This window comes from Massilia sp. BKSP1R2A-1, assembly GCF_050586525.1.
Classification (GTDB): Bacteria; Pseudomonadota; Gammaproteobacteria; order Burkholderiales; family Burkholderiaceae_D; genus Telluria.
The window spans coordinates 1-56,740 of record NZ_JBOBRE010000020.1; the positions used below are offsets into that span (position 1 = coordinate 1).

Genomic DNA, 56,740 nt, shown 5'->3' on the forward strand with positions numbered 1-56,740 from the left:
TCTTCTGTGTACCGTTTACCGCTCATATCTTCTCCTTGTGCCCGACATTATGGCTCAGGAGTGTCTACGATAGTCGTGGCGATTCAGCTCGTGCAGGCAAAGAGGAAACACTTCAAACCACCTCCCAACCGAAACCTCCTCTACGGCGAAGGCAATCACCTCGTCAGTGTCGAGACGAAAAGCTGCAACGCTGTACTCTGAGTGAACGGCTTTTACAGTTCGGCCAGCAAGCTGCGCCGGGCTATCGTAGCAACTTACGATTCTTGAGTAGTGCATCCTGTCGCCTTCTTATATTTAATGCTATCTACAACTATCCTACCGGGCATACCTTACAGCGTTCGCCAAAGACGAATACAAGAATTAAGCGCCCGCTTTAGATGCGGAAAGCGCAATTTGGAATTTCCCACCGCCTTGAGGCGCAACCGTCACTACTAGATTCACAATGACTTGACCATCCATCGAAACTGAGTAGCTCGTGCTGGACAGAACAGACGCTGCACCATCTGGTGTGACATTCTTCGCCTGATATGTAGCTCCTTGTGTCTTGAGGTAGTCCAAGAAGCCGACCACCAAATTCTTGGTCATCGCCTCGTCTAAGTCATTTGCAAAGACATTGCACGTACTCGCTCCTACACTAGTCAAGACGAACCGCGATTTGTCGAGTTGGACATTCCAAGCGTTCCCATAGTTGCCTGCCAAATATTGGGAAGCCTCCGTTCCTGACAGCTTTTGAAAGCCTGGCTGGGCTAACCATTCCGCAAATTTTTCCGGGTATGGAAAGCTCATGAAACAGCCTTGCACGAACTGGTCAACCACCTGTACTGCCGCCGATTCAGCAGGTTTCAGCGGTGCGCAAAATACTAGAGGCGCAACGCCAAACAAAAGCGCGCCAACAATTTTTCTCATTATGTATTCCATCAATTTAAAGGATTGGCAATATCCGACCTGCGCCGCCGAGAATAGCATCTAGCTCATTTAAAAAATACACCAAATCTCACCTAGCATCGCAAATTGCTTGCACTCCGAAGCTAGACGAGTAGGAGGCAGGCAAGGGCATAAAAATATCGTGAAAAGGCCCCACTTGCGGGGCCCTTGTTGTAATGCACCTGCGACCGACTATGCAGCAGCCGGAAGCAAGATATCCCAGTACATATTTCCTTCAACTGACTCACCTGGGACCATGCTCTCGGTCAGCGGAAGCAAACAAGCATCCACATCCCCAACTTGTCCATCACTCAAAAGTCCGTCGCGATGAAACTGCTGGAATGATGCCGCCATCCACCTCAGTGCCTGTTCGTTCGTTGCCACCACTGCGACGCGCGCCAGCCACAGTCCCGGCGCCAGCTCAACTGACGGAACTTGACCAAGGCAGCTCTGTACTAAAGCGCAGGTCTTATGGCGTTCTGTCCGACCTTTCTTGGCGTTCTCGCATTCAACCCAGACGCACGCTCCACCCTCCGCAATTACAATGCCGTCCGCCTGCTTGCCATGCAAGACGCGATACGGGCCTCGCTCGGTCACAATCTCGTGTTCGGTGACGATATCAAGGCCGCGCTGAACTGCGCGAATCAAGTACCAGTTGCTGCAAGCGCGGTGCACGGCGTTGCCAATTGTTAGCGAGTTGCCGCTACTTGCGTCAACACCACACTGCTCGCTGAGCAGGCGTGCCCCCTCGGCGGCTAACAAGTAAGCTGTGCCTCCCTTTGTCATGGCTCTGGCGATAATCAGTTTTTCGTCCACCAGTTGTTGTAGGGTACGTCGTGTCATCGCTACTGAGTAGGTGGCATCTGGCCACACGAGCGCGGAAATCATGCGGCTGGTGAGCCAACCAAAGCGCCATAGCCAGTGCAGGACTGCCGTTCGATTGCGCTCTTGCACAAGGCGCTTGTCCAACGTTTGCGGCTCGGACATATCCATCGCTTTACCGGTCGGCAGGACATTTTCGGGGAAATTTGTTCGCGTCATCTTCGCTCCAATAGTTGCGCACCCATGTGCACTTCCATGTGTAGCAACTGCAATCGCACGCATGTGGCTTGACGAGAAAAGCCCATCGACTAACGCTCGCTTTCCCCCGCTGGACGCGGGACCGCTTGCTGCGGGGCTAGGGCCCCGCCACGTCGCAAACCTTGCGCCCCTCCTGCCGCTTCGCGGCCGGGCAAGGCATTCCACACCTTCCGCTAACATCACAAGCTGGCCGAGAACTGGCCACCTGCGCTACAGGATACGCTGGACGCGTATGTCTGCGACTGCTGAATGCCTTGCCCGGCCGCGCTGCGTTCGGGGGCGGGGCTACGCCCCCGGATGGCCATTGCAGCGTAGGCGCTGCAACGCGGCTGGACGCCGCTATTCGTCCACCGGCTCCCCCGGCCCTGTTCGTCGTGCTGGGGCACGAGCTTCACAGGGGACAGCGCGCCGCCGGGCGCTTGTCCCATCGCTACGCGCTGGCTCCCGCCTTGGTCACCGGCGTCGAAGAAATTGAATTTAAAGCGGAATTGAAGGGAAAGGACTGCATTTAGATCGCCTAGCGGCGATCTAAATGCCTCGGAAGGACCAATCCGGCATACTTCACCCGCTGGATAGCATCGAACAATGACGCTATCGGATACCGTCCCTCGCCGTACTCAGCGGCTACCGAGTCGTTCGCATGTCCAACCAAGACATCACGCACTTCGGTTTGAATCCCGGCAGCACGGCATGCATCAATGAAGCCGTGGCGGAATGAGTGAAACACTTTGCGCTTGTCTATGAGGCCGAGTTGCCGCTTGTATCGCCCAAACCACTTCGACCAATTGCCGCTTCTCTTCCCCTGCACATCAGGCTTCAAATCAGGGAACAGGAATTCCTGCTTCGTGTTTTTGCACGCTTCCATATACTCAAAGAAGCCAAGATTGGCCAGCTCTGAATGGACAGGGACACGCCTACGTGCGCTCTTGCTTTTCAGTTGGTTGCCTTCGCCCTCGGTCGTGATGTTGAAGTAGAAGCCGAATCCATCGTCTTGCCTCACATCGCCAACCCTCAATTGCGCAAGCTCCTCCAATCGCGCGCCGGAGAACAAAGCAATAAGGGGGAGCCAGTAAGACGCCTCGCCACCGCCGCCCTTGGGCCTTGCGCCTGCGGCATGAACCGGAGCCGCGAATAAGCTCTGCAAATCGTCCAGACTGAACGGGATACGGGACTTCTCTACCCGCTTGTCTTTCGGAGACTTCACCCCAGCCACAGGATTCCGCTCGACCAGTTCGCTGTCCAACGCGACCGCAAATGCAGCGTGGATGAATGAAAGTTTCTTGTAGATGGTCTTGGGCGACTGGCCTTGCTCATGCAACGCATCTCGGAACCGAACCAGATGCGTTTTGCGAAGCGCACCTGCAGATACGCCCGGATGGAGAATTTTCAGTTCGTTGAACACGCTTTGGACGGCGCGTTTTGTGCGAGGCAATGCGCTCGTATGGCTCGCCCAGTAGTCAACTATTTTGTCGAGGGTCATGCCTTAATGCGTGACTTTCGGCGTTGCCACCGCACGCCCGGCCTCCCGCTCCATCCGCGCATGACTGACTTCCGCTTCAGCTACCAGCACAGCGTATGCCAATCTGCTGTACGACTCGGTACCCTCGTCGATATCCAAGCCAAGTTCGCGCAGGTGGCGCCTCAACTCGCCGCCAATCTGGGACACATCCCCACGAGCAGCGGCCATGGTCACCACTTGATGGTGGGCGTTGATAATGTCCGAGTACAGCTCGCCATCAGAGCCGGACAAACCAGCTCTCCGCATCTCCTCATCCTGCGCCAACCATTTCGCCTTGTACGACGCGCAAATTTGCTGAATTTCTTCGTCGGTCAGCACGAGCCGGCGCAGCGGGCCACTCGCCGTAACAGTGCTTGCTCGCGCCTGCACAAGTGCTTGCTGAATCTCGTTCCTTCGGGCAGCGGCCCGTGCAGTCGCCTCCTTCGGGTCTTTGGTTTTTAGGCTGTCAAAAATGACGTCCTTGCCAAAGGCGGAGACGAGCTCTTGGGGAACCCTTGCGCGAAAGTAGTAGACCCCGCTGGGTTGCGTTTGACTAGATTGGTTTGATTTTTCAACTTGACCATCCTGATAATGTGTATCAGGTGCGTGTATCAGTCAAGTCTTTGTAAGGTACTGAAGTGATTGAAGTTTTTAATTTTCAATCACTTAGATATTCTGTGGCGGAGAGAGGGGGATTCGAACCCCCGATAGGCTATGAACCTATACACGCTTTCCAGGCGTGCGACTTAAACCACTCATCCATCTCTCCTGATGGGGTCTCGTGTGTCCACGAAGCCGCCTATTATAGCAAGTATTCTCTTCTGTACAAGACCGTTCTCGCAAGCGTCACGCCGCTGCCTCGGTCCAGCGCCTCCGCCAGGGGCGCAGCACCTGCCGCACCGGGTTCACCTGCGTGCCGACTTCGTCCTCTCCTACCAGCCCGCGCCGCTTCAGGTGGCGCAGCGCCACCTGCACCGCCGACTTCGACAGCCCGGTCTTGACGGCGATTGTCTGCAGACTGGCCGGCACCTGGTCGCGCCCTAAGGCCTGCGCACTGTGCAGCAGGTAAAGGTAGACGACGAAGGCAGCCGGACGGCGGTCGTGGCCGACCAGGTCGGGCATCAGGACCTCGAACACGTAGGCGTCGAGCGAAGACTGGCGGGTAGTCATGGAAACTATAGTATTAAAAAGCATGCGGAAGTCGAGTCTGCCACGATAATGGCGGGCATGACAACCACGGCATGAGCCACCATGATCACCCAACTGAAATTCGTCAGCATCCCTGTCTCGGACCAGGACCGCGCCCTCGCCTTCTACACCGAAAAGCTCGGCTTCGACATCTCCACCGACCAGCCGATGGGCCCGGGCAAGCGCTGGATCGAGCTGCGCATCGGCAGCGCCGGTACGCGCGTGGTGCTGTTCACGATGGACGGCCAGGAAGACCGCATCGGCACGTTCTTCAATGGCTCTTTCGCCTGCGACAATGTCGAAGCGACCTATCGCCAGCTGAGCCAGCGCGGCGTCGAGTTCATCGAACCGCCGACCGTGCAGCCCTGGGGCTCATTCGCCAAGTTCCGCGACCCGGACGGCAATACCTTCGTGCTCTCTTCCTCCTGAGCTACGCACCCCGCATAAAATTGCCGCCACCATGGCGGCAATGTCGCTTTTGCCCACCAGATACGCCGTTTTCCTCAAGCAGCGCCCGCAAGGCAGTGATATCGTTGCCCGAATTTAACTCTTTGGTATCAATACGCTGTGAAACGCAAAGTCCTGTATTACGTCGTCTTCACTGTCGCCGCGGCCGGCGCCGCGGCCGGCAGCTGGATCGTCAGTCTCAAGTCTCCCTCTTCCGCCCCCGTAGCCACCGCGCCCGCCAACCCGGCGGCCATGGATGTCAGCGCCATCTCGGCCGACATGAAAACCATGCTGGCGTCCTACCGCAAGATCATTGTGCTGACGCAGGATGAAGCGAAGCTCTCGACGGACGAGCGGGCCCAGGCCAACCGCGTCGGCCAGCAGCTCTTCCACGAGAACCAGGAACGCATCAACAGGGTCGATGCTGCCCTCGCCCAGCTCCTCACCTCGAACAACCCCGCCCGCTTCGACGCCCTCGGCACCCTGATCGACTATGTCGAATCCGGCGAGGGCCTCTACGATGCCGACCGCCTCGCTTTCCGCGAGCTGATGCAGTCGCTGCTGGCGCAGGTCGCCAAGGATTCCTCGCTGCCGGCGATCAAGCTGCACAAGCGCATTTCGGAAGACCTCGACGCGCTTGCGGAGATCGAACGTAACTATGAGAAGGAAATCCGCGCGGTGTTCGGCCGTTTCGAATCGCGCTCGATCCAGCTCAAGCGCGAGAAGTGGGACGGCTACGTCGCTTACCTGAAAACCCTGTACAAGCGCGAAGCCATCCTGAAGGACTACGGCGTCATCGCCCCCTACCCGGCCAGGCCGGAAGCGCCCGCGCCATCCGGCCCGTCGCAGGCGAGCACGGAAGACGGCGAAATCTTCGGCAAGGCCCTGCCGAAGAAAACCGTGGTGCTGACCTTCGACGACGGCCCGCATCGCCGCTACAGCGAAGAAATCGCGGCCATCCTCAAGCAGTACAACGCGCCGGCGATCTTCTTCAGCGTCGGCCGCAACATCGGTTCGCTCGACGCCCAGGGCAAGGCCAAGCTGAACGGCGGGGCGGACGTGATGCGCCGCCTGAAGCGGTCGGGTTATGTGCTGGCCAACCACAGCTTCTCGCACGCCCAGCTGTCGAAACAGACCGGCGACAACCTGAAGGCCGAGATCCTGAATACCGATGCCCTGCTCAAGGCCGTCGATCCGCAGCGTTCGCCATTGTTCCGCTTTCCCTACGGCGCGCGCAACCGCGAAGGCATGCAGATGCTCGAGGATGCGCACCTGCGTTCGGTGATGTGGAATATCGATTCGCTCGACTGGGCCGATCCGGTGCCCTCCTCCATCGCCGACCGCGTGTTGCGCACCGTCGACAAGGAAGGCCGCGGCATCATCCTGTTCCACGACATCCACGAGCGCACCGTCAAGGCGCTGCCCGCCATTCTCGACCGCCTGGTGGCCGAGGGCTACCAGTTCGCCGGCTGGGATGGCGAATCGTTCAAGGTCTCTGGCGCCAGCGCACCGGCGCCGGTGCAGCGTTCGGCGGCAACGGGTTATGCCAATTCCTGGGCCATCGTGGTCGGCATCGACAAGTACCAGAAATGGCCGCAGCTTCAATATGCCGTGCGCGACGCCGAAGGTGTTGGACAGATGCTGGTGCAGAAATTCGGCTTCGCGCCGGAACGCGTGATCACGCTCAAGAACGAAGCCGCGACCCGCAACGGCATCCTGTCCGCCTTCCACGACCGCCTGGCGCATGGCGGGCTGCAGCCGAACGACCGCATCTTCGTCTTCTTCGCCGGCCATGGCGCGACGCGCAAACTGAGCTCGGGGCGCGACCTCGGCTACATCGTGCCGGTCGATGCCGACCCGAACAAGCTGGCCACGGATGCGATTCCGATGACCGAGATCCAGAACATCGCGGAAAGCCTGCCGGCCAAGCACGCACTGTTCGTGATGGACGCCTGCTACAGCGGCCTGGGCCTCACGCGCGGTGCGGCGAATGCCTCCTTCCTGCGCGATAACGCGAAGCGCCTGGGCCGCCAGATGCTGACAGCGGGCGGCAGCGATCAGCTGGTGTCGGACGGCGGGCCGAACGGTCATTCCGTCTTCACCTGGACGCTGCTGCAAGGCCTGGGCGGCAAGGCCGACCTGAACGGCGACAGCCTGATCACCGGCACGGAACTCGCGGCCTATGTGGCCCCGGCGGTGTCGAGCGTGTCGCAGCAGACGCCGGCCTTCGGCAGCCTGCCGGGATCGGAGGGTGGCGAATTCGTGTTCGAGCTGCCGGAAGAAAGCGAATTCCTGAACACGTCCACGGCGCAGCTGTCGAACGATGCGATTGCCCTCAACACCAAGCTCGACGCCCAGGCCTCGGCGCCAGCCGCGGCGGTGGTCGTGAAGGACCTGCAGGGCGGCGAGACCAAGCTGGTTGCGCCGGCGGCGGTGCCGGTGTCCGCGCGCCAGAAGGCGCAGCGCGCGAATGACCAGGGGCTGCTGCTCTACAAGGAAAAGCAGTATGCGCAGGCGGAGGCCCAGTTCACCGAGGCGCTCAAGCTGCGGCCTGATTTTGCGCTCGCGGCCAACAACCTGGGCTTCGTGTTTTATAAACAGGAGAAGTTTGCGGAGGCGGCGCGCTGGTTCGAGAACGCGATCCGGATGGATCCTTCACGGGCAATCGCCTACATGAACCTCGGGGACGCGTACGCCCGCGCAGGCCAGGGCGACAAGGCCAAGGGGGCGTACAAGACGTATCTGGAGCTTGCGCCGAAAAGTCCGACTGCAGGGTATGCGCGGCAACAGATGGAGAAGCTGTAGCTCACATCTGTCCCGACTCATACACCGGCAAGCGCCGCTGCTCCGCTTCGCTGAACATGCGGCTGCGCAACGCTTTCACCGCTTCGTCGTTCAAGCCCTTGCGCTGGACGAGATAGACCCCGATCCGCTGCCGCCAGGCAGCTTCTTCCCGGTCGACCTCGACCAGCCGGCCGGCCGCATCGGAACCGAAGGCCTCGGCACGCATGCGGAAGATCTCTTCTTCCGCTGCGCCCGCCGCGCGCATCCGCTCGGCCTCCTGCTGCAGGCGCGCGATCTTCAAGGGGGCCTCGCGCTCCTCGCGCAGGGCGGCCGGCAGGCTGGCGTCCAGGGCAGCGAGGCGTTCCTGCCTTTGCTGCGCCGTCAGGGAACGGTCTTCGCTGATCCGCAAGCGCGCGAGGGCATCGGCGTTCGCGGCGTCTTCCTCACCAAAGATCGCGGCGATCTCGGCTTTGGTAAAGAACTGCGTACGCACCCGTGCCAGCGCATCCAGCCGGCGCACGAGCGAGGCCGCGTCCGGGCCCGCCAGCTCCGGCCCGGCTTCCAATGTAGCCAGCGCCCGCTTGTAGGCCAGGTAGCGCGCCAGCACGCGCTTGGCCGCGTCGGCTGCGGCCGGCCTCAGGGTACGATCCAGTTCGCGTTCGATCCCGACCCTCACCTCGCTTGGCGACTTCTCCCCGACCGTGCTCAGGTAATACTCGAACAGGGCGATCAGCTGCGCATCGACGACGATGCCGTCATCTGGCGCAACGCGGACCGCGCCATCCGGCCGCGTGCCCTCCAGCGAGGGCGCGAACGCCCTGGCGGCCGGCGCCACGGCGACCGGAACCGCGCCAGGCTCGGGCGGAGCGGCGTCCTGCCCGAACGCCGCGATCCACAGCAAGGCCGCGACCGCGGCCGTGGCTGCCGCGCCGCCGATGAAGGTGGCGCGCAGGCTCACAGGCCCATCTCGCGCAGGCGGTTGGCGTGCTGGCGGTAGACCGTGAGCGGATTGGTTTCGAACAGATTGACCAGGCCCGCCACCTGGTTGATTTCATCGAAGTGATTCATGCCGTAGTCGTCGCGGATCACGCGCCCGAGACGGCTGGAGCAGCTTCCCACCAGGCCGTCGTTCTTTTCGCCGCGGAAGGCCAGCGATGCCAGCGCCAACGGGCTGTCGACCGGATCGAGCAAGTTGGTCAGCGGCCGCGCGCCGCTCCAGGAGAAATAGTAGACGCCGTTGACCTGGTAATCGCCCTCGCCGCAGGCGGTGAGCGGCACGCCCTGGGGATGCGCGGCATTGAATTTGGCGGCGCCAAGCGTGGTCATCGAATCCAGCGCCGCTGCCGACATCTGGGCATTGCGGTCGCCGGACAGGAAGGCGATGGTCTTGGCGATGCCGTCGACGATCGAGACCAGCAGCGTCTCGGAATACGATCCCGGCGGGGCCGCACCGCGCATGATGTCGGCGGTCGGTACGCCCTTGTTGGCGCCGCCGACGCTGGTCACGGACGCCACCAGCATTGGCGCCACCGACGCCACGTAGCGCGCGGTCGGCGCGCCATGGCTATGGCCGATCAGATTGACCTTCTTCGCGCCGGTGGCGGCCATGACCTGCTTCACGTAGGTGAGCAGTTGCTCGCCCCGCACTTCGGTACTGTTGGCAGCCGACACCTGGGCCACGTAGACCTGGGCGCCGTCGCGCCGCAATGCGGCGGGGATGCCGAACCAGTATTCATACGGGCCGATGGAATTCCAGCCAAGCATGCCGTGCACGAGGACGATCGGATACTTGGTCTGGGTATAGCCGGCGGCGGATGCGGATACCGGGACGAGGGACAAGGCGAGCAACAGCATGCCTGCCCATCTGGCGAAGGTCTTCTTCATATGTCTCCTGAGTGGTCGAATTCATTGCGTGTCCGTACGGCTGAGTTAGCGCGCGCAAAAATTATAAATTCAACAAGAAAACATCGCCGCACGACATGCCATGGCTTGCCGAAGCAGCCAATTGTCTCAATAATTCATGCATGGCAATTAAAAAAGTTACATCATGGAAATGAAACGCATCAATGCCGGGAAACTGCGCGCCATCGGCTACGATTCGAAAGAGCGCATCCTGCGGGTGGAGTTCGACGATGGCACCGCCATCGACTACGCCGGCGTCGGCAGCGACGTATGGAAGCGCTTCTCGACCTCGGGTGCTGCGTGGAGTTTTTACCGCGACAATATCGAAGAGGAATTCGCGGGCAAGCGCGGGCGCGCGGCGGTCGCCAGTCAGCGCGCTGAGCTGGACGCGCTGTTCGGCGCCGATCCTGCGCCGAAAAAGCCGAATCCTCTCGACGAGCTCTTCAAGCGGCCCGGCGAGGAATAAAAAATGCCGCGCCGTTTGCACGGCGCGGCATCGTCTCAGCCATGAATCGGGCCGTTAAGCGGACTCTTTGAGCTGATCCAGGATCGCCGGATTCTCCAGCGTCGACACGTCCTGGGTGATGTTCTCGCCCTTGGCCAGCACGCGCAGCAGGCGGCGCATGATCTTGCCGGAGCGGGTCTTCGGCAGGTTGTCGCCGAAGCGGATTTCCTTCGGCTTGGCGATCGGGCCGATTTCCTTCGCCACCCAGTTGCGCAGCTCGGTCGCCAGTTTCTTGGCGTCTTCGCCGCTCGGACGCGCCTGTTTCAGCACCACGAAGGCGCAGATCGCCTCGCCGGTGGTGTCGTCCGGCTTGCCGACCACCGCCGCTTCCGCGACCATCGGGTGCGCCACCAGGGCCGATTCGATTTCCATCGTGCCCATGCGGTGGCCCGACACGTTCAGCACGTCGTCGATGCGGCCGGTGATGGTGAAGTAGCCGGTGTCCTTGTTGCGGATCGCACCGTCGCCCGCCAGGTAGTATTTGCCGCCCAGTTCTTCAGGGAAGTAGCTGGTGCGGAAGCGGTCCGGATTGTTCCAGATGGTGCGGATCATCGACGGCCACGGACGTTTCACCACCAGGATGCCGCCCTGCCCGTTCGGCACGTCGGCGCCGGATTCGTCCACGATGGCGGTCATGATGCCCGGAAGCGGCAAGGTGCAGGAACCCGGGACCAGCGGGGTCGCGCCCGGCAACGGGGTGATCATGTGGCCGCCGGTCTCGGTCTGCCAGAAGGTATCGACGATCGGGCAACGTGCCTGGCCGACGTTCTTGTAATACCACATCCAGGCTTCCGGATTGATCGGCTCTCCGACCGAACCCAGCAGGCGCAGGCTCGACAGGTCGAAGTTCTTCGGGTGCACTTTCTCGTCGACGTCGGACGCCTTGATCAGCGAACGGATCGCGGTCGGCGCGGTGTAGAAGATCGAGACCTTGTGCTTGGCGATGGTTTCCCAGAAGCGGCCGGCGTGCGGGAAGGTCGGCACGCCTTCGAACACGAGCTGCGTGGCGCCGACGGCGGTCGGGCCGTAGCAGATGTAGGTGTGGCCGGTGACCCAGCCGATGTCGGCCGTGCACCAGAACACGTCGTCCGGCTTGAGGTCGAAGGTCCATTTCATCGTCAGCGCGGCCCACAGCAGGTAGCCGCCGGTCGAGTGCTGGACGCCCTTCGGGGTGCCGGTCGAGCCCGAGGTGTAGAGGATGAAGAGCGGGTGTTCGGCGTCGACCCATTCCGGTTCGCACTCCTTCGGCTGATCGTCGATGAGCTCGTGCAGCCAGATGTCGCGGCCTTCCGTGAAGTTGATCTGGCCGCCGGTGCGCTGGTAGATGATCACGTCGCGGATGCTGTCGCAGCCGCCCAGCGCCAGCGCCTCGTCGACGATGGTCTTCAGGGGCAACGCCTTGCCGCCACGCTTTTGCTCATCGGCCGTGATGACGGCCACGGCGCCGGCGTCGATGATGCGTTCCTGCAGCGATTTCGCCGAGAAGCCGCCGAACACCACCGAATGGGTGGCGCCGATGCGGGCGCAGGCCTGCATCGCGGCGATGCCTTCGATCGACATCGACATGTAGATGATGACGCGGTCGCCCTTCTTGATGCCGCGCGATTTCAGGCCGTTGGCGAACTGGCAGACGCGGGCGTGGAGCTCACGGTAGCTGGCCTTGGTGACGGCGCCGTCGTCCGCCTCGAAGATGATGGCGGTCTTGTCCGCGTTACCGTTCGTGAGATTGCGGTCGAGGCTGTTGTACGACGCGTTCAGCTGGCCGTCGGCGAACCATTTGTAGAACGGGGCGTCCGATTCGTCGAGGGTGGTGGTGAAGGGCTTGTGCCAGTCGATGTTTTCACGCGCCAGGCGTGCCCAGAAACCTTCGTAGTCGCTGGCTGCTTCGGCGCACAATTTTTCGTAGGCTTCCATGCCGGAGATCGCGGCCTTGCCGGCGAATTCGGCCGACGGTGGGAACACGCGATTTTCCTGCAGCGTGAATTCTTGATTGCTCTCGTTCTCGGCCATACTAGTCTCCATAGTAGTAAGTTTTGCTTTTACCGGACACCTTAGGGGCGCTCGCTTACTGAGCCCTTACATGGCTTTTTTCCTACGCCCGCTGGTCGAATAGCATTCTACCAACCTTGCTGCAAAGCGGCGAAGAACCGGCAAAGGACGGGCGGACGGGTGTAGAATGCTCGGCTGTAATTTATCCAGCATCCAGGAGTCCGCATCCCGATGGCGCAGTTAATTCCCCCGAACGAAGCAAAGAAACTCAGCCCCCTGAACAACCTGATCTTCGCCAGCCGCTGGCTGCAGCTGCCGCTCTACCTCGGCCTGATCCTGGCGCAGTGCGTTTACGTGTTCCATTTCTGGGTCGAGCTGAAGGACCTGATCGGCGCGGCGATGGGCAATGTCGCCTCGCTGCAGCACATCCTGGACGTCGTGACGGTGCCTGGCGCAGTACGCCCGACCAAGCTGACCGAGACGACCATCATGCTGGTGGTGCTGGGCCTGATCGACGTGGTCATGATCTCGAACCTTTTGATCATGGTCATCGTGGGCGGCTACGAGACCTTCGTCTCGCGCATGCACCTCGAAGGACACCCGGACCAGCCCGAATGGCTGTCGCATGTGAACGCTTCGGTACTCAAGACGAAACTGGCGATGGCGATCATCGGCATCTCGTCGATCCACCTGCTGAAGACCTTCATCAATGCGGCGAACTACAAGCCGGAAACCATGATGTGGCAAACCATCATCCACCTGGCTTTCCTGCTGTCGGCCATGGCCATCGCCTATACCGACCGCATCGTCATGACCACGCATTCGAAACATTAAATAACCTCCTGATCGAGAACTTCCATGGCAACCGTTATCACCCAGAGCGACCTCATCGAATCGGTCGCGGCAGCCCTCCAGTACATCAGCTACTACCACCCGGCCGACTATATCCAGCACCTGGCGCGCGCGTATGAGACCGAGCAAAGTGCGGCGGCGAAGGACGCCATCGCGCAGATCCTGACCAACTCGCGCATGTGCGCCGAGGGCAAGCGTCCGATCTGCCAGGACACCGGCATCGTCAACGTGTTCCTCAAGATCGGCATGAACGTCCGCTTCGAAGGCTTCACCGGTTCGGTCACCGACGCCGTCAACGAAGGCGTGCGCCGCGCCTACGGCTTCGCCGACAACAAGCTGCGCGCCTCGATCGTGGCCGACCCGCACTTCGAGCGCAAGAACACCAAGGACAACACCCCGGCCGTGGTCCACATGGAACTGGTCGAAGGCGACACCGTCGACGTGAAACTGGCTGCCAAGGGCGGCGGCTCGGAGAACAAGACCAAGTTCGTCATGCTGAACCCGTCCGACTCGCTGGTGGACTGGGTCATCAAGACCGTGCCCCTGATGGGCGCGGGCTGGTGCCCGCCGGGCATGCTCGGCATCGGCATCGGCGGCACCGCCGAAAAGGCGATGCTGATGGCGAAAGAGTCGCTGATGGAAGACATCGACATGTACGAACTGAAGCAGCGCGGCCCGCAGAACAAGCTGGAAGAACTGCGTATCGAACTGTGCGACAAGATCAACGCGCTGGGCATCGGCGCCCAGGGCCTGGGCGGCCTCACCACCGTGCTGGACGTGAAGATCAATATGTACCCGACCCACGCGGCCTCCAAGCCCGTGGCGATGATCCCGAACTGCGCCGCCACCCGCCACGCCCACTTCGTGCTGGACGGCTCGGGCCCGGCCTACATCGAACCGCCGGCGCTCTCCACCTGGCCGGAAGTGCACTGGACCCCGGATACTGAAAAATCCAAGCGCGTCGACCTGAACACCCTCACCAAAGAGGAAGTCGCTTCGTGGAAGCCGGGCCAGACCCTGCTCCTGAACGGCAAGATGCTGACCGGCCGCGACGCCGCGCACAAGCGCATCCAGGACATGCTGGCCAAGGGCGAGCAGCTGCCGGTGGACTTCACCAACCGCGTGATCTATTACGTCGGCCCGGTCGACCCGGTGGGCGATGAAGTCGTTGGTCCGGCAGGCCCGACCACCGCGACCCGCATGGACAAGTTCACCGACATGATGCTGGAGAAGACCGGCCTGATCTCGATGATCGGCAAGGCCGAGCGCGGCCCGGCGGCGATCGAATCGATCCAGAAGCACAAGTCGGCCTACCTGATGGCGGTGGGCGGCTCGGCCTACCTGGTCTCGAAGGCGATCAAGTCGGCCAAGGTGGTCGGCTTCGAAGACCTGGGCATGGAAGCGATCTACGAGTTCGACGTGACCGACATGCCGGTCACCGTCGCCGTCGACGCCACCGGCACCTCGGTCCACAACACCGGTCCGAAGGAATGGTCGGCGAAGATCGAGTCGCTGAAGGGCATTCCGGTAGCATCGGTTTAACGTAGGGTGGGCGGGTCTCCCGCCCACGCGTTCAACTCCCCTCTGCGCCGCCACATGGCCATTTCATCCATCCACAACGACGCCCCGATCGGCATATTCGACTCGGGCGTCGGCGGCTTCTCGGTGCTGCGCCACATCCAGGCGCAGCTGCCGGACGAGCATCTCCTGTACTTCGCCGACACCGCCTTCGCCCCCTACGGCGGCAAGCCGGAGAACGTCCTCATCGAGCGCGTGCTGGGCATCGGCGCCTTCCTGGTGTCACGCGGCGCCAAGGCGCTGGTCGTGGCCTGCAACACCGCCACCATCGCCGCCGTGCGCATCCTGCGCGAACACTATCCCGACATGCCGATCGTCGGCGTCGAGCCGGGCCTGAAGCCGGGCGCAGCCGCGACCCGCAACGGCCTGGTGGGCGTGCTGGCCACCGAGCGCACCCTCGCCGGCGAAAAATTCCTGCTGCTGCGCGACCAGATCGTCGCCGCGACCGGCGCCCGCTTCCTGCTGCAGCCCTGCGTGGGCCTGGCCGACCAGATCGAATTCGGCGAACCCGGCGCGCCTGCATTGGAGGCCATGCTGGAACGCTACATCGCGCCACTGCTGGCCGAGGGCGCGGACACCCTGGTGCTCGGCTGCACCCATTATCCGCTGGTACAGGCATCGATCGAAGACGTGGTCCGGAGGCATACGGATGCGCAGGTAGCGCTGATCGACACCGGCGACGCCGTCGCTCGCCAGCTGGCGCGGCTGCTGGAAGCCTCGAAGCTGCTGCGCGGAGCCGGCGGCCAGCCGTCCGGCCTTACCGGCTTCACCACTGCCAGCGGGGAGGCGCTGCGGGCATCCTTCAACACCCTGCTGGGGCAGGATCCGACCGTGCACGAGGTCGAAATCAGCCTTCCGCAGCCTGGCTCGACCGCACAACACATTTAGATTTGCCAGTTCGCTCAGACCTTTGTATAATCTTGTTCTGTCTCGGAAACAGCGAGACAGAGAAGCAAGACAGTGGTGGCTGTAGCTCAGTTGGTAGAGTCCAGGATTGTGATTCCTGTTGTCGTGGGTTCGAGTCCCATCAGCCACCCCAAGAATTCAGCAGGAAGCCACCCATGCGGTGGCTTTTTTGTTGCCTAAAATATTCGCGGTCGTGGCTCTGGTGCTAACATTGCCGTATGGCCAGGCACACCTCACCCAAGAAGCTCTTTACCGATCCCCTCCTGTCGGCCTTCGGCATTGCCGGCTTCGTCATCGGCGTGCTGCTCTTCTACGGCATCAAACACCGCTTCAGCTCGGAACAGTGGGCGACCTGGGTCCAGGCCGTCGGCTCGGTGTCCGCCATCTGGATTTCGCTGGCCCTGGTCCAGCATCAGATCAGCAGGCAGCAGGAGGCGGAGAAAACGCGCGATGCGAAGAATGATCTTCGGATCGCCAGCTTTGCCCAGTCGGTCATCGGCGAAGCCATCGACGCAGTCAGGGCGACTCAGCGGGCGCAGGACGCCTGGCCGGATGACGGCGCAGGATATGTCTTCCATGAACGCTCGAGAATCCAGGCGGCGCAGATCATGATCCGGACCCTGGCTGCGGAACCCTTGTTCGCAGAGCTGATCAAGCCGGTCATCGACATGCACGCGCTTCTTGTGTCGGTGGAATCCGCGAGCGAGCAACTGGTCGGCAACGGCCCATTCAGGAACGACAGCAGGCTAGCGTCGTTCTGGACGCAGAAGAACGGACAGCTGGAAGCTATCGCCGCATCCACTGCAGCTGCGATGGACATTGCCCACCGTTCGCTGACAGCAGGCTGAGCTCCCCCCCTTCGGCACGGCCCAGCTTGCGCTCCCCCATCTTCCTTTAGCAATAAGTCTGCCCCATTTTGCCTTATATCATCCGCGGACTGTGGTGATTTGGCAACGTTTCCAGTGTTACGTGAACACTCCTTGTTTTCACCCCGCGTTGGCATCCTGAAGCCACCTTCGTCAGAGAGAAAAGGCGAGCAAAAACGTTTTCTCAAAATTCCGAAAAAACGTCTTCCAAAACCCCGTCTTTTAACAGTCAGTCGCCCCCGACAAATCTTTAGTTAAGCGTTTTCCTAATTCTGTTGACTTCGCTGTTTGATGTGATTACGATTTATGCAAGCAGAAGAACAAACAGGAGACATCAATGACGCGAACAAGCTCGCGCGCACTGCTTGCAGGCATCGCCCTGCTCGCCGCAGCACCTGCATTTGCCCAGTCCGCCAATGAATCGAATGCCGCCCTGGTCAAGCGCGGCATCGACGCCGCCGCGAAGCAGTACGCGACCCTGCTCCCCAAGGTGCAATCGAAGGAAGGCGTCCCCCGCACCGTCGAAAACGGTGACGTCAAACTGGTCGGCGTACGCGACTGGACCTCGGGCTTCTTCCCCGGCTCCCTGTGGTACCTGTTCGAAGCCACCGGCGACAAGAAATGGCGCGCCGCCGCCCAGGACTACACCGCGCGCATGGCCCCGGCCAAGTTCGACAAGACCCAGCACGACCTTGGCTTCATGCTCGGCGCCAGCTACGGCAACGGCTACCGCCTCACCAAGGACCCGAGCTACCGGGACGCCCTGCTGGCCGGCGCCACCACGCTGGTCACCCGCTACAACCCCAAGGTCGGCAGCATCCAGTCCTGGGACCTGTGGAAGAACAGCACCTGGGCCTTCCCCGTCATCATCGACAACATGATGAACCTGGAGCTCCTGACCTGGTCCGCCCGCGAAGCCAGGGAACCGTACTACCGCGACGTCGCCCTCACCCACGCCGACACCACGATCAAGAACCACTTCCGCCCCGACGGCTCGAGCGTGCACCTGGTCGACTACGATCCCCAGACCGGCGCCATCCGCGGCAAGGTCACGGTGCAGGGCAATGCGGATTCGTCGAGCTGGGCGCGCGGCCAGGCCTGGGGCCTGTATGGCTATACCATGATGTTCCGCGAGACGAAGAAGCCCGAGTACCTGCAGCAGGCGCATAAGATCGCGGCCTTCTTCATGAACCATCCGCGCCTCCCTCAAGATAAGGTCCCGTACTGGGACTTCGACGACGCCGCCATTCCGAACGCCCCGCGCGACAGCTCGGCCGCCGCCATCACCGCGTCCGCCCTGCTGGAACTCGCCGGCTTCTCCGACAAGGCCACCGCACAAAAGTACCGCGACTTCGCCACTGCCCAGCTGCGCAGCCTCGCCTCCCCCGCCTACCTCGCAGCAACGGGCGAAAACGGCGGCTTCCTGCTCAAGCACGCGACCGGCCACAAACCGGCCGGCAAGGAAATCGACGTCCCGCTCAACTACGCCGACTACTACTTTCTCGAAGCATTGCTGCGCCTGAAGGCCGCCAGCGCAACACATTGACGCATCCGGAGCACCGGGATCGATCCCCACACCGATCGTCACCCGGGCCTGGCACCTTTTCTTGAATTAAGGAGACAACGTTGGACAAGAACAGAAACGATTACTTCGCGGTGAAACCGGTTGCAGCGGTCGTCGCCATCGCGGTCGCACAATGGGCCGCCCCTGTCTACGCACAGGAAGCCCAGGAAGCGCAGCCGAACCCGAACCAGCTGCAGTCGGTGGTCGTCACCGCCAACAAGCGTGTCGAGAAGCTGGAGAGCGTGCCGATGGCGATCTCGGTCATCTCGGAAGAGGAACTGCAGCGCAATAACGTGCGCGAGATGGAGGACATCATCGCCCTCACCCCTTCCCTGACGCAGGCCTCGGGCACGACTGCCGCCAACAACGCGCTGTTCATGCGCGGCATCGGCACCGTCTCGGTCGGTATCGGCGTGGAGTCGGACGTCTCGGTGATCCTGGACGACATCCCGATCGCGGTGCAGTTCCAGGCCTTCCGCGACCTGGCCGACGTGGCGCGCGTCGAGGTGCTGAAAGGCCCGCAGAGCACCCTGTTCGGCAAGTCGGCGGTGGCCGGCGCGATCAATATCGTGACCAAGCCGATCAGCGGCCCGGTCACCTACCGCGGCAGCGCCTACTACACCAACGACCACGAATGGCGCCTGGCCGCCTCGATGGGCGGACGCTTCACCGACACCTTCGCCATGCGCATCGCCGCGAACAAGAGCGATATGCCGGGCAACTTCACCAACCTCACCGACGGCAAGAAGGTCAACGGCTCGTCGGGCAAGACCTTCATGGCGAAGTTCAGCTGGACCCCGATCCGCAACCTCGACATCGACTTGATGCCGCAGTATAACGAGCAGGAAAACACCCGCGGCGTGACGGCGGTGAACGGCTTCTACCGCACCACCGGCTCGGCCGCCGCCGGCAACCTGACGCGCGTGCCGGTCGACATCAATACCGCCTACATGAACGGCAACCCGAACCTGCCGGCATCGCAGGTGCTGGCCGGGATCGACCCGACCAATCCGCGCAACCGCCTGGTGCGCCGCGACTTCCCCACGGGAATCGCCTCGCGCACCACCGGCACCGGCCTCAAGCTGTCGTACACGCTGCCGAGCAATGCGACCCTGATGTCGATCTCCTCCTACCAGCGCTACAAGGCGAACGACTCGCGCGACCAGGACTTCACCGACGTGCCGACGCTCACCCGTCCGGGCGAAAACAAGCCCACGGTCGGCAACAACCAGTTCGGCACCTACGACATCACGTCCCGCACCCAGGAGATCCGACTGGTCTCGCCGGATGCCGGCAACCTGCGCTACGTGGCCGGCCTCTGGTGGGCGCGCAACGAGATCGAGCGCCACTTCATCCGCGGCTTCTGCGTCGCGCCGACCAAATGCGCGGCGAATTCGCCCTCGAGCCCGACCAACTACTACACCGACATCTACAACGTGAACAAGGCGGTGTTCGGCCAGGCGACCTGGGACTTCGCCCCGACCTGGACCCTGGTCGCCGGCCTGCGCCGCAACCTCGAGGAATCGGGCTTCAACTACGCACGCAACTTCTACACCGACCAGCTGGACCGCGCGAGCTTCGTGCCGGGCCCGGTGGGCGTGGACGTGTTCTCGAGCAGCGGCAACGAAGACTGGGCCACTACCGGCAAGCTGAGTATCCAGAAGCAGATCACGCCCGAAGTGATGGTCTACGCCATGACGGCCACCGGTCACAAGGGCAAGGCCTACGACGTGACCAGCGGCCTGCGCGCCTCGGCGGCCTTCCCGGTCGATCCGGAGAAGAGCCGCACCTTCGAGATCGGCACCAAGGCCAACCTCTTCAACAACCGCATGTCGGTGGCGGCCGTCATCTACAAGACGGACTTCCGGAACTACCAGCAGAACACCTCCTTCGTGCTGCCGAACGATCCGACCATCTACACCCAGCTGAACTCGATCCCGGAGATCGGCACCAAGGGCTTCGAACTCGACGCCAATATGCTGCTCAGCCCTGGCTGGTCGCTGAACGCCTCGCTGGCCTACACCCGTCCGACCATCAACGACTGGAAGAACGGTCCCTGCTACCAGGACAACACCAACCCGGCGATCGGCACCACGGGCAAGGGAGAGAATGGCTCACTGGCGGGCTGGAACCGCAACTGCTTCGCGATCCGCGAAGGCGCCACCACCGGCATCCAGGACCTGACCGGCGGGATCTTCCCCGGCACGCCGAAGATCAAGGTCAACATCGGCAGCAACTACGACCTGCGCTTCTCCTCGATGCCCTTCCGCGCTTTCGTGAACGGCAATGTGCGCTACCAGAGCGACTACCAGACCGCGATCAGCAACGACCCGCGCGCCGTCAATGACGCCTACACGATCGCCGACCTCGGCTTCGGGCTGCGCCAGAACTCGGACCGCTGGCGCCTGAGCTTCCAGATCAAGAACCTGTTCGACAAGTTCTACATCCCGAACGCGAACGCGAGCGGCCCGAGCTTCCGTGCGGGTCCCACCTCGACCTCGCCGGCGATCACGGTGGACAGCTGGGTGCCGCCGCGTGACGTGTTCCGCTACTACAGCGTGAAGCTGGACGTGAAGTTCTAAGTGCTGTTCCGGGGCGGTGGCGACACCGTCCCCCCAAGAAAAACGCGGCGCCTCATGGATGATGAGGCGCCGCGCTTTTTGTAGGGTGGGCGGATTCCGCCCACGCGTTCAAATCACGTGTCTCGGCCCGCTCCGTGGCTCGAATCCGTTCGTTGAACGCGTGGGCGGAGGACCGCCCACCCTACGAGATCAGTCCTTGTAGATCGGGCCGGCCAACACGAAAGGGCCACCCTGGTACGTTGCCGTGACGTCTTCCTTCGCCGGCCACTCTCCGCTTTGCGGGAAGCGCTCCGCGAATTCGCGCGAGCTGCGCTGGGCTTCGTAACCCAGGTGGGCCGCCAGGCGGTTGTCCCACCACTTGGTCTTGTTGTCCGAGACGCCGAAGGTAATGGTGTGGCCGACGCGCGGCGTGAACAGGGCGCAGCGCACCAGCTCGACCAGGTCGTCGTAGGCGAGGAAGGTGGTCATCATGCGCGCGTTGCGCGGTTCGTCGAAGGAAGAGCCGATGCGCAGGCAGACGGTCTCGATGCCGAAGCGGTCGTAGTAGTAGCGCGACAGGGCTTCGCCGAAGCACTTCGAGACGCCGTAGATGCAGTCCGGCCGCAGCGGCGCGCCGGCGTCGATCACCTGCGTGGTCGGGTAGAAGCCGACCACGTGGCTGGAGCTGGCATAGATCACGCGCTTGATGCCCTTCTTGTGCACGGCTTCGTACAGGTGGTGCAGTCCGACGATGTTGGCCTGGACGATCTTGTCGACCTGCTCCTCGACCGAGACGCCACCGAAGTGCAGCACAGCGTCGACGCCGTCGAGCAGGGACAGCACCGCCTCGCGGTCGGCCAGGTCGCACTGGACCACCTCCTCGTTCGGACCGGCCGGGGCGATCACCTTCACGTCGCTGAGGCGGACGATGTCGGCCCAGGGCTTGATGCGCTCGCGCAGCAGGGTGCCGAGGCCGCCGCCCGCCCCGGTCAACAACAGGCGGTGGAAGGGCTTGCGCGGTGTCTCTTCAGTCATGGGGTCTCCAGTGGTGTAATAACAGAGAGTTAAACGTTTAACTCAAGTATAGCGGAACGGCTTCCCGCGTCAATGCCGGACGGGGTGTTGGCAAAGTGGCTGGACCGCTTTGCAGCTAGGGAAAATGCCCGTTTACCGCGGCCGCTGCGTGATAAGATGCCGGGTCAAATAACGATTACCCGCCCCAATGAAAAGCTCCGCCCCGACCATCCGCGACGTCGCCGCAGCCGCCCAGGTGTCCACCGCCACGGTGTCCAAGTACATCAACGGTGCGCAGCGCTTTTCGCCCAAGGTCGAAGCGGCGCTGGATGCCGCCATCGCCAGCCTGGGCTACAAGTCCAATCCGCTGGCGAAATCCATGATCACGGGGCGCACCAACACCATCGGACTGTCGGTGCTGGACGTGACCAACCCCCATTTCTCCAGCATCCTGAAGGGCGCCAACCGCGTCGCCCACGACCACGAATATTCGGTGGTGCTGGTCGATACCGAGGAAACCCCGAGCCGCGAGCGCCGCACGCTGGAAGACCTGAGCCGGCGCGTGGACGGGCTGATTGTGTCCTCGCGCCTGCGTGAGCACGAGATGGCCTGGATGGCCGAGATCGACAAGCCGCTGGTGTTCTTCGGTGCGCTGAACGAACTCCCCCTCCCCACCGTGGCCAGCGACGACCACGGCGGCGCTTTCATGCTGGCCCAGCACCTGCGCATGCTCGGGCACAAGCGGATCGCCTACCTCGGCTTTTCCAAGTCGCGCCGCGACGAGGAGCGCCTGGGCGGCATCCGCGAGTGCCTCGACGCTGCCGGCCTGCCGCTCACCGTCTTCGATGCCGAAGGCCCCTCCATGCTTGAAGGCGAGCGCATGTGCTCGAACATCGTGCTGGGCGCCAGCCGTCCCGACGCGGTGATCTGCTACAACGACCTGATGGCGCTCGGCTTCATGAAGGAAGCGGCCAGCCTCGGCCTGTCGATCCCACGCGACCTGTCGGTGGTCGGCTTCGACAACATCCCTTATGGGAAGTACGTCACGCCGGCGCTCACCACGGTCGACCTGCAGAGCGAGCGCATGGGCGCCACCGCCATGGGCAAGCTGCTCTCGGTGATCCGCGGCGAGCAGGTCGAGAAGCTCACCAAGGTCGCGCCCCAGCTGGTGCTGCGCTCCTCGACCATCGCCCGCCAGGCCTGATCTCACGCGCATCGCTTTACTTTCCGGCATCGTTCGCCTATATTTAGGAAAACGTTTAACAACACCGGAGACACGATTGATGCGCCACGCCTTGCCCCTCCTGGCGGCCGCCTTGCTGGCCGCCCCTGCCATCGTCCACGCCGCGCCCGCGCAAGCTACGCCGCCCTTGCAGAAGAGCGTCGAGCAGGCCTATCCCCAGCTCGACTATCTGTTCCAGAAGCTGGCAAAGGAAAGGGATGGCATCGCGATGGACGGCCAGGCCGCCCTCAAGAGCAAAGACAAATTCCTGCCCGGGAAAATCGCCACGGGCCTCGCGGACCTGCTGGTCCACCTGCCCGCCAATGATCCGCGCCTGCCCGGCATGCTGCGCGACTACGCCGACCTGGCCGACCTCACCATCGGCATGGCGAACGACACCTGGGGCATCTACTACTATATCGGCGCCCTGCACCGCCTGAAGCAGGCCGGCCTGCTGGAACGCGCGGTGCGTCCCGCCACGCTGGAGACTCTGCGCAAGCGCCTCGACTGGCGCACTTTCGTACGGCTGCCGGACTATGAACTGATCGACCTGCCGACCAACTACTATGGCGTGGCCTTCAGCATCGCGCGCCTGCGCATGCTGATGGGCTGGGAAGACGGCAAATCGGGCGAGATCCTGCTGGACAAGATGCTCAAGCACTACGCCACCTATTCGGGCAAATACGGCTTCAGCGACGAGACCGACGGCCAGGGACGCTTCGACCGCTACAGCATCCTGCTCGCCGCCGAGATCTGCGAGCGCTTCATCGAGACCGGATTGGCGGTCACGCCGGAACTCAAGGCCCTGCTGCGCAAATCGGCCGAGGTGGCCCTGAACAGCGCGACGAGTGACGGCACCGGCTTCACCATGGGCCGCAGCCTGGGGCCGTACGGCGAGACCGCGATGCTCGAGATCCTGTCGACCGCCGCCTATCTCGGCGTGCTCTCGCCCGAGGAAAAGGAATACGCCTACGCTTATTCGGCGCGCATCGCCGAGCGCTATATGCGCTTCTGGTACCAGCCGGCCATGCATTCGGTGGACATGTGGAACGGCGGGCGCCGCACCGACACCTACCGCGGCAAGCACCGCATCCTGGGCGAGAACTTCTCGCTGCTGCACCAGCTCATCGCCACCAACGAGATGTGGAACAAGGCCGGCATGAAGGACGTGGCGCCGCGCCAGGACCTGGCCGCCTGGCTCGAACGCAGCCGCCCCAAGTTCTCGCTCACCCGCTTCGCGCGCGGCGAGCACGACCGGGCGCTGGGCATCTGGCGCGACAAGGGCCATGTGTTCAGCCTCTCGATCATCAATGGCGGCCAGAGCCAGCATGCCAACAGCCCCTATTACCCGCTGCCCTTCGCGCACGATGTCGTGGCGGGCGTGGCCGACAGCGGCTATGCGCATCCGCAGCTGATGCCGAAGTTCACGCTGGCCGATGGCAGCGAACTGATTGCGACCGCGTGGATGAAGGATATCGAAACGAAACCGCAGGGCGCGGGCCAGCTGCTGACGTATCGCCAGGACGCCCTCACCCGCCTCGGCAAGAACGTCCCGGTACGCGATCCGCGCATCAAGGTCGAGACGAGCTACAGCCTGCAGCCGGGCGCGATCACGCGCACCGACCGCTACACGCCGGCGTCGCCGCTGGACGTCAAGGCGCTGACGCTGGAATTCGGCTCCTTCTCGGGAGGCGCCACCGTGAATGGAAACACGGTACGCTTCAAGGAGGGCGCGGTGCAGGCCTTCGAGCTTGCAGGGCTGGCGTCATGCAAGGCCGAGCCGGCGAACGGCAGCCTTGAGTGGCGCGCGCCTTACGGCCAGATGCAGACGGTGGTCAGCTGCGCCAGCGGCGCCTTCAGCATGCGCGAGCCGCTGGTGGTGAGCTGGACCATCCGTTATGGGGACAAGCAGCAATAAGCGTTACAGGGGCACTCTCCTGCGGGGCTGGACCCGCGTTCACGCCCGACCGGCAGGAATGCTGCGTCGGGCTTTTTTGTAGGGTGTTCGGCTTCGCCGAACGCGCGTTCAACCGGCCTGGAGATGGACGATGCGCCTCATTGCACCGTGTAGTTGAACGCGCGCACGGCGGAGCCGTGCACCGGTCCACTGGACCGGCGCACCCCTACGAGCCGCGGACGTGCTCCAGGGGATTCGGCAAACTCCGGTCCCCACCCATGCGCGCATCCCAGTTGTTCGCGGGCGGCGGCTCCGTCGACAGCGGCTGCGCGGCATGGCGGTCGTAGATCGCGATCCAGCCCGGCATGCGCGGCGGCTTCTCCTGCTCGAAGCCGGTCATCCGCCGAAGCGTCGACGGATCGGCCACGTTGGCGCTCGAGAAGCGCACCAGGCGATCCAGCTGCGGGTGCTGCAGGTCGAGGATCGAGGCCACCATCACGAGCGGCGCGGCCGCATACAGGTGGTAGCTGAGCGCCTTGCCGGCGCGCGCCACCTCGAGCGGCAGCGAGCCGTCCGCCTGGATCTGGTCCATCGCGTGATCGAACATCTTGCGTCCCCAGGCCAGGTAGCGCGCCTCGCCCGTGACCGCGCCGGTGGCGGTGATGGCCAGGCCCTCCCAGTAATAGTGGTTGTTGCGCACGCCCTTGTGCGCATCCGAGTGGGCGATGGTCAGGTCGGCGAGCCGGCGCAGCCAGGCTTCGACCGCCTGGCGCTGGGCGGGCGTGGCTGCGGCCTGCACGCGCGCATAGCTCAGGGCGAGGCCGGACAAAGTCCATTTGCGTGTGTACCAGGACTGGTTCGTCGTCATGGCGCCGAGCATGCCGCCGCCATCGGCCCAGGCCTGCAGCCAGCCGAGGGCGCACTGCGCATCCGCCGGCTTGCGTCCACGCTGCCAGGCGTTGGCCGAGCGCGCGACGCCGTCCAGGTAATCGTTGACGGGCTTGACCGCGGCCTCGTTGCGCGCCTTGAGCACCGGGTCGACGATGGAATTGTGCTTGTCGCTGTAGTAGCGGTTCGCGTCGATGTCGCGCACCACGGGCGGCGGGGCCTCGCAGGCGGATGCCGCACCCTGGGCCAGCGTGGACAGGATCAGGGCGGTCAGCGCCGGACGGATGAGGTATGGCATCGGAACTCCTTGTTTTTGGAAAACGTTTAACCGATTGTAAGCAAGGTCGTGGCGCAAGTAAACAAAGTCCATCCCGGAGTGAGTTGCTCGACTTTTTCATCCAGCGTGGATATGCTCGAAGCTCACGCAACCGCGGCGCCCCGGCGGCCTTACTGATGCCCGACAAGCAAAACGCCCCTACTCCGATCAACCGCCTCACGGCGGCCAAACGCCCTGCGGTTCGCCTCGCGATCAGGGTCCTTGTCCTCTTTTGCGTCCTGTTGATCGGCGCCCAGGCCTGGAGCATCTGGACGGCGCGCGAGACGCGCCTGGCCGAGAACGCCGCCTCGACATCGAACATGTCCAGTGCGCTCGCCGCGCAAGCCGAAAGCACGGTGCGCATCGTCGATACGGTGCTGGCGGGCGTGGTGGAGCGGGTCGAGCACGACGGCGTGGCGCCCTCCTCCGCCGACCGCCTGCGCCTGCACCTGCGCAATATGGTTGGCGAAGTCAAGGAGCTGCATGGTCTCTTCATCTACGGTACCGACGGCACCTGGCTGGTGTCTTCGCTGGACCGTCCGATGGTCGGAAACAATGCCGACCGCGAGTATTTCCAGTACCACCTGAAGCACAAGGACCGCGGCCTGCACATCGGCAAGCCGATCCGCAGCCGTTCGACCGGCGTCTGGATCCTGCCGATTTCGCGCCGCATCGACAACCCCGACGGCAGCTTCGCCGGCGTCGCCCTCGGAACGATCCGCATCGATTTCTTCGCCGATCTGTACGACCGCTTCGACGTCGGCCGCGAAGGCGTGATCCTGCTCCTGCTCGACGATGCGACCATGGTGTACCGCCGGCCCTTCGTTGAAAAACTGATCGGCACCAGCCTGGCGGGCGGCCCCATCTTCCAGATGTACAGGTCGCAGGGCCCGGTCGGCTCGGCCATCCTGCGCTCCAAGGTGGACGGCGTGGTGCGCCTGTACAGCTATCGCCACCTGGACGACCTGCCGCTGATCGTGGCGACCGCGCGCTCCAAGCATGAAATCCTCGAGGAATGGCAGCAGTCGACCCTGCTGCTGGCCTCCGGCACCTTGCTGATCGTGGTACTGCTGGGCGGCGTCGGCTCGCGCCTGGTACGCCAGATCGTGATCCGCGACCAGCTGGAAGCCGAGTTGCGCATCGCCGAAGAACACCTGCAGGAGCGCAACCAGGAACTGACCGTGCTGGCGACCAATGACGGCCTGACCGGCATCGCCAACCGCCGCCATTTCGACGACACGCTGGCGCGCGAGATGAACCGCGCAACGCGCACCGGGGTGCCGGTATCGCTGGTGCTGATGGACGTGGATTTCTTCAAGAAGTATAACGACCGCTACGGCCACGTGGCCGGCGACGACTGCCTGCGCCAGGTGGCCCATACGCTGCGCAAGAGTCTCGGCCGCCCGAGCGACCTGGCCGCGCGCTACGGCGGCGAGGAGTTCGCCGTGATCCTGCCCGGCACGGGCGCTGTGGGAGCCCGTTACGTGGCCGAGCGCCTGCGGCTGGCCATCCTCGACCTCGCGCTGCCCCATGCGGACAACCAGGGGGGCCTGGTCACGATCAGCGCCGGTGTGCGCACCTTCCATCCTGGCTCGGGCGACATCGGCGAGCCCGGAGAGTTCGTCAACCAGGCCGATGCGCTGCTCTACCAGGCCAAGGCGGGGGGGCGCAACCGCGTGTGCGGCGACCTCGACAATATCGATCCGGCGCCGGTGTCGTTCGCGGTATAAAAAAACCGCCTGCGATGCAGGCGGTTCTTCTTGCCCCTCAACCCGTCTTAGTAACGGTTCGGATTGTTCGGGCGGGCGTCATGGCGGTTCGGGACGCCGTCGCCGTCACGGTCGCGGCGCGCCATGCGGTGGTCTTGACGGACCCAGCCGCCGCGCTCCAGGTACCAGCCGTTGCGGTCCTGGCGCCATTCCGGACGGTGGTAGACGTAGCCGGCGCGAACTCGCTCATAGTGGCCGCGTTCCCACACATAGCGGCGGCCGTTCCAGCTCCAGTAGCCAGGCACCCATTCGTGGCCGCGGCGGGCGGCGGGGATCGATTCATGACGCAGCGGCGGCGGCGCCTTGTGCACCACGATCACTTCGGTGCGGCCCTGGGCCTGCGCCTGGACCGGCGCGAAAGCGGCAGTACTGATCAGGACGGCTGCGGTAGCGGCAAGAATGCTTTTCATGGTGTTTCTCCTTTCGATTGGTGTTGGACACACTATAGCCAGCCACAACCGCGCACGGGAGAAATGAAAAACTCGCTTACAAGCGATACATTCCGCATTGGAAATGTAACTGAAGCATTCCAGAAAGCAAAACAGCCGGCACGCGGCCGGCTGTTTCAAGGGGAGAAAACCGATTAATCCAGTTTCCAGGCGTAGTCGACCTTGGCCCAGGTCTGGGCCGGTGCGCCGTCCTTGGTGCCCGGCTTGAACTTGCATGCCGACAGGCCTTTCAGGGCTGCACGGTCCAGGTTCTTGAAACCGCTCGACTTTTCCAGCTTCGACTCGGTCACGGTGCCGTCGGCGCTCACCAGGAACGATGCCGAGGTGGTGCCCTGCTCTTCATTCATCAGCGACGCTTTCGGGTACTCGACCGCGCACTTCTTCGGATCGAAAGTGGCCGGCACTTCGGCGGCGAAGGTGGCGCCGGCTGCGGTGGCGAGGGTCATTGCTGCGATCAGTTTCACGGTCAGGTTTTTCATGATTTCCCCAATAAGGTTTTGATAAAGGTTGGCAGTCTCACTGCATGCCGGCCCGGGGGCCGGCTATTTCTCTCTTAGAATTCTTCCCACTCGTCGCTGGCGACGGTGGCGGCCTTCTTCGGCTTGGAAGCCGGTGCTGCGTCTTCCTGGGCAGGAGCTGCCGGTGCTGCTGCGGCTGGCTTCTTCGCGGCCGGCTTCTTCAGGGCCGGGGCCGGACGTTTGACAGCTGCCGGACGCACCACCACGGCGGTGCTGGTCGCTGCAGGCGCCGAGGTCTCGGCCTGGTACTGCTCGCCCTCGCTCAGCTTGAAGATGCTGACGACGCGGGCCAGTTCGCTCGCCTGGTCTTGCAGGCTCTGCGCTGCGGCAGCGGCCTCTTCCACCAGGGCGGCATTCTGCTGGGTCATGCTGTCCATCTCGATGATCGACATGTTGACCTGTTCGATACCTGCGCTCTGTTCAGCGCTGGCGTTGGCGATCTCGCTCATGATGTCCGTCACGCGGCGCACGCTGGCCACCACTTCGTCCATCGTCACGCCGGCCTGGCCGACGAGCTTGCTGCCACGCTCGACCTTCTCGACGGAGTCGCCGATCAGGGTCTTGATTTCTTTCGCTGCCGCAGCCGAACGCTGGGCCAGGTTACGCACTTCCGACGCCACCACCGCGAAGCCGCGGCCCTGTTCACCGGCACGCGCCGCTTCCACCGCGGCGTTCAGCGCCAGGATGTTGGTCTGGAAGGCGATGCCGTCGATGACGCCGATGATGTCCGAAATCTTGCTGGCCGAGCTGTTGATCTCGCCCATGGTGCCGACCACTTGCGACACCACTTCGCCGCCCTTGCGGGCCACGTCCGACGCGGTCGCCGCCAGGGCGTTCGCTTCACGGGCGTTGTCGGCATTCTGCTTCACGGTCGAGGTCAGTTCTTCCATCGCCGAGGCGGTCTTTTCCAGCGAGCTGGCCTGCAGTTCGGTACGCGAGGACAGGTCGATGTTGCCGGCGGCGATTTCACGCGAGGCGGTGCCGATGGTTTCGGTGCCGCGGCGCACTTGCTCGACGATGCCGACCAGGCTGTTGCGCATTTCTTTCATTTCGACCAGCAGGCTGCCACGGTCCGACGAGTCGGTCTCGATGGCGATCGACAGGTCGCCGTGGGCGATGCTGCCGGCGATCTGGGCGGTGTACGCCGGCTCGCCACCCAGCTGCTTGCGCAGGCTGCGGGCAATCAGCCAGGCCATCACGACACCCATGGCCACCGCTGCCAGCAGCAGGACGATCATGAAGTTACGGGCGTTCTGGAAGGCGGTCTCGGCGTCGGCCTTGCTCTGGGCGTTCTGCTTTTCTTCGGTGGTGGCCAGCTGGTCCAGCGCTTCCATCCACTTCTTCTGTGCCGGGCGCACTTCGCGGATCATCACGCGGGTGGCGTCCATGGCGTTATTCGCCAGGTACAGCTCCGATGCCTTGGCGATGGCCGGCATGGTCGCGCCTTCGGCTTCCTTGATCTGGGCCAGCAGCGCTTTTTCCTTGTCGCTGGCGTGGGCCGCGAAGATCGTCGACAGCTTCTTCTGCGCGTCGTCGTACTTCTTGGTCTGTTCCTTGAACTTGACCATTTCCGGTTCCATGTCGGCCGGGTCGGTCATCAGGGTCAGGACGCGCAGCGAAGCGACGCGTTCGTTGACGTTGTTGCGCATATCGATCACGAGACCGGTCGAGACATTGCTGACACTGACCACGCGGTCAAGGCGGTCCTGGATCTGCGACATGCGCACGATGCCCACCACCGTCACTGCAACCAGCAATACCAGCACCAGTGCAAAGCCGAGTGCGAGGCGGGTACCGACCTTCAAGTTATTCAAAAAAGCCATGCTCGTGTTCTTCCTGTATCTATTGATCGAAATTCGCCCGGATTCTGGCGCCGTGCGACGCGTATGCCGTAATTGTTTGTGATCTACGACTATTTCCGACAGGATAAATCAAAAATTCTGACCGGAAAGTCGGAAATCGACTGCAGCATCCGAACTGTTTCAGCTCAACAACAGTGTTGATGTTCAACAAGGCAAATTATGCTTGTGGTCTTTCCATAGGGCAAGCTTGATGCGCAGCATCGGTATATGGATTGCAATAGTTTGTATCTATTTGCCGACAAGAAACAAAAAAGGCGTACCGAAGTACGCCTTTTGCGGGAAACAAAGTTGCCAGGAATCTAACTTACGCAGCGATCGGCATGCGCGAGGCCGCTTCGAGCAGCAGGGCCGGGTCGCCGCTGGCAAGCCGCTTGGGATCGGACAGCATTTGCCGAAAGGCGCGCGCCCCCGGCAGGCCGGTCATGATGCCCAGCATGTGGCGGGTGATGCTGTTGAGTTTCAGGCCGTGTCCACCGTACAGGCGCAGCTGTTCCGCGATATAGGGAATCATCGCCTCCAGCACCTGCACCCGGGTTTTCAGGGGCGCATTCGCGTCACCGTAGAAACGGCGGTCCCAGTCCGCCATCACCCAGGGGTTGTGGTAGGCCTCGCGGCCCAGCATCACGCCATCGACGTGTTGCAGGTGCAGGGCGATCTCGTCGTCGTTCTTCACGCCGCCGTTGATGATGATCTCGAGCTCGGGGAAATCGCGCTTGAGCTGGTAGGCCACTTCATAGCGCAGCGGCGGGATCTCGCGGTTCTCCTTCGGCGACAGGCCCTTGAGCACCGCATTGCGGGCATGGACGATGAAGGTCCGGCAGCCGGCGTCCGCGATGGTGCCGATGAAGTCGCGGACAAACGCATATTCCTCGTTGTAGTCGATGCCGATGCGGTGCTTCACCGTGACATCGACCGAGACCGCGTCGCGCATCGCCTTGACGCAGTCGGCCACCAGGGCCGGCTCCTGCATCAGGCAGGCCCCGAAGGCGCCCTTCTGTACCCGCTCCGAGGGGCAGCCGCAATTGAGGTTGATCTCGTCGTAGCCCCACTGCTCGCCCAGCCTGGCGCTTTTCGCCAGGTCGGCCGGGTCGCTGCCGCCCAGCTGCAGCGCGACCGGATGCTCGCTCTCGGCGTAGCGCAGGTGGCGCTCGACGTCGCCGTAGACCAGGGCGCCGGTCGTCACCATCTCTGTATACAACCAGGTGTGCCGGGTGATGTGGCGGTGGAAGACACGGCAATGGCGGTCGGTCCAGTCCATCATGGGGGCAACCGAAAGACGGCGGCTGGGCAGTTTGCTTGGGACTTCCATACGGGATGCGATGCGAAAAAAAGGGGTCGATTTTACCGCAAACCGGCTGTACGAATGTGACTGATGGCCTGGCGCAGCGCCCGGCGGACCTGTCTGCCCGTGTTGCGGATGGGCCTGCGGCGGCTTGTTCGCCCTCCTACCTTCATGATATTGTCTTGCGTCAACAAGGTAAAATTTTCTTGTCTGATGGTCGAAACCGAAAGCGGCTGACTTTCCCGGACAGCCAACACAGCAGCTTGCCGGCGACTCCCCCACTCTATCTTGCAAAAATGAGCATTGTCATTATTAACTGGCGGGGGGGCGAAAACGACCCCTTCACCTATTTCAGCAGGTGCATGCAGCAGGCGTTCGAGCGCATGGGGCGCCCGGCGCACATCGTCGACCTCGACGATTCGGTGATGGACAAGCTGGCCGTGCTCAGCAACCAGGGCATCGACTTCGTCATCCTGTGGCAGGGCATCGGCCTGCAGCTCGGCGCCGCGAACATCGGCTCCGCCAACATCTGGGACCAGATGCGGGTCCCGGTCCTGTGCTACCACGGCGACCATCCCTGCCACATGCCCGACAACCACAACGCCGCGTCTCCGTGGGTGCAGCACATCTATGGCACGGCGTCGTTTGCGATGTTCGCGAATACCTACTTCGCGCGCGAGAGCAGCGCCACGTTCTTTCCGACGCCGGTCTGGTTCACCGATGGCGTCAAAGGCCGATTCGAAGGAAACTTTTTCGTCTTCCCGAAGAATCTCGACGACCTCGACGCGACCCTGAAGGAGTGGCGCGACACGTCGCCGCAGCAGCTCTCCAGCTTCCTGCTCGAGGCCGCGGACGCCATCATCGGCGAATTCAGGAATGGCAACCGCACAAGTCACCACGACATCATCGATGGCCTGCTGAATGCGGAACGCATGGCGGCGCTATGCAAGGAATTCCAACACCCGGAGTTGCCGGTGCGCGTGCATCTCCATATGCTGCTGGACAAGATCCATCGCAATGTGGTCGCCGAGCATGTCGTTGAAGATCTGCAAGATGTGCCGCTCAAGGTCTACGGACGGGGCTGGGACCGATTCAAGCTCCGGCAAAATCGCCATCACGAGTTCCTGACGTTTGATGCGATGTCGGACAATGCTTTCCAGTTCGCCTCCCAGTACGGCATTATCGATGCGGCGCCCATTCACGATGGCCTCCACGACCGTACCCTTCGTGCGATGAGCAACCGCTCCGGGTTCCTGATGGGTGCCAACTGGCCGTACGAGACTTACTTGGGCGGCGACTACGCCAAACTGTTTTTCGACGGCGCGGCAGGCGGCTTGCGGGATCGTGCGGAGCTGGTCATGCAGTCTCCCGAGGCCCACCGGGCACGGTGTGCGGACTTTGCACGGCAACACCAGCAGCAGTTCTCGCTTTTCAGCTTCATCAAATACCTTGAAGAAATGAGCGGGACGGTCAAAGCACGGGCCTTGGCTTAGCGCTGCGGCGAGCCTGAACAGCAAGAAAAGGGGAGTAAATGGCTGTATTCGACGACATTGGCTATGACGATTTTCGCCGGATGGCGACGGACGACAGCCTGAGCGCCCATGAAAAGATCGGCTTCCCGGACGCCTACCGGGAAGCCCATGAAGCGGCCATCTTCGCCGACATCCAGTCGAAGCTGACCAGGCTGGCGGACCGTTCCCGCAACGTGCTCGATATCGGTCCCGGATGCGCGGGGCTGCCGCGCCTGCTGATCGACCTGTGCCGGCAGCAGGACCATTCGCTCGTGCTGATCGATTCGCCCGAAATGCTGGCCCACCTGCCCGATGCGTCCGGCGTGACCAAGCTGCCGGGCTTCTACCCGAATTGCGACGAGGCCTTGCAGCCCTGGATCGGCCGTTTCGACGCCATTCTTTGCTACAGCGTCTTCCAGTACATCTTCGTCGAAGCCAGTTTCTGGAAGTTCCTGGACCTGTCCATCCAGCTGCTGGCGCCGGGCGGCCAGATGCTGATCGGAGACATTCCGAACGTCTCCAAGCGCAAGCGCTTCTTCGCGAGCGATACCGGGGTCAAGTTCCACCAGAACTTCATGCAGACGACCGAGGTGCCCCAGGTCGATTTCCGTGCGGTGGAAACGAACAAGATCGATGACGCCGCGATTCTCGGCGTGATCATGCGCGCCCGCGCGCAAGGGTGCGACGCCTACTGGCTGCCCCAGGGCGAAGCGCTGCCGATGGCCAACCGGCGTGAAGACGTGCTCATCGTCAAGCCATAGCGAGGAGCCTGCATGAACAAGAAAAAACTCGTCATCGTCGGCGATTCGGCGTTTGCCGAAATCGCCCGCGAATACTTCGACGTCGACACCGACTATCAGGTGGTGGCATTCGCCGTGGAACAGGCCTGGCTGAAGCATGAGCAATTGCAGGGCCTGCCCGTCGTGGCCTTCGAGCAGCTGCACACGCTGTATCCGCCGCAGGAGCACGAGGTCTTCGTCGCCGTCGTCTACACGCAGCTGAACCGCCTGAGGACACGGCTTGCCGGCGAAGCGAAGGCCAGGGGCTACCGGCTCGCATCCTATGTCAGCCCGCGCGCCTTCGTGTGGCGCAACGTGACGCTGGGCGAGCACGTATTCATCTTCGAGGACAATACCGTCCAGCCATTTGTCGAGATCGGCAATAACGTCGTGCTGTGGAGCGGGAACCATATCGGCCATCACAGCAAGCTGCGCGACAACATCTTCGTCTCCTCGCATGTGGTCATTTCCGGCTTCTGCGATATCGGCGACAACGTCTTTCTCGGCGTGAATGCGACCATCGCCAACAACGTGACGATCGGCCGCGACAACTGGGTCAGCCCCGGCATGACCCTGATGCGCGATACCGAGCCGAATACCCTGTTCAAGGCCACGCATGCCGAGCCCGCCAAAGTGCCGGCGACACGCTTCTTCAAGGTGGACCCATGAAGTGGCGCAAGCACGGCGTGGTGTGGAAACCGTCGGGCGCGCAATGGTGGGCGCGCAGCCATGCGACCTGCCCGACACCGATCCGCATCGACGAGCATACACTGCGGGTGTACCTGCAATGCCGGGACGAGCACAACGTCGGGCGCATCGGTTTTGTCGACCTCGATCCGCTCGATCCGCGCAAGGTGATTCGTGAAAGCCTGGAACCCGTGCTGGACATTGGCTCGCCCGGCTCGTTCGATGACAACGGCGTGTTTCAGACATGCGTCATCCGAGCGCCCGATGGCCGCCTCTACATGTATTACGTCGGCTTCGAGCTTTGCCACCGGATCCGCTACCGTCTCCTGACGGGCCTCGCCGTCAGCATGGACAATGGAAACACCTTCCACCGCCTTCAAGCGACACCTGTGCTGGAGCGCAGCCCGGACGAACAGCTGTTTCGCTGCGGTCCCTGGGTCGAACATGACGGCCAGCACTTTCGCATGTGGTACGTGGCCGGCAGCGACTGGGAAACCATCGATGGCAAGCCGATGCCGATCTACGACATCCGGTATGCGCAGTCGAATGACGGCGTGCACTGGCCGGACCAGGGGCAAGTCGTACTGCCGATCGAGATGGAGAAGGAGCACGGCTTCGGACGCCCGGTCGTCCGGATCGGTCCTGAGGGCTACCGGATGTTCTATTCCATCCGCCAGCGCAACCCGACCCGGTATGGCCTGGGCTATGCGCAGTCGCGCGACGGGCTGCGCTGGGAACGGCGCGATGCCGACATGGGCCTGGACGTCACCGAGGGCGCATGGGATGGCGAGGCCATCTCCTACGCCATCGACATCGAAGCCGGCGGCAAGACCTGGTTGCTCTATAACGGCAACGATTTCGGCGGCACGGGATTCGGCATCGCGGAGCGCCTGCAGCCATGATGCAGGCGCGTTTTTTCGATGCCGGCGAGGCCGACGACGCCGGCCGCTGGGATGCCTTCTGCCGCGGCGCGCACGGCGCCACCTTCCTGCATTCGCGCGCCTTCCTCTCCTATCACGGCTCCCGCTTCCTGGACCGCTCCATCGTGATCGAGCGCGATGGCCAGTGGCTGGGGGTCATCCCGGCTGCCGAGCATCCCGCCGACCCGTCCATCGTCGTTTCCCATCCGGGCGCGAGCTACGGCGGGATCGTGCACCAGGGGCGTCTCCGGGGTGAGCAGATGCTGCATGCCCTCGACGCCGCATGCGCGCGCTGGGCCTCCGCCGGCTACGCGCGCCTGCAATACAAGGCCGTTCCGCACATCTACCACGCGGGTCCCGCCCAGGAAGACCTGTACGCGCTGTTCCGCGCCGGGGCCTTGCGCTATCGCGCCGACCTCTCCAGCTGCATCGACCTGCAGTATCGCCTCCCCGTCAGCGAACGCCGCCGGCGCGCCTGCAGGAAGGCGCAGGGGGCAGGCGTGCAGGTGGTCCAGGGCAGAGCCCATCTTGCGGCCCTGTGGCCGGTGCTGGCCGATAACCTCATGCGCAAGCATGGCGTCGCCCCGGTGCATACGCTCGACGAGATCACCCTGCTCATGGACCGCTTTCCCGAGCATATCCAGGTGATGGCCGCGCAGGTGGACGGCGCCGTCGAGGCGGGCATCGTCCTGTTTCTGGGGCAGACGGTTGCGCACGCCCAGTACATCGCGGCGAGCGCGCGCGCCTATTCGGTCAACGCCCTCGACCTGCTGTTCGAGGAAGCGATCATGCAGGCCTCCCGTTCCGGCAAGCGCTATTTCGATTTCGGCATCAGCACCGAAGACGCGGGACGGACCCTCAACGCAGGCCTGGCCCAGTTCAAGAACGAGTTCGGCGCCGGCGGAGTGGTCCACGAGTTTTACGAATTGAACCTGAAAGGAGCCGGGCATGCCTCTGAATGATTGCCGCCTGATTGAACTGCCGAAGATTTCCGACCCCCGCGGCAACCTGACCTTCGTCGAAGGCGGGAACCACATCCCCTTCGACATCAAGCGCGTCTACTACCTGTACGACGTCCCGGGCGGTTCCGACCGCGGCGCGCATGCGCACAAGAACCTGCACCAGTTTGTCGTGGCCATGTCGGGCAGCTTCGACATCGTGCTCGACGACGGCGACCGCCAGCGGCGCTTCCACCTGAACCGCTCCTACTACGGGCTGTACATCTGCCCGATGATGTGGCGTACCCTGGACAACTTCTCCTCGGGCGGCGTCTGCATGGTGCTGGCGTCGGAAGTGTATACCCCGGACGACTACATCCGGGACCACGACGAATTCCTCGCCCGCGCCCGGCAAATCAAGCTTGCCGGTGCATGAACTGCCCTACCGATACCATGCAGATAGACTTTCTCCATCTCGGCCGCGTCAACGCCCCCTACGCGGCGGCGTTTCGCGAGGCGATCGACCGGGTGCTGCGCTCGGGCTACTACATCCTGGGCCAGGAAACCCTGGCATTCGAACAGGAGTTCGCGCGCTACTGCGGCGTGCGGCACTGCATCGGCGTGGCCAACGGCCTGGATGCGCTGCACCTGATCCTGCGGGGCTACGGCATCGGCGCCGGCGACGAAGTCATCGTGCCGGCCAATACCTTCATCGCCACCTGGCTCGCCGTCAGCCTCGTCGGTGCGCGCATCGTGCCGGTCGAACCCGACGACGCGCGCTGGAATATCGACCCGAAGCGGATCGAGGAAGCGATCACGCCGCGCACCCGTGCGATCATGCCTGTCCACCTCTACGGCATGCCGGCGGACATGGATGCGATCAGGGAGATCGCGCGGCGGCACGGCCTTCGCGTGATCGAAGACGCGGCCCAGGCCCACGGCGCACTGTATCGGGGACGCCGCGCCGGCAGCCTCGGCGACGCGGCGGGCTTCAGTTTTTACCCCGGCAAGAACCTGGGCGCGCTGGGTGACGGCGGCGCCATCACGACGGACGACGACGAGCTCGCCGAGCGCCTGCGCAAGCTGCGCAACTACGGCTCGTCGGTCAAGTACCAGCACGATATGGAGGGCATGAATTCGCGCCTGGACGAAATCCAGTCGGCCGTGCTGCGCGTGAAACTGGCGCACCTGGATGCGGACAATGCAGCGCGCGCGGCGGCCGCGGCCCGTTATCGGGAAGCGCTGGCCGGGACGCCGGTCGAGCTGATCGGGCTGCCCGATGGCGCCGAGTCGGTCTGGCACCTGTTCGTCGTCCGTGCGCCCCGGCGCGACGCCCTGCGCGACTTCCTGGCCGAGCGCGGCGTCGGCACCCAGATCCACTATCCGGTGCCCTGCCACCGCCAGGAAGCGTTCGCCCGCGAGGCCTGGCCCGCCCTGCCCGTCACCGAGCGGCTGCAGGCGGAGATCCTGAGCCTGCCGATGTCGCCGATCCTGGGTGCGGACGAGGTGGCGTACGTGGCGGCCCAGGTGAAGGCCTTCTTCGCCTGAGAGAGAAGGCTCAGTTCGCGGCGAGCTTAGTTCGCCGCCAACTTATGCAGGTCCGCGCCCACCTTCTCCAGCACTGCCTGCCAGCTGGCGCCCGCCGGCTGGCGGTACAGCGTGACGCTCGGGTACCAAGGGCTGTCGCTGCGCTCGAGCATCCAGCGCCAGTCCGGGATCGGCGGCAGCAGGATCCAGACCGGCTTGCCCAGCGCAGCCGCCAGGTGGGCGACGCTCGTATCCACGCAGATCACCAGGTCCATCAGCTCGCACAGGGCCGCGGTATCGGCCATGTCGCCCAGCTGGGCGCCGAAATGGCGCAGCTGCGGCAGGGTGTCGAGCACGGCCTGGTCGGCCGCGCGGACTTCCTTCTGCAGGGAGATGAATTCGCAGTGCTCCGAGAGCAGCGCGCCGAAGTCGGACAAGGCGATGCTGCGGTGGCGGTCACCCTTGTGGATCGTGCTGCCGCTCCAGACGAGGCCGATGCGCGGCCTGGTCTTCGGGCCCAGCGTTTCCTGCCACTGGGCGACCCGGGCGGGATCGGCCTTCAGGTAACGGTCGGCCGATGGAATCGACGCGAGGGTGGTCTGGAATGCGCCCGGGAGGCTCATCAGCGGGCACTGGAAATCGAAGGACGGCAGCGAAGGGCTGCGCTCGATCACCTGCGCCACGCCCGGCAGGTCGCCCAGCAGGCGCGACAATCCCGGCTGGACTTCCAGGATCACGCGTGCGCCCAGCGCGGCGACCTTTTCCACGTAGCGGACCATTTGCAGGGTATCCCCCAGCCCCTGCTCGGCAAACAGCAGGATGGTCTTGCCTTCCAGCGCTTCGCTGCCGGTCCAGCGCGGCTGGGCGAAGTCGCGCTTCTCCTGGTAGACGCCGATGGTCGGCGTGTCCCAGCGCCACTCGTAGTCGCGCCAGCCTGCGAGAAGCTCGCCGCGGCGCAGGTTCATCAAGCCACGGTTCCAGTGGATCAGGCCGAAATCGGGATTGAGCGCCAGCGCCTTGTCATAGCTGTCGAGCGCCTCGTCGATCCGGTTGAGGTCGGCGAGCACGATGGCGCGGTTATGGTGCGCCTCGGACAATGCGGGTTCCCAGGCGATGACGTCGTCATAGGTTTGCAGGGCCTCCTCGTAGCGCCCCATTTCCAGCAAGAGGTTGCCACGGTCGCAGAGCCCGATCGGATACGACTTCAGGGCGAGCGCCTTGTCGAAGGCTTCCAGCGCCGCATCGAAGCGCTTCACCGCCTGCAGGCTCTTGGCGCGGTACTCGTGCAGTTCGGCGGATTCGTGGCCCAGGCGCAGCGCCACCTCGTAGCCCTTGATCGCCGCCTCGAATTCGTTCATTTTCCGCAGCGTTTCGCCCAGCCAGACATAGGCTTGCGCATAGTCCGGACGCAGCTGGATGGCCTGCTGCGAATTCTTCAGCGCGAGTTCCCAGCGCTTCAGCTCGAAATAGCTGATCGCCCTGTTGTGATAGGCCTCGGCCGACTCCGGGTTCCAGCGCAGCGCACGGCCGTAGCTGTCGATCGCCTCCTGGGTACGCCCGAGCCCCTGCAGGGCGATGCCGCGGTTGCAGTGGGCGTCGGCAAACCTGGGATTGAGTTCGATCGCCCGGTCGAAGCTGGCGAGCGCTTCCTCGAACTCGCTCTTGCCGCGGTAGGCATTACCGCGGTTGTTATAGGCTTCGAAGTAGTCGGGGAACAGGGCGAGCGCGCGTTCATAGCTGGCCAGCGCGGCGTCGTACTGCTCGAGCTCATTCAGGGCCACGCCACGGTTGTTATGGGCTTGCGCGTCTTCCGGGCTCAGGGCCAGCGCACGATCGTAGCTCTGCACCGCCTCCTCGTGCCGGCCCATGGCCTGCAAGGCGACGCCGCGGTTATAGTAGGCATCGGCATCGTTCGGCGCCAGCGCGAGCGCCCTGTCGTAGCACTGCAGGGCCTCGTCGAAGCGCTTCTGCTCCTTGCAGACGTTCCCGAGATCGCAATGCACGCCCGCCATGTTCGGGTTCTGCGCCAGCGCGGCGCGGAAGAAGCCGGCCGCAAGATCATGGTTCCCTTCCTGGAAGGCGATGATGCCGACGTGGTGCAGCGCTTCGGCATGCTTCGGCACCAATTGCAACACCTGCTCATAGGCAGCCGCCGCCTTCGCCAGGTCGCCCTGGTGATGGAAGTGCAGGCCTTCGTTATACAAGTGGTTCGCCTGCGCTTCGACAGCGGCGGCGCGCCCGTGCGATGGTATCGAAGGATTTTTTGCCATGATAGAAGTCTGGAAAGAAGTAGCGGGCGGCGGATCCATGGGGCGGAGCCCTGCCGGGACGTCCAAGGATTATAGATGGGTGCTTGCCACAGGGCAAAACATAAGAGGCGATGTTTAACCTTGTCGTGGTGGGCATGTGACATAGCTGGCAGGACTGTCATCGGAAGACGTTCGGACATTGTTAAAAAGATCAATAAAAAACTTTTTCAAAAAAATTTCCACACGGCACTTAATGCCCACGTGAAATTGGTCGTCTTGTACTTGTGAGAGCGCGACGAACCGCTGCTCCAGTTACGAACACCACTCAATTCAGGAGCTTTGACCATGCTGAGCCTTCACACCAACGCCGCCTCGCTGTCCGCACAAAATTCGATCAGCACCACCCAGAAATCCCTGTCGACCTCGATGACCCGCCTGTCGACCGGCTACCGCATCAACTCGGCAATGGACGACGCCGCCGGCCTGCAGATCGCTACCCGCCTGAAGGCACAGAGCAGCGGTATGGCCGTCGCCATGCGCAACACCCAGAACTCGATCTCGATGCTGCAGACCGCCGAAGGCGCGCTGAACGAAGTCGGCAACATCCTGGTCCGCATGAAAGACCTGGCCACCCAGTCCGCCGACGGCTCCTCGTCGACCGCCGACCAGGACGCGATGCAGGGCGAATTCGACCAGCTGACCAGCGAACTGAGCAACATCATGGCGAACACCAAGTTCGGCGGCAGCTCGCTGCTCCAGAACGCCACCACCAGCAAGCTGGGCGCCACCGCCGGCGTGACCTTCCAGATCGGCGCCGACTCGGCCGAGAAGATGGTCGGCAACTTCGCTACCGAACTGACCGCCGCTCACACCAACATCGTCGCCGCCGCCACCCAGTACAGCGGCTCGGCCGGTACCGCTGCCGCCACCGCCGGCACCGAAATCAACGCGACCAACGCCAACGGCACCATCGGCAAGCTGAGCACCGCCATCAACAGCGTCAGCGCACTGCGCTCGAAGCTGGGTGCTGTTGCAAACCGTCTGGACCACGTCTACAACAACCTGTCGAACGTGAGCACCAACACCGCCAACGCAACCGGCCGCATCATGGACGTCGACTTCGCGACCGAATCGTCGAACATGACCTCCAAGCAGATGCTGATGCAGGCATCGACCGCGATGCTGAAGCAGACCAACAGCATGTCGTCGATGGTCATGTCGCTCCTGCAGTAATCTTTCCTCCTGGGCACAAGCTCAGGTAGTATCGAGGGGCCGGCCGGCAACGGCCGGCCCCTTATTCTTTTGGTAGACCGCCATGGCCAGCATTCCGTCCATCGTTCCCCTCCTCCCGCCGGCCACGCCGCCGCTGAACGTCGGCGCGGTGGCCGCCGCCGCGCCGGTGGCGCTGGCGCCCTTCGACGCGGGCGACCCGCCGCTTCCGAGTTCCCAGCTGCTGCCCCAGGCGCCCGCCGGCGTCACCCCGGAGTCGAGCGGGGAAAGCGCCGCCATGCGGCCGGACCAGGTCTTCCTGGCGCGCCAGATGAGCTATCCGGTGGCCGACGGCCAGCGCCTGGCGGCATCCTGGCGCTCGATGGTGCGCACCTATGGCGACCAGCTGGCCGACCGCGCGCTGCGCCTGCATGCGGGGCAGCTGCCGCCCGCGGTGCTGGCGGCCAGCCAGGAAGGGCGCATCCTGCGCCAGCCGGACGGCGCGCTGCCGCCGGATGCCTGGCGCTTCACCGTGCACGCGGGCGGCGCCCGCGACCAGCACCTGGACGTGATCCAGGACGAGGCCGACGGCCCGTCCGGACGGCGCCGCCATGCGCGCGCGGCCCTGCGCCTGGAGCTGGAACTGGACGATGGCACGATGGTGGTGCTGCAGGTCGAGCCGATCCCCGGCGGGCTGGCGCTGGAACTGTGCGCGCCCGATGCGCCCGCGCTCGCGCGCCTGAAGGCGCTGCAGCCGGTGCTGGAAGATGCGGTGCAGCGCGCCGGCCTCAAGGTGCTGCGCTGGCGCTACCGCGACCGGCTGCCGCTGGCGCCCTCGCATGCGCGCCTGCAGGCGGGCGACGTGGTGCAGGTCCTGACCCTGCCGGTGTTCCGCGCGGTGGCCGAGCTGGCGCTGGCCTTGCCTTGCGAAGGCGCGAAAGACGATGCTGGGATGAAATAATATTTCAAAAACAAAGCCCCGCTGAAATATTCTTTCAGCGGGGCTTTTTCTATTCCGGCGGGCTGTTACCCGACCGTGCCGACGATCGAGACGTCGCGGTTCTCGGGAATCTCGTTATACGAGAGCACGTTCAGGCCCGGCGCGAACAGGCGCGCGTAACGCGCCAGCAGCGGGCGCACCTGCGGCAGCACGAGCAGCAGCGGCGGCGTGTGCTGGCCCTTCATTTGCTCGCGCGCGACCGGCATATTGATCTGCAGCTGGGACAGCAGCTGCGGGTCGATCGGGTAGTTATCGAGCGCCACCTTGCCGCCGCCGTTCTGGCGCGCCTGGTTCAGGGACCCGAGCAGCATGTTCTCGAGTTCGGCCGACAGGTTAAAGGCCGGCATGTCCTTTTTCTTGCCGAACAGGCCGGACACGATCTGGCGCCGCAGCGCACAGCGCACCTCGGCCGCCAGCAGGATCGGATCCTTGGTGGTCTCGGAGCTGTCCAGCAAGGTGGTGGCGATCACCACGATGTCCTTGAGCGACACGCCCTCCTGCAGCAGCACGCGGAACACGCGCAGCAGTTGGGTGTGGGACAGGGCCTTTTCCAGCGCGCCCGCCAGTTTCGGCGACAGGGCCGTGAGGCGCTCGATGATGGCCGGCACGTCCTCGTGGCGGAACAGCTCGTGCAGATATTCGCGCACCACCTTCGAGGTATGGGTCGCGATCGCGCTCGGCACCTCGACCACCTGGTAGCCCAGGCCGAGGGCGTGGCCCTTCTGGTCCGGGGTGATCCAGGTGATCGCCATGCCGTAGGCCGGCTCGATGCCCGGGATGCCATCGAGTTCGCCGTAGACGTTGGGCGACGGGATCGCCATCAGGTGGTCCGGCATCACCTCGGCCTCGGCCACGACGGTGCCCGACAGGCTGATCGCATACTGGGCCGGGCGCAGGGCCAGGTCGTCGCGCACGGAGATAGCCGGCAGCAGCATGCCCATCTGTTCGGACAGGCTCTGGCGCACGCCCTTGATGCGCTTGGCCAGCGGTTCGCCCTCGGCCTTGTCCAGCATGCCCACCAGGCGGTAGCCCACCGCCACCGTGACCGGCTGCACCACCGGGAGCGCCTGCCAGTCGAGTTCCGGCGCGCGCTCGTCGCGCAGCGCCGCTTCGATCGCGGCCACGCCGGCATTGTCGGGGGCCTTGACGCGCTTGGTGAGCTTCCAGCCGACGTAGCCGACCACGCCCGCGAAGATGAAGAAGGTCAGGGTCGGCATGCCCGGCACCAGGCCGAGGATGACCATCACGCCCGCGGCCGCGAACAGCACGGTCGGCTGGGCCAGCAGCTGGCCGCCGACCTGCTGTTCGAGGTCGCCCGACTCGCCGATGCGGGTCACCAGGATCGCGGCGGCGGCCGACAGCAGCAGCGCCGGGATCTGGGCCACCAGGCCGTCACCGATGGTCAGCAGCGCATAGACCTTGAAGGCTTCGCCCAGCGGCAGGCCGTGCATCAGGGCGCCGATCGCGACGCCGCCCACCAGGTTGATGATGAGGATCAGGATCGAGGCGATGGCGTCGCCGCGCACGAACTTCGAGGCGCCGTCCATGGCGCCATAGAAGTCGGCTTCGGCCGCCACATCCTTGCGGCGCTGGGTGGCCTTGTCCTGGTTGATCAGGCCCGCGTTCAGGTCGGCGTCGATCGCCATCTGCTTGCCGGGCAGCGCATCCAGGGTGAAGCGCGCCGACACTTCCGAGATACGTTCCGCGCCCTTGGTCACCACGATGAAGTTGATGATCATGAGGATCACGAACACCACCAGGCCGACCACGAAATTCCCGCCGATGACGACGTTGGCGAAGGACTCGATCACGTGGCCGGCCGCGTCCGGACCGTTATGGCCGTTGAGCAGCACCACGCGGGTCGAGGCCACGTTCAGCGCCAGGCGCATCAGGGTGGTGCCGAGGATCACGGTCGGGAAGACCGAAAAGTCGAGCGGCCGCTTGGCCGAGACCGAGACCAGGATCACGATCAGCGCCAGCACGATGTTGAACGTGAACAGCACGTCCAGCAGCACCGGCGGCAGCGGCAGCATGATCATGGCCAGGAGCGCGATCAGGAAGATCGGCGCCGCGAACTTCTGGCGTTTCAGCTCCGCGATGAAAGCGTTGAAATTGGCAAAGGGATTCATGCAGAAACCTCACTCAAATGCGATGGAACGACGACTTCATTGGGGAACCGCGGGGGCGCGTTGCGCCGGCCGGCACGGAAAGCGTTCAGTTGCAGGACATAGTTCAGTACCTGCGATACGGCCTGGTAGAGCTGGGCCGGGATCTGCTGCTGGACCTGGCTGGTGTTGTAGATCGCGCGCGCCAGCGGCGGCAGCGTCAATGTCTCGACCTTGTTCTCGAGCGCCACGCGCTTGATGTACAGGGCCATCTCGTCCACGCCCTTGGCCACCACGAAAGGCGCCTCGGCGCGCTTGGTGTCGTACTTCAGCGCCACCGCGTAGTGCTCGGGGTTGACGATCACCACGTCGGCCCCCGGCACGCTCTTTCTCACGCTGCGCTGGGCCAGCTGGTTCTGCAGCTGGCGGATGCGCTGCTTCACCTCCGGCCGGCCTTCGCTGCTCTTGTGTTCTTCCTTGACTTCCTGCTTGCTCATCTTCTGGTTCTTGTTGAACATGAAGGACTGCACCGGCACGTCGATCAGGGCAAAGGCGATGAACACCGCCACCATGGCCATCAGGCCGTCCAGCATCAGGCTCGCGCCGCCCGCCAGCGCATCGCTCAGCGGCAGGCGCTGCAGCTCGAGGTAGGCCTTGTAGCTCGACGTGCACACGTGGTAGAGCACCAGGCCGAGCATGATGGCCTTGGCGGTGCTGGTCGCGAAACCGACCCAGTGCTGCTGTCCGAACAACTTGCCCAGGTTGCTGACGGGGCTCAGGCGGCTGAACTTCGGCGCCAGGTTCTTGCTCGAGGCCACCAGGCCGCCCGGGAAGACGCCGGCCACGATGATCGCCACCGGCACCACCGCCAGCGGCAGCAGCATCTTCGCCATCAGCAGCAGCGCCGCCATGAACACCGTCGACATCGCATGTTCCATCGCCCCCGCCTCGCCCAGCGGCACGAACACCATGCGGAACAGGGTGCGGAAGGATTCCAGGTAGCCCGGCAGGAGCATGGCGAACAGCTTGAGGCTGACCAGGATGCCCACCGCCGTCGACAGGTCGCGCGAACGCGCGACCTGTCCCTCGTCGCGCGCCTTTTTCAGTTTCTGCGCTGAGGGCTTTTCTGTCTTGTCGCCACCGGTGCCGCTATCGGCCATGCGCCATCCTCATCTGCTCTTGCAGCATCTCCAGGATCTGGTTGGTCATCGCGATGTAGTGGTCCGGCACGAAGCGCACCACCTGCACCAGCATCAAGAGACCGAACACCGTCACCAGGGAGAAGCCCAGCGAAAACAGGTTCAAACTCGGCGCGACCCGGTTCAGGAAACCGAACCCGATCTGCACCACCATTGTCGAAAACACGATCGGCAGCGCCAGCAGCACCGCCGCGGAAAACACCCAGGCCAGGTTCAGCGCGATGGCTTCCAGCAGCATCGGCGCGAAGCCCGCCCCCACCGGCCAGGCCTTGAAGCTCTGCCCCACCACACCCATCAGCACCAGGTGCCCGTCGATCCCGAAGAACACCAGGATCGCCAGCAGCGACAGCAGGCTCGAGACCACGTCCGACATCTGGCCGTTCACCGGGTCGTTCATCTGCGCCATCGAAAAGCCGACCTGGCTCGAGGCCAGGAAGCCCAGCATGCCGATGACGGCCATGGTGAACTGCAGGGCCAGGCCGAGCACGCCGCCGATCACGGCCTGCTCCATCATCGCCACGACGCCCGCCAGCGAGAACGCGTCGGGCATGGCGCCGCCGGTCGCCTGGGTCATGGGCAGCATCACGAAGCTGAGCGCCACCGCAAGCAGTGCGCGCAGCGGCATCGGCACCGAACCCTCGCCCAGCACCGGGGCGGTGGTGAGCAGCGCCATGATGCGGCAGAAGGGCCACCACAGCGCATTCATCAGGGGCAGCAGGAAGCTGACCAGCTCCATCGGTTCGCGCCGCGCCCTAGGTCGCGAGCGTGGCCGCCCGCTGGAACACCGACACGCAGTAATCCATCAGCGTGGTCGTCATCCAGTGGCCGGCGACGATCACCGCCACCAGGGTCACCACGAGGCGCGGCAGGAAGCTCAGGGTCTGTTCGTTGATCTGGGTGGCGGCCTGGAACAGCGCCACGATCAGGCCCATGATCAGGCCCGGCACCACCAGCACCAGGACCAGCAGCATCACGATCTGCAGGGCTTCGACCACCAGGTCGACAGCGACGTCGGGACTCATGTCGTTATCCGTTATCTCTATTCTAGAAGCCGTGGATGCTGCCGACCAGGGTGTTCACGGTCAGGGTCCAGCCGTCCACCAGCACGAACAGCAGCAGCTTGAAGGGCAAGGAGATCACCAGCGGCGAGAGCATCATCATCCCCATCGCCATCAGGACCGAGGACACCACCAGGTCGATGATGAGAAATGGGATGAACAGCATCGCCCCGATCTGGAAAGCGGTCTTCAGCTCGGACAGCACGAAGGCCGCCAGCTTGACGGTGAAGCCGCGCTGCTCCGGGGCCAGGTTGGCCGGCTCGCCCGCCAGGTGGCCGACCTGGGCCAGCGCGGTCTTGCTGGTCTGGGCCAGCATGAAGCGCGACACCGGCACCTCGGCGATTCTCAAGGCCTGCTCCAGGCCGATCTTGTCGCGGTCGTAAGGCAGGAAGGCATCGCGCCACACGGCCTCGCCCACCGGGCGCATGACCAGGATGGTGAGGATCAGGGCGATGCCGGTGATGATCCGGTTCGGCAGGCCCTGCTGCAGGCCGAGGGCCTGGCGCAGCAGCGACAGCACGATCACGAAGCGGGTAAAGCTGGTCATCATCATGACCATCACGGGCAGCAGCCCGAGCAGGGTCATCAGGACCAGGATCTGCGACTTGACGGTCATCCCCTGGGTCGAGCCGGGGATCACGCCGGGCAGCACGCTTGCGCCCTCCTGGGCCGCCGCGGGCAAAGGCAGCAGGAGAAGCGACAGCATCAGCGCAGGCAGGGCCAGCACGGCGGCGCGGCGGGCTCCTGCCCCCGCGCCGCGGGTGAACCACATCATTTGGCCAGTGCGTCCAGGTTCAGGCCATCGAGGTCGATGACCTTCAGGCCGTACTGTTCGCCGGCGACGACGACTTCGGCGCGGCCGATCGGGGCGCCGTTGACCTTGATGACCAGCGGCTCGCCGGCCAGGGCGTCGAGCGGCACCACCGAGGACGGGCCGATCGCCATCAGTTCCTGCAGCGAGATGCGGGCCGAACCCACTTCCAGCGTCAGGGTCACCGGGATGCGGCGCATCATGGCCGGCAGCGTCCTGCCCGCGGGCTTGCCCGCGCTTGCTGCCGCGGCATCCACGCCATCGAGGTCGTCGATGATCACGTCGCCCAGTTGCTCGTTCAGGTTCATGTCCATTTATTCAGCGTCTTCGAAAGAGGTTAAACAGAGCTTGCCTTTGTGTTCGGCCACATTGGCGGTGAACAGGCGCGATTCGTCCAGCAGCACGTCGGCGCGCCCGACCGACACGGGAATGATGTCGCCCAGCTTCAGCGCGAACAGCGCTTCGAGCGTCATCTCCTTGCTCGCCAGGCGCCCTTCCAGCTTTACCGTCAGGCCGGTGGCAAGGGGTTCGCTGGCGCGCTGGGTGCGCACGCTGCTGCGTTCTTCCTTCAGGCCCTGCAGCACGTGCGACATCAGGCCCTGGTCGAGCGCGATCCAGGCGTGGCTCATCGGTTCGCCCGGCGCCACCTGCAGGTCGAGGCGGATCACCCAGCCCGCCTTGCCCGGCGCGCTCGCGGGGACCGCGGCTTCCAGCGCGGCCTGCGGGGTTTCTTCCACGCCGGCGCCGTGCAGGCCTTCCAGCACGCGCTGGTAGAGCTGGTCGACCAGCTGGCCGGTCAGGGTCGCGGCCAGGCGTTCCTCGGTGGCGGTAATACGTTCCAGGGCCGGGTCGCGCGCCTGGGCGGCGCCCGGGTTCTTCTTGCGGCCATAACGGCTGTCCAGCAGGCCAAGCAGCAGGCCGCGCTCGAAGGCGACGGCGGCGGCGCCCAGCGGGCCGCTCACTGCCTGCCAGCGCAGGCTGTCTTCTTCAGGCGCGCGCTCGAAGGCCAGGTGCGCCAGGCGCCAGGCGCCCCAGTAGCGGCGCCCGCCCGGCCCGCCCATCGCCGACCCCAGGGCTTCGGCAAAACGGCGCGCGAATTTCGGCAGCAAATGTACCGGGCGTCCCAGCAGGCTGGGATCGAGCACCTGGTAATCGGCAGCGCTTTTGCGATCGAGTGGATTCATCGGGATTGTTTATTGGTCACTGGGAAACGGCGAATGACTTTTTTTCATTCCTCAAGGAAACTATTATACATGGAGATTTGCTGCGGAGACTTTGACATTCGCCTTTGATTTCCTACTTGCCGTACGGTAATATCATGGTTATCGCATTGCAGCAACCGGCCTCCTCCCAGTACGTACAAGGGGACAACCCAATGAAAGGCTCAAGAATAAAACGGCCGTTCGTTGAACAGGATTTAACATTCGAAGCCCCTGAAGGGGCTTTCCGTCGACAAGAAAAGACACATTTTGTCGCCCCCGCGCAACAGCGGATTCACGACCACACAGCATTGGAATGAGCATGGGAACCGAACTTGCCGGTCTGATCAAAGCCGACCTTGCAGCACTGACAAACGAAGCCAACCGCCTCGCCATCGCGCCCGCCGCCAACCATTCGGCCCAGGGTGCATTTAACAATTCGCAAGGCGCCTTCTCGTTCACCCAGTCCATGAAAGACGCCATCGCCAGCGTGGACAACGAAGACCGCGCCGCCGGCGAGCGCATGGCCGCGGTCGATGCCGGCAAGAGCGACGACCTGGTCGGCGCCATGCTGGCCTCCCAGCAGGCCAGCCTGTCCTTTTCCATGCTGATGCAGGTTCGCAACAAAGTCATGGGCGCGGTCGACGATCTGCTCAAGCTTCCGGTGTAACGATTCCTCTTTCTAATTGGTGACCCGGCTCTTCGTTCACGCAGAGACGCTTTTCCTAGAGACCAACCTGTGATTTCAACCCTCAAGAACGCCGTTGGCAACAAACTGGCCGTACCAAGCCTGCCCCCGGCGTTGCGTAATAACATCAGCCTGCTCCTCGGCCTGGCCGTCGCCATCACGGCCGCGGTCATGCTCTACCTGTGGCAGGACCAGTCCAGCTACAAGCCGGTGTTCGGCGCGCGCGAAAAGGTTGCCGCCAGCGACATGATGAACGTGCTGGAAGCCGAAGCCATCCCCTACCGCGTCCATCCGGAAAGCGGCCAGGTGATGGTCCCGGCCGGCGACCTGGGCAAGGTGCGCATGCTGCTGGCCGCCAAGGGCGTGACCGCCCAGCTGCCGGCCGGCCTGGAACTGATGGACCGCAACGATCCGCTGGGCGTGTCGACCTTCGTGCAGGACGTGCGCTTCCGCCGCGGCCTGGAAGGCGAACTGGCGCAAAGCATCCTGACCATGGACGCGATCGCCTCGGCGCGCGTGCACCTGGCCATCGCCAAGTCGAGCTCTTTTGTTGCCGGCGCCGGCGACCAGTCCTCGGCCTCGGTCGTGGTCGCGGTCAAGCCGGGCCGTACGCTGTCGAACGAGCAGATCGCTGCGATCGTCAACATGGTCTCGAGCAGCGTCGCCAACCTGGCGCCCGCCCGTGTCTCGCTGGTCGACCAGGCCGGCAACTACCTGTCCTCGCGCGTCGACCTCTCCGACGGTTTCGACGGCCAGGTCCAGGGCGACACCGCATCGAAGCGCTACACCGACGAGGTGCGCAAGAACGTCAACGAACTCCTCGGTCCGGTGCTGGGCGCGAACAACTTCAAGCTCTCGGTGACCGCCGACGTCGACAACGACAAGGTCGAAGAAACCCAGGAAAAGTACGGCGAAGCCCCGAAGGTCACCAGCGAAGCGATGCGCGAAGAGATGGAGCGCAACCGCATGGCCCTGGGCGTGCCGGGCACCCTGTCGAACCGTCCTCCGCAGGCAGCCGACCCGGCCGCCGCCGCAGCCCCGGGCGCCGATCCGGCCGCTGCCGCCGCCAAGCCGGACGACGGCAGCGCGCGCAAGAACGCCACCACCCGCCAGTACGCCTACGACCGCGCGATCACCCAGATCAAGCGCTCGCGCGGCCGCCTGAAGAAGCTGTCGGTGGCGGTGGTGCTGAACAATGCCGTGGCCGCCAACCCGAAGGTCGGCTATACCCCGGCCGAACTGGCCAATATCGAGAAGATCCTGAAGGGCGGCCTGGGCATCGACGCCACCCGCGGCGACGTGCTGACCGTTTCCAGCCTGAGCTTCCCGGCCGCTCCGGTGGCCCAGGAATGGTGGCAGGAACGCGACAACGTGGTCGACATGACGAGCTGGGGCATTTACGCTCTCGGTGCGCTGCTCGCCTACTTCCTGCTGGCCCGCCCGCTGCTGCGCGCGCTGACCACGCGCCTGGCGCCGCAGCCGCCGCTGATGCCTGCCGCACCGGCCCTGCCGGGCGCGCCGGGCGCTGCAGCCGCTACTGCCGCCGCAGCCCTGCCGGCCGGTTCGCCTGCCGCACTCCCGGCAGGCAGCGCCGCCGCCCTGGGCGCCCCGCGCGCCGCCGGCGCCGCGGATCCGATGCCGGTTGTCCCGCTGCTCGAAAACTACGACCTCCCACCGGCCGGTTCGGCCGTGGACGTGATGGTCGACCACCTGAAAGTCCTGGCCGGCAAAGAGCCTGAGCGCGTTGCCGAAGTCGTCAAACAATGGGTACAGAAAAAACATGGCCGAACTGAATAACGCGGACAACCTTGAGGCCGTCCTCACCCCGGTCGAGCAGGCCGCCATCGTCCTGCTCTCGATCGGCGAGGAAGGCGCGGCCGCCGTGCTGCGCTGCCTCGAGCGCGAAGAGTTGCTGGAACTGACCCAGGTGATGTCGCGCATGAGCGGCATCAAGGTCGATTCGGTCAAGTCGGCCGTCCAGAACTTCTTCGACGATTATCGCCAGCAAAGCGGCCTGCACGCCGCCTCGCGCAGCTACCTCAAGCGCTCGCTCGACCTGGCGCTGGGCAGCGACATCGCCAACAGCGTGCTGAACACGATCTACGGCGACGCGATCCGCCCGATGATGGCGCGCCTGCAGTACGCCTCGCCCAAGTGGCTGGCCGAGTTCATCTCGAACGAGCACGTGCAGATGCAGGCCGTGTTCCTGGCCTTCCTGCCGCCCGCCCTGGCTTCGCAGATCCTGGAAGCGCTGCCGGAAGACGGCCGTGAACTGGTGCTGCTGAACATGGCGCGCCTGGACGAGATCGACCGCGACGTGCTGCACGAGCTGGAGGAGCTGGTCAACCGCTGCCTGGCCGCCCTGGATACCCAGAGCGCCAGCGTGGAAGGCGTGCGCCAGGTCGCCGAGATCCTCAACCGCCTGCAGGACAACCGCGCCGGCATGGTCGAGCTGCTGCGCGCCCACGATCCGGAAGTCGTGTCGCAGATCGAGATGTCGATGTACGACTTCTTCATCCTGTCGCGCCAGACCGAACAGGTCATCACCCGCCTGCTCGACGAAGTGCCGATGGAGCAGTGGGCGATCGCGCTCAAGGGCGCCGAGCCTGCGCTGCGCGATGCGATCCTGGCCGCCATGCCGAAACGCCAGGCCCAGAGCTTTGAAGACCTCATGCGCCGTTCCGGCCCGGTGCCGATGTCGCGCATCGAGCAGACCCGCCGCGAGATCATGGCCACCGTCAAGGAACTGGCCGACGCCGGCGAGATCGACGTCGCCCTGTTCGCCGAGGCGACCGCCGAATGAAGCAGTTCCGGCCCTATCACTTCCCTCCGCTGCACCAGTTCACCAGCGCCCTGCCGAAGGGCGCCGGCACTGGCGGCGGCGCCGGCTCGCCCGAGGAATGGCAGGCCGCGCTGGCCGACGGCTACCGCCAGGGCCAGCGCGAAGGCTACGAGGCGGGCCTCGACCAGGGCCGCGCCGACGGCTTCCCGGTGGGCCAGTCCGAAGGCCTGCAGCGCGGCGTCGAGGAAGGCCGCGCGATGGCCATGGAAGGTTTGGAGCAGCTGGCCAAGCCGGTCGACGCCATGCTGAAAAGCCTGAAGAAACTGAAGACCGACATGCGCGCCGCCCAGCGCAAGGAAGTCGTGGACCTGGTCGGCAAGATCGCCCGCCAGGTGATCCGCGCCGAACTCGCGCTGCAGCCGGTGCAGCTGCTGGCCCTCGTCGAGGAAGCCCTCGCCGTGATGCCGCCCTCGCGCGAGCAGGTCGAGGTCTTCCTGAATCCGGAAGAACTGCGCCGCGTGCTCGAACTCGATCCGAAGCGCGCCAAGAAGTGGACCCTGCTGCCCGACCCGGCGCTCGAACCGGGCGAATGCCGCGTGCGCTCGGGCGACCATGAAGTCGATGCCGGCTGCCAGGGCCGCCTGACGGCGGTGATGGACCAGGTCCGCGACCAGCTGCTTGGCGACGAGGAGGAAGAAGAGTGACCGCGCTCGCCCAGCGCCTGCGCGCCGTCGAACTCGGCGCGGTGCCGGTGGCCCTGCCCACCGGGCGCCTGGTCGGCGCCCAGGGCCTGCTGCTGGAGTCGATCGGCTGCCGCCTGCACACGGGCCAGCGCTGCCGCATCGAGACCGTCGATGGCGGCTGGTTGGACGCGCAGGTGGTCGGCTTCAAGGAAAAGATCTCCTACCTGATGCCGTTCAAGAAGGCGACCGGCCTGGTGACCGGCGCACGCGTGCTGCCGGTGAAGGAAAAGACCGAGCTGATGATCGGCGCCTCCTGGATGGGCCGCATGATCAACGGCATGGGCGAGCCGATCGACGGCTTGGGCAAGCTCGGTGGCGACCAGCCGCTGTCGACCACGCCGCCGAAAGTCAATCCGCTGCGCAAGGCCCCGGTGGAAGAGCCGCTGGACGTGGGCGTGCGCGCGATCAATTCGATGCTCACCATCGGCAAGGGCCAGCGGGTCGGCCTGATGGCCGGCTCCGGCGTCGGCAAGTCGGTGCTGCTCGGCCTGATCACGCGCCAGACCGTGGCCGACGTGATCGTGGTTGGCCTGATCGGCGAACGTAACCGCGAGGTGCGCGAATTCGTCGAGAAGTCGCTCGGCGTGGAGGGTTTGCGTCGATCCGTGCTGGTGGTGGCGCCGGCCGACGAATCGCCCCTGATGCGCGTGATGGCGACGGAGCTGTGCCACTCGATCGCGGCCCACTTCCGCGACCGCGGCCAGAACGTGCTGCTGCTGTGCGACTCGCTGACCCGCTACGCGATGGCGCTGCGCGAAGTCGCACTGTCGCTGGGCGAGCCGCCGGCCACCCGCGGCTATCCGCCCTCGGTGTTCTCGAACCTGCCGCAGCTGGTGGAATCGGCCGGCAACGGCGAGAACGCCAAGGGCAGCATGAGCGCGATCTACACCGTGCTGGCCGAAGGCGACGACCAGCAGGACCCGGTGGTCGATTCGGCGCGGGCGATCCTGGACGGCCACATCGTCCTGACCCGCGAGCTGGCCGAACGCGGCCACTACCCGGCCATCGACGTGGCCCAGTCGATCTCGCGCTGCATGGCCCAGGTGGTGCCGCAGGAACACGCCCTCGCCGCGCGCAAGCTCAAGGCGGCGCTGGCGAAACACGCCCGCGTGCGCGACCTGATCCCGCTGGGCGCCTACGTGCCGGGCGCGGATCCGGAGACCGACAAAGCGGTACGCCTGCATCCGCACATCGAAGCCTTCCTGTGCCAGGGCACGCGAGAAGAAGCGCCGATGGACGGCTGCGTCGAACAGCTGAAAGCGATGATGGCATGAGTGCTGCGAAACGCGCGCAAACCATCGCCAGCCTCGGCACCCTGGTGCAACTGCGCTCGCTCGACGTCGACCGCCTGCAGGCCGACCTGGCGGGCCAGGAAGCGACCCGCGTGCGCTACCAGAACAACCTGGCGCGCCTGGACGCGCTGGCGACCGGCAGCGGCGCCACCGGCGCCCTCCCCCCGGCGCTGGCGCTGAACTGCGGCGCCTACAAGCAGAACGTGATGGCGATGGCCGACCTGCACCGCACCGACCTGGCGCTGCACGAAGCGAACATGGCGGTGGCCCAGCGCACGCTGAGCGACGCCTGGACCCGCCGCGAACTGCTGGGCAAGGTACTCGAGCAGCAGGAAAGCCTGCATTCGAAGGAGCAGGACCGCATCGTGCGCAAGCGCGAAGACGATATCGCCACCCAGTCGTGGATGGCGAACCGGCCGGTGTGAACCGGGCAGACAGAGGAGAAGAACATGGCAATCAACAGTCCTACCTACGATCCGGCCAGCACGGCTGCCGCCCTCGCGGACAAGTACATTTCCGGCGCGCGCCAGGTCCTCGACGCCCGTACCGACCGGGCCGACGCCACCAGCAAAGGGCTGCGCGACCTGAGCTCGGCGCTCAGCGCCTACCAGAGCGCGCTGAGCAGCCTGACCGGCCTGAACAAGACCATGTTCGCCCAGTCGGCCGCGTTCAGCGACACCAGCGTCGGCACCGCCACCGCCACCGCCGCGGCGGCAGCGGGCAGCTATTCCTTCTTCGTCGAGAAGCTCGCGACCGCCAACCAGGTGTCCTATAGCAACCTGCCAAGCAGCCCGGCCGCGGCCGGCGGCAAGCTGGTCGTGCGCTCCAGCTCCGCATCGTTCGAGATCGACATCACCGGCGCGGACGCCGACCATGACAATACGGTGACGGTGCGCGAACTGGCCGCCGCCATCAATGGCGCGAGCAGCAACTCGCTGGCCTCGGCTTCGGTCGTGACCGTCGGCGGCGTCCAGCAGCTGATGCTGACCTCGAAGAACACCGGCGTCGCCAACGCCGTGACGCTCGACGCCTCGCTGGTCGGCGACGCCGCCCTGAAGACCGCCTTGACCACGCCCGCCAACGTGAAGACCGTGAGCGCGGCGCAGGATGCCGTCGTCTGGCTCGGCGCCCAGACCACCGGCACCAGGATCGAGCAGGCGACCAACACCTTCAACGTCATCGACGGCGTCAAGATGACCTTCACGAAGACCACCACGACGCCCGTCACGCTCACCGTCGCCGCGGACAGCGGCGCGACCACCGCGAACGTGCAGTCCTTCGTCGACGCCTACAACAAGCTCAAGACCGCGCTCGATACCATGATCGCCCCGGGCGACGCGGCCAAGGGCGTGGCGGCCGGCTCGCTCTCGGGCGACAGCGGCATCGTCGCGCTGCGCGACCGATTGATCAGCATCCTGCGTCCGGTCGGCGCCGACAGCCTGGCCAACTACGGCATCACCGCCAACCGCCAGGGCACGCTGTCGGTCGACGCGACCCGCCTGACCAAGGCGCTGGCCACCAAGCCGGCCGGCCTGGACGCCATCATCGGCACCTCGGCCGGTTCCACGCCCACCGGCCTGGCGGGCAAGCTCGACGCCTACCTGAAGACGTGGACCAATGCCAGCACCGGACAAATCAAGAGCCGCCGCGAAGCGGTCGATAAAACCCAGGTAGAACTCACCTCGCGCCAGAGCCTGCTCGACAAGCAGTACGACACGGCCTACCAGCGCTACCTGCTGCAATTCACCCAGCTGCAGGCGATGCAGAGCCAGATGTCGAGCAACAGCTCGATGTTCGATGCGCTCTTCGCCAGCGACAAAGACTAAGAGAACCCACGATGTCCTACCAAGAAGCCTACGGCAGCTACCACGCCGTGAACCTGGACGCGCAGACCTCGCGCGCCTCGCCGGTCGAGCTGGTCCTGCTGCTCACCGACGGCCTGCTCGACGAGCTGGCGCGCGCCCGCGCCCACATCGTTGCCCGCCGCTTCGAAGCCAAGGCGGCCAGCATCGACAAATGCGTCGAGATCATCAACGGCCTGTCGAGCTCCCTGGACCTCGACCAGGGCGGCGAGACGGTCGCCAACCTGGCGCGCATCTACGACTTCTGCGCCCAGCACCTGAACGGCGCCGGGATCAAGATGGAACCGGCCATGGTCGACGAGGTCATCCGCATCCTGAGC

51 protein-coding genes, 2 tRNA genes and 1 pseudogene (1 of these 54 cut by a window edge) are annotated in these 56,740 nt (G+C 64.2%); 30 read left to right on the plus strand and 24 right to left on the minus strand.

The window, feature by feature from the left end; translation table 11 throughout:
• Positions 1-360 precede the first annotated feature (360 nt).
• The 7 genes and pseudogenes from ACQ7JA_RS23245 to ACQ7JA_RS23275 all read right to left on the minus strand — a co-directional run bounded on the left by ACQ7JA_RS23245 (position 361) and on the right by ACQ7JA_RS23275 (position 4,672).
• On the minus strand, positions 361-906 hold the full coding sequence (locus ACQ7JA_RS23245) for an NMCC_0638 family (lipo)protein (RefSeq protein ID WP_430902078.1): 546 nt from the start codon (positions 904-906) through the stop codon (positions 361-363).
• A 210-nt stretch (positions 907-1,116) separates the two neighbouring features.
• Positions 1,117-1,965: a hypothetical protein gene (locus tag ACQ7JA_RS23250; protein WP_430902079.1), complete on the minus strand. Its 849-nt coding sequence runs from the start codon at positions 1,963-1,965 to the stop codon at positions 1,117-1,119.
• Between the two features lie 556 nt (positions 1,966-2,521).
• Entirely contained in the window at positions 2,522-3,484 is a 963-nt protein-coding gene (locus ACQ7JA_RS23255) for a tyrosine-type recombinase/integrase (protein WP_430902080.1), read from the minus strand.
• Between the two features lie 3 nt (positions 3,485-3,487).
• Positions 3,488-3,841, minus strand: a complete 354-nt coding sequence (locus ACQ7JA_RS23260) for a hypothetical protein (protein ID WP_430902081.1) — start codon at positions 3,839-3,841, stop codon at positions 3,488-3,490.
• 51 nt (positions 3,842-3,892) lie between these two features.
• Positions 3,893-4,117: pseudogene (locus ACQ7JA_RS23265) on the minus strand (DUF6538 domain-containing protein); the annotation flags it as partial.
• A gap of 63 nt (positions 4,118-4,180) precedes the next feature.
• A tRNA-Ser gene (locus ACQ7JA_RS23270) sits at positions 4,181-4,271 on the minus strand.
• 77 nt (positions 4,272-4,348) lie between these two features.
• Entirely contained in the window at positions 4,349-4,672 is a 324-nt protein-coding gene (locus ACQ7JA_RS23275; RefSeq protein WP_231058840.1) for a helix-turn-helix domain-containing protein, read from the minus strand.
• Positions 4,673-4,753: 81 nt separating this feature from the next.
• Between ACQ7JA_RS23275 and ACQ7JA_RS23280 the strand changes: the two genes are divergently transcribed.
• Complete coding sequence (locus ACQ7JA_RS23280) at positions 4,754-5,119, plus strand: VOC family protein (RefSeq protein WP_430902082.1); 366 nt, start codon at positions 4,754-4,756, stop codon at positions 5,117-5,119.
• A gap of 138 nt (positions 5,120-5,257) precedes the next feature.
• Complete coding sequence (locus ACQ7JA_RS23285; RefSeq protein ID WP_430902083.1) at positions 5,258-7,942, plus strand: polysaccharide deacetylase family protein; 2,685 nt, start codon at positions 5,258-5,260, stop codon at positions 7,940-7,942.
• Position 7,943: 1 nt separating this feature from the next.
• Here the strand turns inward: ACQ7JA_RS23285 and ACQ7JA_RS23290 are convergent, their stop codons facing one another.
• Complete coding sequence (locus ACQ7JA_RS23290; RefSeq protein WP_430902084.1) at positions 7,944-8,879, minus strand: lipase secretion chaperone; 936 nt, start codon at positions 8,877-8,879, stop codon at positions 7,944-7,946.
• Entirely contained in the window at positions 8,876-9,805 is a 930-nt protein-coding gene (locus ACQ7JA_RS23295; RefSeq protein WP_430902085.1) for a lipase family alpha/beta hydrolase, read from the minus strand. Before ACQ7JA_RS23295 ends, ACQ7JA_RS23290 begins: the two co-directional genes overlap by 4 nt.
• Before the next feature lie 163 nt (positions 9,806-9,968).
• Between ACQ7JA_RS23295 and ACQ7JA_RS23300 the strand changes: the two genes are divergently transcribed.
• Positions 9,969-10,289: a KTSC domain-containing protein gene (locus ACQ7JA_RS23300; protein WP_430902086.1), complete on the plus strand. Its 321-nt coding sequence runs from the start codon at positions 9,969-9,971 to the stop codon at positions 10,287-10,289.
• Positions 10,290-10,343: 54 nt separating this feature from the next.
• Here ACQ7JA_RS23300 and acs read toward each other — a convergent pair whose 3' ends face one another.
• Positions 10,344-12,338, minus strand: coding sequence for an acetate--CoA ligase (acs, locus tag ACQ7JA_RS23305; protein ID WP_430902087.1), 1,995 nt, complete (start codon positions 12,336-12,338; stop codon positions 10,344-10,346).
• Positions 12,339-12,548: 210 nt separating this feature from the next.
• Here acs and ACQ7JA_RS23310 point away from each other — a divergent pair, with 210 nt between their 5' ends.
• From ACQ7JA_RS23310 to ACQ7JA_RS23340, 7 genes are all read left to right on the plus strand, one after another.
• On the plus strand, positions 12,549-13,151 hold the full coding sequence (locus ACQ7JA_RS23310; protein WP_430902088.1) for a TIGR00645 family protein: 603 nt from the start codon (positions 12,549-12,551) through the stop codon (positions 13,149-13,151).
• A gap of 24 nt (positions 13,152-13,175) precedes the next feature.
• Positions 13,176-14,711 carry a fumarate hydratase gene (locus ACQ7JA_RS23315; RefSeq protein WP_430902089.1) on the plus strand — a complete coding sequence of 512 codons (1,536 nt, stop codon included), beginning with the start codon at positions 13,176-13,178 and terminating at the stop codon, positions 14,709-14,711.
• A gap of 54 nt (positions 14,712-14,765) precedes the next feature.
• Positions 14,766-15,635: a glutamate racemase gene (gene murI / locus ACQ7JA_RS23320; RefSeq protein ID WP_430902090.1), complete on the plus strand. Its 870-nt coding sequence runs from the start codon at positions 14,766-14,768 to the stop codon at positions 15,633-15,635.
• Between the two features lie 75 nt (positions 15,636-15,710).
• A tRNA-His gene (locus tag ACQ7JA_RS23325) sits at positions 15,711-15,786 on the plus strand.
• 85 nt (positions 15,787-15,871) lie between these two features.
• Positions 15,872-16,501 carry a hypothetical protein gene (locus ACQ7JA_RS23330; protein WP_430902091.1) on the plus strand — a complete coding sequence of 210 codons (630 nt, stop codon included), beginning with the start codon at positions 15,872-15,874 and terminating at the stop codon, positions 16,499-16,501.
• 355 nt (positions 16,502-16,856) lie between these two features.
• Entirely contained in the window at positions 16,857-18,065 is a 1,209-nt protein-coding gene (locus ACQ7JA_RS23335; RefSeq protein WP_430902092.1) for a glycoside hydrolase family 88 protein, read from the plus strand.
• Between the two features lie 80 nt (positions 18,066-18,145).
• Positions 18,146-20,665: a TonB-dependent receptor gene (locus ACQ7JA_RS23340; RefSeq protein ID WP_430902093.1), complete on the plus strand. Its 2,520-nt coding sequence runs from the start codon at positions 18,146-18,148 to the stop codon at positions 20,663-20,665.
• A 189-nt stretch (positions 20,666-20,854) separates the two neighbouring features.
• Here ACQ7JA_RS23340 and ACQ7JA_RS23345 read toward each other — a convergent pair whose 3' ends face one another.
• Positions 20,855-21,679: an NAD-dependent epimerase/dehydratase family protein gene (locus ACQ7JA_RS23345; RefSeq protein WP_430902094.1), complete on the minus strand. Its 825-nt coding sequence runs from the start codon at positions 21,677-21,679 to the stop codon at positions 20,855-20,857.
• Positions 21,680-21,866: 187 nt separating this feature from the next.
• On the opposite strand from ACQ7JA_RS23345, the gene ACQ7JA_RS23350 reads away from it, so the two are divergent.
• Both ACQ7JA_RS23350 and ACQ7JA_RS23355 read left to right on the plus strand, forming a co-directional pair.
• Entirely contained in the window at positions 21,867-22,862 is a 996-nt protein-coding gene (locus tag ACQ7JA_RS23350; RefSeq protein WP_430902095.1) for a LacI family DNA-binding transcriptional regulator, read from the plus strand.
• Positions 22,863-22,941: 79 nt separating this feature from the next.
• Positions 22,942-24,798: a hypothetical protein gene (locus ACQ7JA_RS23355; protein ID WP_430902096.1), complete on the plus strand. Its 1,857-nt coding sequence runs from the start codon at positions 22,942-22,944 to the stop codon at positions 24,796-24,798.
• 205 nt (positions 24,799-25,003) lie between these two features.
• Here the strand turns inward: ACQ7JA_RS23355 and ACQ7JA_RS23360 are convergent, their stop codons facing one another.
• Complete coding sequence (locus ACQ7JA_RS23360; protein ID WP_430902097.1) at positions 25,004-25,963, minus strand: alginate lyase family protein; 960 nt, start codon at positions 25,961-25,963, stop codon at positions 25,004-25,006.
• Positions 25,964-26,118: 155 nt separating this feature from the next.
• On the opposite strand from ACQ7JA_RS23360, the gene ACQ7JA_RS23365 reads away from it, so the two are divergent.
• Positions 26,119-27,711: a sensor domain-containing diguanylate cyclase gene (locus tag ACQ7JA_RS23365; protein WP_430902098.1), complete on the plus strand. Its 1,593-nt coding sequence runs from the start codon at positions 26,119-26,121 to the stop codon at positions 27,709-27,711.
• Between the two features lie 47 nt (positions 27,712-27,758).
• Here ACQ7JA_RS23365 and ACQ7JA_RS23370 read toward each other — a convergent pair whose 3' ends face one another.
• The 4 genes from ACQ7JA_RS23370 to dusA form a co-directional block, all read right to left on the minus strand.
• On the minus strand, positions 27,759-28,160 hold the full coding sequence (locus ACQ7JA_RS23370; RefSeq protein ID WP_430902099.1) for a YXWGXW repeat-containing protein: 402 nt from the start codon (positions 28,158-28,160) through the stop codon (positions 27,759-27,761).
• 173 nt (positions 28,161-28,333) lie between these two features.
• A complete protein-coding gene (locus tag ACQ7JA_RS23375) occupies positions 28,334-28,678 on the minus strand; it encodes an energy transducer TonB (protein ID WP_430902100.1) in 345 nt (114 codons plus the stop codon).
• Between the two features lie 74 nt (positions 28,679-28,752).
• Complete coding sequence (locus ACQ7JA_RS23380; RefSeq protein WP_430902101.1) at positions 28,753-30,540, minus strand: methyl-accepting chemotaxis protein; 1,788 nt, start codon at positions 30,538-30,540, stop codon at positions 28,753-28,755.
• 343 nt (positions 30,541-30,883) lie between these two features.
• Positions 30,884-31,840, minus strand: a complete 957-nt coding sequence (gene dusA / locus ACQ7JA_RS23385) for a tRNA dihydrouridine(20/20a) synthase DusA (protein WP_430902102.1) — start codon at positions 31,838-31,840, stop codon at positions 30,884-30,886.
• Between the two features lie 104 nt (positions 31,841-31,944).
• Here dusA and ACQ7JA_RS23390 point away from each other — a divergent pair, with 104 nt between their 5' ends.
• The 7 genes from ACQ7JA_RS23390 to ACQ7JA_RS23420 are packed head-to-tail and all read left to right on the plus strand — an operon-like array spanning position 31,945 to position 38,244.
• The gene (locus ACQ7JA_RS23390; protein WP_430902103.1) at positions 31,945-33,354 is read left to right on the plus strand and encodes a hypothetical protein; all 1,410 of its coding nucleotides are present in this window, start codon (positions 31,945-31,947) and stop codon (positions 33,352-33,354) included.
• 38 nt (positions 33,355-33,392) lie between these two features.
• On the plus strand, positions 33,393-34,133 hold the full coding sequence (locus tag ACQ7JA_RS23395; RefSeq protein WP_430902104.1) for a class I SAM-dependent methyltransferase: 741 nt from the start codon (positions 33,393-33,395) through the stop codon (positions 34,131-34,133).
• Positions 34,134-34,145: 12 nt separating this feature from the next.
• Positions 34,146-34,820, plus strand: a complete 675-nt coding sequence (locus tag ACQ7JA_RS23400; RefSeq protein WP_430902105.1) for an acetyltransferase — start codon at positions 34,146-34,148, stop codon at positions 34,818-34,820.
• Entirely contained in the window at positions 34,817-35,740 is a 924-nt protein-coding gene (locus ACQ7JA_RS23405) for a hypothetical protein (RefSeq protein WP_430902106.1), read from the plus strand. The genes ACQ7JA_RS23400 and ACQ7JA_RS23405 overlap by 4 nt, the downstream gene beginning before the upstream one ends.
• Positions 35,740-36,720, plus strand: coding sequence for a GNAT family N-acetyltransferase (locus ACQ7JA_RS23410; RefSeq protein WP_430902107.1), 981 nt, complete (start codon positions 35,740-35,742; stop codon positions 36,718-36,720). Before ACQ7JA_RS23405 ends, ACQ7JA_RS23410 begins: the two co-directional genes overlap by 1 nt.
• Positions 36,707-37,132: a sugar 3,4-ketoisomerase gene (locus tag ACQ7JA_RS23415; RefSeq protein WP_430902108.1), complete on the plus strand. Its 426-nt coding sequence runs from the start codon at positions 36,707-36,709 to the stop codon at positions 37,130-37,132. The genes ACQ7JA_RS23410 and ACQ7JA_RS23415 overlap by 14 nt, the downstream gene beginning before the upstream one ends.
• 17 nt (positions 37,133-37,149) lie before the next feature.
• Positions 37,150-38,244, plus strand: coding sequence for a DegT/DnrJ/EryC1/StrS family aminotransferase (locus tag ACQ7JA_RS23420; RefSeq protein WP_430902109.1), 1,095 nt, complete (start codon positions 37,150-37,152; stop codon positions 38,242-38,244).
• Positions 38,245-38,270: 26 nt separating this feature from the next.
• On the opposite strand, the gene ACQ7JA_RS23425 is transcribed toward ACQ7JA_RS23420, so the two are convergent.
• Positions 38,271-40,493, minus strand: coding sequence for a tetratricopeptide repeat protein (locus ACQ7JA_RS23425; protein WP_430902110.1), 2,223 nt, complete (start codon positions 40,491-40,493; stop codon positions 38,271-38,273).
• A 324-nt stretch (positions 40,494-40,817) separates the two neighbouring features.
• Here ACQ7JA_RS23425 and ACQ7JA_RS23430 point away from each other — a divergent pair, with 324 nt between their 5' ends.
• Positions 40,818-41,705, plus strand: a complete 888-nt coding sequence (locus ACQ7JA_RS23430; RefSeq protein WP_430902111.1) for a flagellin — start codon at positions 40,818-40,820, stop codon at positions 41,703-41,705.
• 82 nt (positions 41,706-41,787) lie between these two features.
• Positions 41,788-42,642: a hypothetical protein gene (locus tag ACQ7JA_RS23435; protein WP_430902112.1), complete on the plus strand. Its 855-nt coding sequence runs from the start codon at positions 41,788-41,790 to the stop codon at positions 42,640-42,642.
• Between the two features lie 65 nt (positions 42,643-42,707).
• Here ACQ7JA_RS23435 and ACQ7JA_RS23440 read toward each other — a convergent pair whose 3' ends face one another.
• The 7 genes from ACQ7JA_RS23440 to ACQ7JA_RS23470 are packed head-to-tail and all read right to left on the minus strand — an operon-like array spanning position 42,708 to position 49,038.
• A complete protein-coding gene (locus tag ACQ7JA_RS23440; protein ID WP_430902113.1) occupies positions 42,708-44,810 on the minus strand; it encodes a flagellar biosynthesis protein FlhA in 2,103 nt (700 codons plus the stop codon).
• Entirely contained in the window at positions 44,807-45,946 is a 1,140-nt protein-coding gene (gene flhB / locus ACQ7JA_RS23445; protein ID WP_430902114.1) for a flagellar type III secretion system protein FlhB, read from the minus strand. Before flhB ends, ACQ7JA_RS23440 begins: the two co-directional genes overlap by 4 nt.
• On the minus strand, positions 45,936-46,721 hold the full coding sequence (gene fliR, locus ACQ7JA_RS23450) for a flagellar biosynthetic protein FliR (protein WP_430902115.1): 786 nt from the start codon (positions 46,719-46,721) through the stop codon (positions 45,936-45,938). Before fliR ends, flhB begins: the two co-directional genes overlap by 11 nt.
• A gap of 16 nt (positions 46,722-46,737) precedes the next feature.
• The gene (gene fliQ / locus ACQ7JA_RS23455) at positions 46,738-47,007 is read right to left on the minus strand and encodes a flagellar biosynthesis protein FliQ (protein WP_430902116.1); all 270 of its coding nucleotides are present in this window, start codon (positions 47,005-47,007) and stop codon (positions 46,738-46,740) included.
• A 22-nt stretch (positions 47,008-47,029) separates the two neighbouring features.
• Entirely contained in the window at positions 47,030-47,815 is a 786-nt protein-coding gene (gene fliP, locus ACQ7JA_RS23460) for a flagellar type III secretion system pore protein FliP (protein ID WP_430902148.1), read from the minus strand.
• A complete protein-coding gene (locus ACQ7JA_RS23465; protein ID WP_430902117.1) occupies positions 47,815-48,168 on the minus strand; it encodes a FliM/FliN family flagellar motor switch protein in 354 nt (117 codons plus the stop codon). Before ACQ7JA_RS23465 ends, fliP begins: the two co-directional genes overlap by 1 nt.
• The gene (locus tag ACQ7JA_RS23470) at positions 48,169-49,038 is read right to left on the minus strand and encodes a FliM/FliN family flagellar motor switch protein (RefSeq protein ID WP_430902118.1); all 870 of its coding nucleotides are present in this window, start codon (positions 49,036-49,038) and stop codon (positions 48,169-48,171) included. It lies immediately after the preceding gene.
• 337 nt (positions 49,039-49,375) lie between these two features.
• On the opposite strand from ACQ7JA_RS23470, the gene ACQ7JA_RS23475 reads away from it, so the two are divergent.
• From ACQ7JA_RS23475 to fliS, 8 genes are all read left to right on the plus strand, one after another.
• Positions 49,376-49,723 carry a flagellar hook-basal body complex protein FliE gene (locus ACQ7JA_RS23475; RefSeq protein WP_430902119.1) on the plus strand — a complete coding sequence of 116 codons (348 nt, stop codon included), beginning with the start codon at positions 49,376-49,378 and terminating at the stop codon, positions 49,721-49,723.
• 69 nt (positions 49,724-49,792) lie between these two features.
• Positions 49,793-51,538, plus strand: a complete 1,746-nt coding sequence (fliF, locus tag ACQ7JA_RS23480; RefSeq protein WP_430902120.1) for a flagellar basal-body MS-ring/collar protein FliF — start codon at positions 49,793-49,795, stop codon at positions 51,536-51,538.
• Positions 51,522-52,544 (plus strand): FliG C-terminal domain-containing protein, encoded by a 1,023-nt coding sequence (locus tag ACQ7JA_RS23485; protein ID WP_430902121.1) that lies wholly within the window; start codon positions 51,522-51,524, stop codon positions 52,542-52,544. Before fliF ends, ACQ7JA_RS23485 begins: the two co-directional genes overlap by 17 nt.
• Complete coding sequence (gene fliH / locus ACQ7JA_RS23490) at positions 52,541-53,227, plus strand: flagellar assembly protein FliH (RefSeq protein WP_430902122.1); 687 nt, start codon at positions 52,541-52,543, stop codon at positions 53,225-53,227. The genes ACQ7JA_RS23485 and fliH overlap by 4 nt, the downstream gene beginning before the upstream one ends.
• Positions 53,224-54,540, plus strand: coding sequence for a flagellar protein export ATPase FliI (gene fliI / locus ACQ7JA_RS23495; protein ID WP_430902123.1), 1,317 nt, complete (start codon positions 53,224-53,226; stop codon positions 54,538-54,540). Before fliH ends, fliI begins: the two co-directional genes overlap by 4 nt.
• Complete coding sequence (locus ACQ7JA_RS23500; protein ID WP_430902124.1) at positions 54,537-54,983, plus strand: flagellar FliJ family protein; 447 nt, start codon at positions 54,537-54,539, stop codon at positions 54,981-54,983. The genes fliI and ACQ7JA_RS23500 overlap by 4 nt, the downstream gene beginning before the upstream one ends.
• 24 nt (positions 54,984-55,007) lie before the next feature.
• The gene (gene fliD, locus ACQ7JA_RS23505) at positions 55,008-56,384 is read left to right on the plus strand and encodes a flagellar filament capping protein FliD (protein WP_430902125.1); all 1,377 of its coding nucleotides are present in this window, start codon (positions 55,008-55,010) and stop codon (positions 56,382-56,384) included.
• 11 nt (positions 56,385-56,395) lie between these two features.
• Positions 56,396-56,740 carry the 5' portion of a flagellar export chaperone FliS gene (gene fliS, locus ACQ7JA_RS23510; protein ID WP_430902126.1) on the plus strand. The gene runs 45 nt beyond the window's last position, so 345 of the gene's 390 nt are visible here — the first part of the coding sequence; its start codon is at positions 56,396-56,398; the stop codon falls past the right edge of the window.

Bases quoted from the DNA above. Each gene is read 5' to 3' on its own strand.
- ACQ7JA_RS23425 (WP_430902110.1), bottom strand. From the start codon at position 40,493: ATGGCAAAAAATCCTTCGATACCATCGCACGGGCGCGCCGCCGCTGTC.
- dusA (WP_430902102.1), bottom strand. From the start codon at position 31,840: ATGATGGACTGGACCGACCGCCATTGCCGTGTCTTCCACCGCCACATC.
- ACQ7JA_RS23295 (WP_430902085.1), bottom strand. From the start codon at position 9,805: ATGAAGAAGACCTTCGCCAGATGGGCAGGCATGCTGTTGCTCGCCTTG.
- fliP (WP_430902148.1), bottom strand. From the start codon at position 47,815: ATGTGGTTCACCCGCGGCGCGGGGGCAGGAGCCCGCCGCGCCGCCGTG.
- ACQ7JA_RS23300 (WP_430902086.1), top strand. From the start codon at position 9,969: ATGGAAATGAAACGCATCAATGCCGGGAAACTGCGCGCCATCGGCTAC.
- ACQ7JA_RS23315 (WP_430902089.1), top strand. From the start codon at position 13,176: ATGGCAACCGTTATCACCCAGAGCGACCTCATCGAATCGGTCGCGGCA.
- murI (WP_430902090.1), top strand. From the start codon at position 14,766: ATGGCCATTTCATCCATCCACAACGACGCCCCGATCGGCATATTCGAC.
- fliD (WP_430902125.1), top strand. From the start codon at position 55,008: ATGGCAATCAACAGTCCTACCTACGATCCGGCCAGCACGGCTGCCGCC.
- ACQ7JA_RS23420 (WP_430902109.1), top strand. From the start codon at position 37,150: ATGCAGATAGACTTTCTCCATCTCGGCCGCGTCAACGCCCCCTACGCG.
- ACQ7JA_RS23360 (WP_430902097.1), bottom strand. From the start codon at position 25,963: ATGCCATACCTCATCCGTCCGGCGCTGACCGCCCTGATCCTGTCCACG.
- ACQ7JA_RS23380 (WP_430902101.1), bottom strand. From the start codon at position 30,540: ATGGCTTTTTTGAATAACTTGAAGGTCGGTACCCGCCTCGCACTCGGC.
- ACQ7JA_RS23245 (WP_430902078.1), bottom strand. From the start codon at position 906: ATGAGAAAAATTGTTGGCGCGCTTTTGTTTGGCGTTGCGCCTCTAGTA.
- fliH (WP_430902122.1), top strand. From the start codon at position 52,541: ATGAAGCAGTTCCGGCCCTATCACTTCCCTCCGCTGCACCAGTTCACC.
- ACQ7JA_RS23365 (WP_430902098.1), top strand. From the start codon at position 26,119: ATGCCCGACAAGCAAAACGCCCCTACTCCGATCAACCGCCTCACGGCG.
- ACQ7JA_RS23370 (WP_430902099.1), bottom strand. From the start codon at position 28,160: ATGAAAAGCATTCTTGCCGCTACCGCAGCCGTCCTGATCAGTACTGCC.
- ACQ7JA_RS23335 (WP_430902092.1), top strand. From the start codon at position 16,857: ATGACGCGAACAAGCTCGCGCGCACTGCTTGCAGGCATCGCCCTGCTC.
- ACQ7JA_RS23255 (WP_430902080.1), bottom strand. From the start codon at position 3,484: ATGACCCTCGACAAAATAGTTGACTACTGGGCGAGCCATACGAGCGCA.
- ACQ7JA_RS23400 (WP_430902105.1), top strand. From the start codon at position 34,146: ATGAACAAGAAAAAACTCGTCATCGTCGGCGATTCGGCGTTTGCCGAA.
- ACQ7JA_RS23330 (WP_430902091.1), top strand. From the start codon at position 15,872: ATGGCCAGGCACACCTCACCCAAGAAGCTCTTTACCGATCCCCTCCTG.
- ACQ7JA_RS23395 (WP_430902104.1), top strand. From the start codon at position 33,393: ATGGCTGTATTCGACGACATTGGCTATGACGATTTTCGCCGGATGGCG.
- ACQ7JA_RS23355 (WP_430902096.1), top strand. From the start codon at position 22,942: ATGCGCCACGCCTTGCCCCTCCTGGCGGCCGCCTTGCTGGCCGCCCCT.
- acs (WP_430902087.1), bottom strand. From the start codon at position 12,338: ATGGCCGAGAACGAGAGCAATCAAGAATTCACGCTGCAGGAAAATCGC.
- ACQ7JA_RS23410 (WP_430902107.1), top strand. From the start codon at position 35,740: ATGCAGGCGCGTTTTTTCGATGCCGGCGAGGCCGACGACGCCGGCCGC.
- ACQ7JA_RS23500 (WP_430902124.1), top strand. From the start codon at position 54,537: ATGAGTGCTGCGAAACGCGCGCAAACCATCGCCAGCCTCGGCACCCTG.
- ACQ7JA_RS23465 (WP_430902117.1), bottom strand. From the start codon at position 48,168: ATGGACATGAACCTGAACGAGCAACTGGGCGACGTGATCATCGACGAC.
- ACQ7JA_RS23415 (WP_430902108.1), top strand. From the start codon at position 36,707: ATGCCTCTGAATGATTGCCGCCTGATTGAACTGCCGAAGATTTCCGAC.
- ACQ7JA_RS23440 (WP_430902113.1), bottom strand. From the start codon at position 44,810: ATGAATCCCTTTGCCAATTTCAACGCTTTCATCGCGGAGCTGAAACGC.
- ACQ7JA_RS23350 (WP_430902095.1), top strand. From the start codon at position 21,867: ATGAAAAGCTCCGCCCCGACCATCCGCGACGTCGCCGCAGCCGCCCAG.
- ACQ7JA_RS23345 (WP_430902094.1), bottom strand. From the start codon at position 21,679: ATGACTGAAGAGACACCGCGCAAGCCCTTCCACCGCCTGTTGTTGACC.
- ACQ7JA_RS23310 (WP_430902088.1), top strand. From the start codon at position 12,549: ATGGCGCAGTTAATTCCCCCGAACGAAGCAAAGAAACTCAGCCCCCTG.
- ACQ7JA_RS23485 (WP_430902121.1), top strand. From the start codon at position 51,522: ATGGCCGAACTGAATAACGCGGACAACCTTGAGGCCGTCCTCACCCCG.
- fliR (WP_430902115.1), bottom strand. From the start codon at position 46,721: ATGGAGCTGGTCAGCTTCCTGCTGCCCCTGATGAATGCGCTGTGGTGG.
- ACQ7JA_RS23280 (WP_430902082.1), top strand. From the start codon at position 4,754: ATGATCACCCAACTGAAATTCGTCAGCATCCCTGTCTCGGACCAGGAC.
- flhB (WP_430902114.1), bottom strand. From the start codon at position 45,946: ATGGCCGATAGCGGCACCGGTGGCGACAAGACAGAAAAGCCCTCAGCG.
- ACQ7JA_RS23475 (WP_430902119.1), top strand. From the start codon at position 49,376: ATGGGAACCGAACTTGCCGGTCTGATCAAAGCCGACCTTGCAGCACTG.
- ACQ7JA_RS23250 (WP_430902079.1), bottom strand. From the start codon at position 1,965: ATGACGCGAACAAATTTCCCCGAAAATGTCCTGCCGACCGGTAAAGCG.
- ACQ7JA_RS23405 (WP_430902106.1), top strand. From the start codon at position 34,817: ATGAAGTGGCGCAAGCACGGCGTGGTGTGGAAACCGTCGGGCGCGCAA.
- ACQ7JA_RS23375 (WP_430902100.1), bottom strand. From the start codon at position 28,678: ATGAAAAACCTGACCGTGAAACTGATCGCAGCAATGACCCTCGCCACC.
- ACQ7JA_RS23470 (WP_430902118.1), bottom strand. From the start codon at position 49,038: ATGAATCCACTCGATCGCAAAAGCGCTGCCGATTACCAGGTGCTCGAT.
- ACQ7JA_RS23275 (WP_231058840.1), bottom strand. From the start codon at position 4,672: ATGACTACCCGCCAGTCTTCGCTCGACGCCTACGTGTTCGAGGTCCTG.
- fliQ (WP_430902116.1), bottom strand. From the start codon at position 47,007: ATGAGTCCCGACGTCGCTGTCGACCTGGTGGTCGAAGCCCTGCAGATC.
- ACQ7JA_RS23435 (WP_430902112.1), top strand. From the start codon at position 41,788: ATGGCCAGCATTCCGTCCATCGTTCCCCTCCTCCCGCCGGCCACGCCG.
- ACQ7JA_RS23430 (WP_430902111.1), top strand. From the start codon at position 40,818: ATGCTGAGCCTTCACACCAACGCCGCCTCGCTGTCCGCACAAAATTCG.